General features: G+C 71.0%; 53 protein-coding genes and 2 tRNA genes (2 of these 55 cut by a window edge). 26 read left to right on the plus strand and 29 right to left on the minus strand.

Annotated features, from left to right (window positions below; translation table 11 throughout):
• From ACP56T_RS17595 to ACP56T_RS17635, 9 genes are all read right to left on the minus strand, one after another.
• A protein-coding gene (locus ACP56T_RS17595) for a hypothetical protein (protein ID WP_430913449.1) crosses the window boundary here: on the minus strand, positions 1–1239 show its 5' portion. The gene continues 159 nt to the left of window position 1, outside the view; only the first 1239 of its 1398 coding nucleotides appear in the window; it begins with the start codon at positions 1237–1239; its stop codon lies off the left edge, out of view.
• Positions 1236–2144, minus strand: coding sequence for a hypothetical protein (locus tag ACP56T_RS17600; protein WP_430913450.1), 909 nt, complete (start codon positions 2142–2144; stop codon positions 1236–1238). Before ACP56T_RS17600 ends, ACP56T_RS17595 begins: the two co-directional genes overlap by 4 nt.
• An 81-nt stretch (positions 2145–2225) precedes the next feature.
• Positions 2226–2396 (minus strand): hypothetical protein, encoded by a 171-nt coding sequence (locus tag ACP56T_RS17605; RefSeq protein ID WP_430913451.1) that lies wholly within the window; start codon positions 2394–2396, stop codon positions 2226–2228.
• Between the two features lie 93 nt (positions 2397–2489).
• Positions 2490–2696 carry a helix-turn-helix transcriptional regulator gene (locus ACP56T_RS17610; protein WP_430913452.1) on the minus strand — a complete coding sequence of 69 codons (207 nt, stop codon included), beginning with the start codon at positions 2694–2696 and terminating at the stop codon, positions 2490–2492.
• A 206-nt stretch (positions 2697–2902) separates the two neighbouring features.
• A complete protein-coding gene (locus ACP56T_RS17615) occupies positions 2903–3703 on the minus strand; it encodes a hypothetical protein (RefSeq protein WP_430913453.1) in 801 nt (266 codons plus the stop codon).
• Positions 3700–4899, minus strand: coding sequence for a tyrosine-type recombinase/integrase (locus tag ACP56T_RS17620; protein WP_430913454.1), 1200 nt, complete (start codon positions 4897–4899; stop codon positions 3700–3702). The genes ACP56T_RS17615 and ACP56T_RS17620 overlap by 4 nt, the downstream gene beginning before the upstream one ends.
• Before the next feature lie 383 nt (positions 4900–5282).
• Positions 5283–7535: a TonB-dependent siderophore receptor gene (locus ACP56T_RS17625; protein WP_430913455.1), complete on the minus strand. Its 2253-nt coding sequence runs from the start codon at positions 7533–7535 to the stop codon at positions 5283–5285.
• Between the two features lie 722 nt (positions 7536–8257).
• Positions 8258–9109 (minus strand): transglutaminase-like domain-containing protein, encoded by an 852-nt coding sequence (locus ACP56T_RS17630; RefSeq protein ID WP_430913456.1) that lies wholly within the window; start codon positions 9107–9109, stop codon positions 8258–8260.
• Between the two features lie 153 nt (positions 9110–9262).
• Positions 9263–9757, minus strand: a complete 495-nt coding sequence (locus ACP56T_RS17635; protein ID WP_430913457.1) for a hypothetical protein — start codon at positions 9755–9757, stop codon at positions 9263–9265.
• Positions 9758–9981: 224 nt separating this feature from the next.
• Here ACP56T_RS17635 and ACP56T_RS17640 point away from each other — a divergent pair, with 224 nt between their 5' ends.
• Positions 9982–10263 (plus strand): hypothetical protein, encoded by a 282-nt coding sequence (locus ACP56T_RS17640; RefSeq protein WP_430913458.1) that lies wholly within the window; start codon positions 9982–9984, stop codon positions 10261–10263.
• 76 nt (positions 10264–10339) lie between these two features.
• Here the strand turns inward: ACP56T_RS17640 and ACP56T_RS17645 are convergent, their stop codons facing one another.
• From ACP56T_RS17645 to ACP56T_RS17665, 5 genes are all read right to left on the minus strand, one after another.
• Complete coding sequence (locus ACP56T_RS17645; RefSeq protein WP_430913459.1) at positions 10340–10558, minus strand: hypothetical protein; 219 nt, start codon at positions 10556–10558, stop codon at positions 10340–10342.
• Positions 10559–10713: 155 nt separating this feature from the next.
• Complete coding sequence (locus ACP56T_RS17650; RefSeq protein WP_430913460.1) at positions 10714–10992, minus strand: hypothetical protein; 279 nt, start codon at positions 10990–10992, stop codon at positions 10714–10716.
• Between the two features lie 103 nt (positions 10993–11095).
• Positions 11096–11458 carry a DUF2934 domain-containing protein gene (locus ACP56T_RS17655; protein WP_430913461.1) on the minus strand — a complete coding sequence of 121 codons (363 nt, stop codon included), beginning with the start codon at positions 11456–11458 and terminating at the stop codon, positions 11096–11098.
• 124 nt (positions 11459–11582) lie between these two features.
• A complete protein-coding gene (locus ACP56T_RS17660; protein WP_430913462.1) occupies positions 11583–11840 on the minus strand; it encodes a hypothetical protein in 258 nt (85 codons plus the stop codon).
• 92 nt (positions 11841–11932) lie between these two features.
• The gene (locus ACP56T_RS17665; RefSeq protein WP_430913463.1) at positions 11933–12307 is read right to left on the minus strand and encodes a hypothetical protein; all 375 of its coding nucleotides are present in this window, start codon (positions 12305–12307) and stop codon (positions 11933–11935) included.
• 228 nt (positions 12308–12535) lie between these two features.
• On the opposite strand from ACP56T_RS17665, the gene ACP56T_RS17670 reads away from it, so the two are divergent.
• Positions 12536–12697: a hypothetical protein gene (locus ACP56T_RS17670; RefSeq protein ID WP_430913464.1), complete on the plus strand. Its 162-nt coding sequence runs from the start codon at positions 12536–12538 to the stop codon at positions 12695–12697.
• Between the two features lie 10 nt (positions 12698–12707).
• Here ACP56T_RS17670 and ACP56T_RS17675 read toward each other — a convergent pair whose 3' ends face one another.
• The 3 genes from ACP56T_RS17675 to ACP56T_RS17685 form a co-directional block, all read right to left on the minus strand.
• Positions 12708–14420, minus strand: coding sequence for a 2Fe-2S iron-sulfur cluster-binding protein (locus tag ACP56T_RS17675; protein WP_430913465.1), 1713 nt, complete (start codon positions 14418–14420; stop codon positions 12708–12710).
• 109 nt (positions 14421–14529) lie between these two features.
• Complete coding sequence (locus tag ACP56T_RS17680; RefSeq protein WP_430913466.1) at positions 14530–15858, minus strand: HlyD family type I secretion periplasmic adaptor subunit; 1329 nt, start codon at positions 15856–15858, stop codon at positions 14530–14532.
• A gap of 207 nt (positions 15859–16065) precedes the next feature.
• The gene (locus tag ACP56T_RS17685; protein WP_430913467.1) at positions 16066–19746 is read right to left on the minus strand and encodes a beta strand repeat-containing protein; all 3681 of its coding nucleotides are present in this window, start codon (positions 19744–19746) and stop codon (positions 16066–16068) included.
• 314 nt (positions 19747–20060) lie between these two features.
• Between ACP56T_RS17685 and ACP56T_RS17690 the strand changes: the two genes are divergently transcribed.
• Positions 20061–21800: a type I secretion system permease/ATPase gene (locus ACP56T_RS17690; RefSeq protein WP_430913468.1), complete on the plus strand. Its 1740-nt coding sequence runs from the start codon at positions 20061–20063 to the stop codon at positions 21798–21800.
• Here the strand turns inward: ACP56T_RS17690 and ACP56T_RS17695 are convergent.
• From ACP56T_RS17695 to ACP56T_RS17705, 3 genes are all read right to left on the minus strand, one after another.
• The gene (locus ACP56T_RS17695; RefSeq protein ID WP_430913469.1) at positions 21739–22776 is read right to left on the minus strand and encodes an OmpA family protein; all 1038 of its coding nucleotides are present in this window, start codon (positions 22774–22776) and stop codon (positions 21739–21741) included. The two genes, ACP56T_RS17690 and ACP56T_RS17695, sit on opposite strands and share 62 nt — an antisense overlap.
• Positions 22773–23477, minus strand: coding sequence for a Crp/Fnr family transcriptional regulator (locus ACP56T_RS17700; RefSeq protein WP_430913470.1), 705 nt, complete (start codon positions 23475–23477; stop codon positions 22773–22775). Before ACP56T_RS17700 ends, ACP56T_RS17695 begins: the two co-directional genes overlap by 4 nt.
• Before the next feature lie 125 nt (positions 23478–23602).
• Positions 23603–23678, minus strand: a tRNA-Asn gene (locus tag ACP56T_RS17705).
• Between the two features lie 208 nt (positions 23679–23886).
• Here ACP56T_RS17705 and ACP56T_RS17710 point away from each other — a divergent pair.
• The 5 genes from ACP56T_RS17710 to ACP56T_RS17730 all read left to right on the plus strand — a co-directional run bounded on the left by ACP56T_RS17710 (position 23887) and on the right by ACP56T_RS17730 (position 30024).
• A tRNA-Cys gene (locus ACP56T_RS17710) sits at positions 23887–23960 on the plus strand.
• A gap of 182 nt (positions 23961–24142) precedes the next feature.
• Positions 24143–24787, plus strand: coding sequence for a protein-L-isoaspartate O-methyltransferase family protein (locus ACP56T_RS17715; protein ID WP_430913471.1), 645 nt, complete (start codon positions 24143–24145; stop codon positions 24785–24787).
• Between the two features lie 341 nt (positions 24788–25128).
• Positions 25129–26499, plus strand: coding sequence for a TolC family outer membrane protein (locus ACP56T_RS17720; RefSeq protein WP_430913472.1), 1371 nt, complete (start codon positions 25129–25131; stop codon positions 26497–26499).
• A 122-nt stretch (positions 26500–26621) separates the two neighbouring features.
• The gene (locus ACP56T_RS17725) at positions 26622–27203 is read left to right on the plus strand and encodes a PopZ family protein (RefSeq protein WP_430913473.1); all 582 of its coding nucleotides are present in this window, start codon (positions 26622–26624) and stop codon (positions 27201–27203) included.
• Between the two features lie 97 nt (positions 27204–27300).
• Entirely contained in the window at positions 27301–30024 is a 2724-nt protein-coding gene (locus ACP56T_RS17730) for a valine--tRNA ligase (protein ID WP_430913474.1), read from the plus strand.
• Positions 30025–30030: 6 nt separating this feature from the next.
• Here ACP56T_RS17730 and ACP56T_RS17735 read toward each other — a convergent pair whose 3' ends face one another.
• Together ACP56T_RS17735 and sugE are read right to left on the minus strand one after the other, a co-directional pair.
• Positions 30031–30411 (minus strand): hypothetical protein, encoded by a 381-nt coding sequence (locus tag ACP56T_RS17735; protein ID WP_430913475.1) that lies wholly within the window; start codon positions 30409–30411, stop codon positions 30031–30033.
• 73 nt (positions 30412–30484) lie between these two features.
• On the minus strand, positions 30485–30808 hold the full coding sequence (sugE, locus tag ACP56T_RS17740; protein ID WP_430913476.1) for a quaternary ammonium compound efflux SMR transporter SugE: 324 nt from the start codon (positions 30806–30808) through the stop codon (positions 30485–30487).
• 210 nt (positions 30809–31018) lie between these two features.
• Here sugE and ACP56T_RS17745 point away from each other — a divergent pair, with 210 nt between their 5' ends.
• The 4 genes from ACP56T_RS17745 (at position 31019) to ACP56T_RS17760 (ending at position 34538) form a co-directional block, all read left to right on the plus strand.
• A complete protein-coding gene (locus tag ACP56T_RS17745; RefSeq protein WP_430913477.1) occupies positions 31019–32566 on the plus strand; it encodes a Do family serine endopeptidase in 1548 nt (515 codons plus the stop codon).
• 142 nt (positions 32567–32708) lie between these two features.
• On the plus strand, positions 32709–33224 hold the full coding sequence (locus tag ACP56T_RS17750) for a hypothetical protein (RefSeq protein WP_430913478.1): 516 nt from the start codon (positions 32709–32711) through the stop codon (positions 33222–33224).
• A gap of 10 nt (positions 33225–33234) precedes the next feature.
• The gene (kdsA, locus tag ACP56T_RS17755) at positions 33235–34125 is read left to right on the plus strand and encodes a 3-deoxy-8-phosphooctulonate synthase (protein ID WP_430913479.1); all 891 of its coding nucleotides are present in this window, start codon (positions 33235–33237) and stop codon (positions 34123–34125) included.
• 110 nt (positions 34126–34235) lie between these two features.
• A complete protein-coding gene (locus ACP56T_RS17760; protein ID WP_430913480.1) occupies positions 34236–34538 on the plus strand; it encodes a hypothetical protein in 303 nt (100 codons plus the stop codon).
• A gap of 73 nt (positions 34539–34611) precedes the next feature.
• Here ACP56T_RS17760 and queF read toward each other — a convergent pair whose 3' ends face one another.
• Entirely contained in the window at positions 34612–35061 is a 450-nt protein-coding gene (queF, locus tag ACP56T_RS17765) for a preQ(1) synthase (RefSeq protein WP_430913481.1), read from the minus strand.
• Positions 35062–35248: 187 nt separating this feature from the next.
• On the opposite strand from queF, the gene eno reads away from it, so the two are divergent.
• The 8 genes from eno to lpdA all read left to right on the plus strand — a co-directional run bounded on the left by eno (position 35249) and on the right by lpdA (position 43382).
• Positions 35249–36538 carry a phosphopyruvate hydratase gene (eno, locus tag ACP56T_RS17770; RefSeq protein WP_430913482.1) on the plus strand — a complete coding sequence of 430 codons (1290 nt, stop codon included), beginning with the start codon at positions 35249–35251 and terminating at the stop codon, positions 36536–36538.
• 88 nt (positions 36539–36626) lie between these two features.
• Complete coding sequence (locus tag ACP56T_RS17775) at positions 36627–36938, plus strand: FtsB family cell division protein (RefSeq protein WP_430913483.1); 312 nt, start codon at positions 36627–36629, stop codon at positions 36936–36938.
• 112 nt (positions 36939–37050) lie between these two features.
• Positions 37051–38133, plus strand: a complete 1083-nt coding sequence (gene pdhA / locus ACP56T_RS17780) for a pyruvate dehydrogenase (acetyl-transferring) E1 component subunit alpha (RefSeq protein ID WP_430913484.1) — start codon at positions 37051–37053, stop codon at positions 38131–38133.
• Between the two features lie 59 nt (positions 38134–38192).
• The gene (locus ACP56T_RS17785; RefSeq protein WP_430913485.1) at positions 38193–39626 is read left to right on the plus strand and encodes a pyruvate dehydrogenase complex E1 component subunit beta; all 1434 of its coding nucleotides are present in this window, start codon (positions 38193–38195) and stop codon (positions 39624–39626) included.
• An 8-nt stretch (positions 39627–39634) separates the two neighbouring features.
• Positions 39635–39922, plus strand: coding sequence for a DUF5076 domain-containing protein (locus ACP56T_RS17790; RefSeq protein WP_430913486.1), 288 nt, complete (start codon positions 39635–39637; stop codon positions 39920–39922).
• Positions 39923–39988: 66 nt separating this feature from the next.
• Entirely contained in the window at positions 39989–41374 is a 1386-nt protein-coding gene (locus ACP56T_RS17795; RefSeq protein ID WP_430913487.1) for a pyruvate dehydrogenase complex dihydrolipoamide acetyltransferase, read from the plus strand.
• Positions 41375–41537: 163 nt separating this feature from the next.
• Complete coding sequence (locus ACP56T_RS17800) at positions 41538–41942, plus strand: endonuclease domain-containing protein (protein ID WP_430913488.1); 405 nt, start codon at positions 41538–41540, stop codon at positions 41940–41942.
• Positions 41943–43382, plus strand: a complete 1440-nt coding sequence (gene lpdA / locus ACP56T_RS17805) for a dihydrolipoyl dehydrogenase (protein ID WP_430913489.1) — start codon at positions 41943–41945, stop codon at positions 43380–43382. It abuts the gene before it with no gap.
• Positions 43383–43430: 48 nt separating this feature from the next.
• Here the strand turns inward: lpdA and ACP56T_RS17810 are convergent, their stop codons facing one another.
• Positions 43431–43610, minus strand: a complete 180-nt coding sequence (locus tag ACP56T_RS17810) for a hypothetical protein (RefSeq protein WP_430913490.1) — start codon at positions 43608–43610, stop codon at positions 43431–43433.
• A 98-nt stretch (positions 43611–43708) separates the two neighbouring features.
• Positions 43709–45055 carry a PQQ-dependent sugar dehydrogenase gene (locus ACP56T_RS17815; RefSeq protein WP_430913491.1) on the minus strand — a complete coding sequence of 449 codons (1347 nt, stop codon included), beginning with the start codon at positions 45053–45055 and terminating at the stop codon, positions 43709–43711.
• A gap of 270 nt (positions 45056–45325) precedes the next feature.
• On the opposite strand from ACP56T_RS17815, the gene ACP56T_RS17820 reads away from it, so the two are divergent.
• The 3 genes from ACP56T_RS17820 to ACP56T_RS17830 all read left to right on the plus strand — a co-directional run bounded on the left by ACP56T_RS17820 (position 45326) and on the right by ACP56T_RS17830 (position 47713).
• On the plus strand, positions 45326–46123 hold the full coding sequence (locus tag ACP56T_RS17820; protein ID WP_430913492.1) for a cell wall hydrolase: 798 nt from the start codon (positions 45326–45328) through the stop codon (positions 46121–46123).
• A gap of 128 nt (positions 46124–46251) precedes the next feature.
• Positions 46252–47244, plus strand: coding sequence for a lipoyl synthase (gene lipA / locus ACP56T_RS17825; protein WP_430913493.1), 993 nt, complete (start codon positions 46252–46254; stop codon positions 47242–47244).
• A gap of 10 nt (positions 47245–47254) precedes the next feature.
• Positions 47255–47713, plus strand: a complete 459-nt coding sequence (locus ACP56T_RS17830; RefSeq protein ID WP_430913494.1) for a type II toxin-antitoxin system RatA family toxin — start codon at positions 47255–47257, stop codon at positions 47711–47713.
• On the opposite strand, the gene ACP56T_RS17835 is transcribed toward ACP56T_RS17830, so the two are convergent.
• The 3 genes from ACP56T_RS17835 to ACP56T_RS17845 are packed head-to-tail and all read right to left on the minus strand — an operon-like array spanning position 47698 to position 50734.
• Positions 47698–48915 (minus strand): FAD-dependent oxidoreductase, encoded by a 1218-nt coding sequence (locus ACP56T_RS17835; RefSeq protein WP_430913495.1) that lies wholly within the window; start codon positions 48913–48915, stop codon positions 47698–47700. The genes ACP56T_RS17830 and ACP56T_RS17835 overlap by 16 nt on opposite strands.
• 47 nt (positions 48916–48962) lie before the next feature.
• Complete coding sequence (locus tag ACP56T_RS17840; RefSeq protein ID WP_430913496.1) at positions 48963–49460, minus strand: CinA family protein; 498 nt, start codon at positions 49458–49460, stop codon at positions 48963–48965.
• A complete protein-coding gene (locus ACP56T_RS17845; protein WP_430913497.1) occupies positions 49457–50734 on the minus strand; it encodes a bifunctional 2-C-methyl-D-erythritol 4-phosphate cytidylyltransferase/2-C-methyl-D-erythritol 2,4-cyclodiphosphate synthase in 1278 nt (425 codons plus the stop codon). The genes ACP56T_RS17840 and ACP56T_RS17845 overlap by 4 nt, the downstream gene beginning before the upstream one ends.
• A 195-nt stretch (positions 50735–50929) precedes the next feature.
• Here ACP56T_RS17845 and dusB point away from each other — a divergent pair, with 195 nt between their 5' ends.
• Genes dusB through ntrC form a run of 3 tightly spaced genes read left to right on the plus strand, consistent with a single transcriptional unit; the run spans position 50930 to position 54577 of the window.
• Complete coding sequence (gene dusB, locus ACP56T_RS17850) at positions 50930–51961, plus strand: tRNA dihydrouridine synthase DusB (protein WP_430913498.1); 1032 nt, start codon at positions 50930–50932, stop codon at positions 51959–51961.
• Complete coding sequence (locus ACP56T_RS17855) at positions 51958–53112, plus strand: two-component system sensor histidine kinase NtrB (protein WP_430913499.1); 1155 nt, start codon at positions 51958–51960, stop codon at positions 53110–53112. The genes dusB and ACP56T_RS17855 overlap by 4 nt, the downstream gene beginning before the upstream one ends.
• A gap of 4 nt (positions 53113–53116) precedes the next feature.
• A complete protein-coding gene (gene ntrC, locus ACP56T_RS17860; protein ID WP_430913500.1) occupies positions 53117–54577 on the plus strand; it encodes a nitrogen regulation protein NR(I) in 1461 nt (486 codons plus the stop codon).
• Positions 54578–54598: 21 nt separating this feature from the next.
• On the opposite strand, the gene ACP56T_RS17865 is transcribed toward ntrC, so the two are convergent.
• Positions 54599–55154, minus strand: partial view of a PAS domain-containing protein gene (locus tag ACP56T_RS17865; RefSeq protein ID WP_430913501.1) — the 3' portion only. Its footprint extends 11 nt past the window's final position; 556 of the gene's 567 nt are visible here — the last part of the coding sequence; its start codon lies off the right edge, out of view — the gene reads right to left on this strand; the stop codon is at positions 54599–54601.

Raw genomic sequence — 55154 nt, forward strand, 5'->3', positions numbered from 1 at the left:
CTCGCCGGGCCACCGCCGGCCGGGATCGGGCAGCGGCGCGTCCGGGTCGTCGACGAGGCCCTGGCCGGGGCGGGGGACGTAGACGCGCACCGGCGCGTCGACGTGCGGGTGGCGTGCCAGGCGGTCGAGCCATTCGTGCATGCAGGCCCAGTCCCGCGTGCGCGCGGCGAATTCGGCGAGTTCCCAGCCGGTCGCGATCTGGTGCCACGCGCCGCGTCTTGCCGCCGAGAAGAACCCGCGGCGGGCGCGCCGACGCGCGGACAGCCCGAGCGTTGCGGCGACAGCGACCGGCTCGACGTCGCCGAGACGGTTGGTGCCCATCAGCCTCGGTACCCCCAAGAGCCGCGCGAGCTGGAAGCGCTGCCCGTCGCCGGCCGCGCGGACGGCCGCCGGGTCGAGGGTGGCGAGCATCGCGCGCACCATCGCCCAGGTAAAAGCGACGCGCTCGGCCGTCTCGCGCCGCCGCGGCAAGCGAACGACGAGCGCCTCGCCAGCGGGCTTCCGGACGAGACGGCGCAGCGCCTCGGTCATCGCCCCCCGGACCGCCGTGCGGAGCCAGCCCGGGACGTGGGCGAGGAGGCGCGTGCGCAGGCCCTCCTCGGCCGTCGCGTCGTGGACGAGCACCCACGTGTCAGGGTGGTCGGGCGTGAATTCGCGGCGCACGAAGGCGCCGACGGCCGCGGCGAGTTCGTGCGCCAGACCCGCGGCCCGGTTGGGGTCGCGCACGCCGACCGCCTCCCACCGCACGCTGATCAGCGCGTTCGGCAGGAGGCCGTGCTCCTGAGTCAGGAAGGACACCGCGTCGACGAGGTCGATCGCGATCTCGGCCGGCAGGCAGCCGGTCTCCGACAACGCGGTGCGCGCCGGGGCGAGCGGCTCGGCGAGGTGGGCCAGCGTCACCGCCTCCGCGTCCGTCTCGTTCTCGGCCTCGCACGTCGCCGTCGTCGGCAGCCCCCGGTGCAGGACGGCCGGCGCGAGCCGGCAGCACAGGCGGACCTGGGGCAGGTCTTCGAGCAGGGTCGCGATCTCGGGATCGGGCTCGACGGGCGTGATCACCCCGGGCGCCTCGGCCTGGAACGTCGCGAGTAGGCGCGCGTGCGGGCCGTCGCCGACCGGCGGGACGCGAGCGAGCGCGTCCGCGTGGTCGAGGCCCCACAGGCGGGCGGTTCGCGCCCGCAGCTCGGGGTCGTCGATCTCCGCGACGAGGTCGAGGGGGTCGGGCTCGTTCCGCTCGATCACGGCGGGTTCCGGAAGAGGAAATCGGGGGCCGCGTTCAGGATGGGGCGCTCGCGCTCGCAACGCGCGCGGTGCAGGCGCACCTCCCAACCGTCGTAGAGGTCGGCGAAGGCGCCGAGGTCGAGCGCCGAGACGTGCCCGCCCGCGGCCCGCGCGCTCCGGGCGAGCGCGACCGCGCCGCCGACGCGCGACTTGTCGCCGATTGGCCCGCTCGCCTGCCACTTCTCGAGCTGCAGGAGCGCGCCGAGCGGGTAGATCCGGCCGTCGGGCGCGCGGACACGCGCCTCCGGGTCGAGGCTCTTGGCCACGTAGCGCAGCCAACGCCCCTGCTGCGTGATCCGGTGGCCGTCCTGACGCTGGCGCACGTCGACGGTGTGGGATGGGGGCTTCATCCCGGTGAGCTGGCCGACGCTGCGCACGACCTGCTCGAGGAGCGCGGGGCGGGTGCCGACCGGTACGTTGAGCAGGACGTGGGTGTGCAGGCGGCCGAGCGCATTCTCGTGGACGTGGACGTAGAGGAGCGGCGCCCGGGCCGAGGCCCCGCCGCGCGCCTTGCCGATGCGGTTCATCAGGCGCGTGGTCAGCCAGGAGACGGCGCGCGGGTCGCGCACGCCGCACCAGGACCAGTTCACGGTCAGGAAGCCGTTGAGGACGACCCCGTGGTGCTGGTTGGCGAAGGAGACCGCCTCGAACAGCTCGATCACCTTGTCGGCGGGCAGGTAGTCGCTCGGCCCCTCGCCGCCCTCCTTGGCGAACACCGCCTCGGTGGCCCGCTGCAGGTGCGCGTCGAGGCGGGGCGGCATCGTCCCGGGTTGAGGCGCGTAGACCCGGTCCTCGCGCGGGACGCCGGGGCGGACGTCGAGGCTGAGATCGTCGAGGCCGAAGTCGAAGGGGTTCGTGCGGATCACGGGCGGTCGAGGGCCTGCGCCGGGTTCGAGGGCTCTACGAACAAGATGCCCGCGCCGTCGCGACGGCGCGGGCGGGGCCGGCTACTGGAGCCGCTGGTCGATCTTCCGGATCGTGAGGGTCGTCGCCCGCACGAAGACGACCTTCTGCTTGCGGGCGATCTCGCGCAGGACCGGGGCCGTCGGGACGCCGATCACGCGGGAGCGGCGGCGGATGAGGTCGGGTCGTGCGTGGTGGGGTGAGGAGCGTTTCATGGGGGCCTTGAGTTTTGAGCACGGGGCCGCCTTCGCCGCCGGCGCGGGGCCGGCGGCGGGAGGACCGAGCGGGTTGGTTCGAGAGGTAGCGGGCTAGGGCGCGGGCTTCTCGGCCAGTGCGAGGATCACCGCGGTTGGCCAGACGACCGTGCCGGGGGTGAGCTTGGTGCCGGGCGGGAAGGTGCCGGCGGCGACCTGCGCGTAGAAGGTCGAGCGCGAGATCGGGAGAACCCCGTGCGGGGCGACGATCTGGCGGACGCGCAGGTAGCGCGGGAGGGGGTCAAGGGTCGGCTGCGGCAATGGCGGGCTCCGTTGGGTTGCGGCGAACCCAGGGATGCCCGATGGCAGGCCTTCCTAGGCGGAACTCGTTTTGATCCAAAACGAAGTCTGCCTGACGGAGGGCCTCGCCGGTTCTACCGCTATGGACTTGGTGATGGCCCCCGAAAGCGTGAACGCAGTATTATAATGCTTTGAAAATGTATAAATCTTAGAAATAGGAACTACGATCAAACAGAAGGGCGCTTTCGACTGCTTTCGAGACCAAGATCGTGGATAGCTTGCGACACAAATTTCCTAACGGTATCAACGCTTATCTTATAGTCGTACCGCGAAAGACCTCGCACGATATCGCCATGCATCTCGACTATGGCCGGATCTCTGCGCTTCGATAGATCAAACTTGTATATGGAAATGATCATACCAACTATAATCTGGTTAATGCTTTGCCGTTCACGATCTCTATATTCAGGACTAGATTTGATTTTTTCCAACTCTGCCCGAAGGAAGACATTCTCTTCGTGTAAACCCAGAAGCTTTCCTGTTGTTTCTTCTACAGGCGAAGTCATTTCAAGTGTTAGCTCCAAACCATACTTGCGCGCCTGTAAAACGAAATTTTCTGGTTTATCGGGGTCGTGCAATTTTTCTAATACCACCAATCGTTGCGCTATGTCTCTAGCTTCCGCGAAGCGCTTTCCCATCTTGCTCGTAAACGCGATCTGTTCGAGATCCTGCGCACTAACCCTGAGAGGATCTTTGCCAGCAGCGAGAATTGCAAATTCGTCGACGGTCCAAATTGGTTTTCTGGCCCATACGTCGAACTCTGCGTCGTAGGATGGGCTAGAAAATTGGATATTATCCTCAATTGACATGGCGGTAGCGCGCAACTCATCCCGCCACATGGCCCGAAACTCGCTATCGCTCAACGCCTCTAGCTGCTTTCTAAAGCGAATCTCTTCGCCACGAAATTGGATAGGCCCGATCTGCTCAATCTGATTGAGAAGGTAGTCAGTAAGTTTATCGCGCTTCATTCGTTCGTTTGCCCTGCATCACCACCAGCGAACTGGCACCAAGCCCTCATCAGCGGACGCCGCTTGTCGAGCAGATCCCCGCGCCGGTAGGCCGCCTCGACCTTGCCCTTGATCTTGTGCGCAAGGGCCATCTCGACGACCTCGCCCGGAAACGCCGTCGTCTCGGCCGCCCAGTCGCGGAACGACGAGCGGAAGCCGTGCGCGGTTACCGCGACTTGCATGCGCCGCAGCACCATCAACAACGCCATGTTGGAGATCGACTCGCCCGGCCGGCGCCCCTGGAACACGAGGCCATCGCCATCGCCGTCGCCGAGCGCCCTGGCCTTCTCCAAAAGGATGAGCACGGGTGCGCTCAGGGGCACGCGGTGCTCGCGCTTGCCCTTCATCCGCGCGCCCGGCACCGTCCAGAGGGCCTGATCGAGGTCGAACTCGGACCAGCGCGCGCCCAGCACCTCCCCGGTGCGCCCGGCCGTAAGGATCAGGAACTCAAAGGCGAGACGGACCATCTCGCCCTTGGTCTGGCGCAGCCGCTCGACGAAGGCCGGCACCTCGGCCCAGGGCAGCGCCTCGTGGTGCTCGATCGCGCTCGTCTGCTTCGGCAGGCCCTTCGTCACGCCGGCCACGGGGTTCTCGCCCTGCCGGAAGCCCGCGGCCTTCGCCCAGTCGAGCACCGTGCCGATGCGCTGGCGCACGCGGCGGGCGGTCTCGGGCTTCTCCAGCCAGATCGGGGTGAGCACGCGCAGGATGTCGGGCGTGTCGATCCGGTCGACCGTCCGTTCACCCAGCTCTGGGCAGGCGTACTGCCGGAGGGTGTTGCGCCACTGCGCGGCGTGCTTGGCGTTGCGCCAAGTCCCCGCGTTCTCGGCGTGGACGCGTTCGACTGCCTCCGCGAAGGTCGGGACCGCGACCCGGACGATGCGGCGCTCGGCGAGCGGATCGCCGCCCTCACGGGCGAGCTTGCGGTAGGAGAGCGCCTTCTCGCGGGCCTCGGCGAGGGTGACGAGGGTGAGGCCGCCGAGCCCGATGTCGCGGCGGCGCTCTTGGATGACCGTGCGCAGGAGCCAGCGCTTGGCCCCGCTCGGGTCGACGACGAGATAGAGGCCGTTGCCATCAGCGTAGCGGCCGGGCACCTTGAGCGCGCGGACCTGCACCGCCGTGAGCGCCTTGTCGGGGTGGCGTCCTCTCCGTTTCGTCACACCGTCATCCGAACTCGCCGCCCCACATTCGAACCCACATCGTATGTAGGATAGGGCCGGATGGCAACGGATATGTCTGGACGGTCGATCGGGACTAAGCGCTTACACCAACAGTGAAACCCCGCATACCTCGGACAGGTCCGGACGGCGCTGGATTGGGCGGAGGCAGACACCCCTTCCGCCAGGCAGCTTGCTCGACCGTGGAGCTTCGCGCCTTCTTCCTCGCCCGTTGCAACCCCTCTCCGCATCGTCCCGGATGAGGAATCGCTCGCGATCCGCGAGCCTGCGGATCGGGTGAGGGCCCACATCGCTCGATACCGGATGCCGCTATCGGCGCGCGGTGCGACCCCGCGCAAGTCTTGCGCGGGGCCGGCGTCAGACGGTCACCACTTGTAGCTGACCGAGCCCAGGATCCGGCGGGCCTCGCCGTAATAGCAGTTGTTGAGGTCCTGGCAGGCCGTCACGAAACGCTTGTCGCCGAGATTCGAGGCGGTGACCGCGGCGCGCACGCCGTTGCCGAAATCGTAATGGACCGTGGCATCGTAGAGCACGTAGTCGGGAACCACGACCGTGCCTTGCAGCGCATTGTCGACCGCGAAGGAGTGCCCGACATAGCGCACGCCGCCGCCGAAGCCGAAGCCGCGCAGCGGCCCCGTCGGGATGGTGTAATCGGCGAAGAGGTTGGCAAGCGTTTGCGGGACCCCCGCCGGCGTCCTGCCGACGAGCGCGGGCTGCTGGCTCGACGTGTATTTCAGGTTGTAGTGCGTCAGTGAGGCGGTGACGTTCAGGCCGTCGAGGAGGTTGGCGACGAACTGGGCCTCGATGCCGTGGGAGTTGACCGCGCCGGCCTGCGTGAAGCTGGTGATGAAGGGCGCGACCGGGATCAGCGGATTGGCGCGATCGAGGTCGAAGCCCGCGAAGGAGAGCATCCAGCCCTGTCCGGCCGGCTGGAAGCGGAAGCCTCCCTCGAGCTGCTTGCCCTTGTCCGGCTTGAAGGCCGGACCGCCCGGCAGCAGGGCGTCGAAGCCGATCTGCGGCTGGAACGAGGTCGAATAGGCGATGTAGGGCGCCAGGCCGAAATCGAAGGCGTAGACGCCGGCCACGCGGTAGGTCAGCGCCTGATCGTCCCGCTTGGTGCTGGTTCCAAACAGCTGCTTGTCGACGGAGGTCGAGGCGAAATCCTGCCGCAGGCCGCCGATGATCGAGAACCGGTCGGTGATCTTGATCTGGTCCTGAGCGTAGAGGCCGATCTGCTGGAACGTGTCCCGATCGGCGAGATAGGGTGTCGGGATCAGGTTGGAGCCGGCATAGACGGGGTTCAGGATGTCGAGGGAGGGGCCGGGGAAGGCCGCCGCCTGGTTGTCGTGCAGCGCGTAGTGCTTGTAGTCGATGCCGAAGATCGCCGTATGCCGGAAGAGGCCGTCGGAGAACTCGGCCTGAGCCTGGTTGTCGACCTGGAACAGGTTGACGCGCGAACTGTCGCGGAACTGGTAGCGCGCGAGCTGCGTCTCCGCCGCGTTGGCGTAACCGAGCTGGCCGATGAACGAGTTCTGATAGGCCTCGCTGAACGAGTAGCGGAAGTTCTGGCGCACGGTCCAGACGTCGTCGACCGCCGTCTCGAACTCGTAGCCGATGAAGAACTGCTCGCGCCGGAAGGTGTTGAGCTTGGAATCGCCGACATTGAGCGAGCGCGGGATGAACAGGCCGCTCGCGTTCGGCTTGACGGTGCCGCTATAGGGCAGGAAGTTCGCGGTGACGCCGGTCCAATCCTTCTGGTAACTCGTCAACACCGTGAAGGAGGTCGCGCCGTCGGGCCGATAGGTGATCGCGGGCGCGATATAGGCCCGGTCCGCATCGACGCCGTCGATCTGGGTGCCCCCCGCGCGCCCGACCCCCGTCAGGCGATAGAACCAGTGCCCCGACTGATCGGCCGGGCCGCCGATGTCGAAGGCGCCGTAGCTCTGGCCGAACGAGTCCGCCCCCGCCTCGACATACCCGAAGGGCGCGCTGGTCGGCCGCTTGGTGATCATGTTGATCATGCCGCCGGGATTGCCGGAGCCGAACAGCAGCGACGACGGCCCGCGCAGCACCTCGATCCGCTCGAGACCGAAGGTGTCGGTGCGGAAGTAGTTGAAGCCGTAATTGAGGAGCTGCAAGCCGTCCTTGTAGAGGCCGTAGTCGCTCGCGACGAACCCGCGCAGCTGGTAGAAGTCGAGGCGCGCATCGACGCCGAACGCGCCGCTATAGACGCCCGGCGTATACTGCGTCGCCTGGGCCAGGTTCTGGGCGCCGGTGGCCCGGATCTGCTCCTGTCCGACCACGGAAACGGATTGGGGCGTCTCGAGCAGCGGCGTATTCGTCTTGGTCGCCGTCGATGTGCGGCGCGCCACGAAGCCGTCGACGGGCCCCTTGGGATCCTCCGTCACGACTTGTCCGGGCCGGACGATGGTGCTCGCCGGCAGGCCGGCGCCGGGCAGCGTGCCCGATCCGGTGCCCTTCGGAGCGAGCTGGCCCTCCACGGACAGCTCGTTCAGCTGGGTCGTCGTCTGCGCCCGAACCGCATCGGTCCCGATCGCGAAGGCAAGAAGGGAAAAGCTTGCGAGCGCCGCGGTGCGAACCGAGCGATGTGACGACATTGGCATCATGACGAGACCCCCGCGGCGGCGCGGCCGCAAAAAACCGAGCGCCGTTCGCGGTGCGCTCAAGTGTTGTTTAGAACGATGCCAAGCAGTTGAAGGCGCTTGTGCTTTGTCGACCGGCGATACGAAAGGCTTTGTCTTGCCGCAATGCGGAGGATGCGCGTGGACAATGAGCGTCACCACGCTGCAACAGCCTCCCGATGCCGTCGCGGGAGTGCCGTTTTCTGGCTAAGAGTTTGTGAGATATGAATTTTATATGCCGACCGGAACGGGCTGTCGGGCGTCCACGAATGTGGCGATAATGCAACAAAAGCGAATGCGAATGTAACTGTCTCTGTACACGCTTGCGGATGTATCAAACTGCACTGTCGATGAGTGAGCTATATCTAAATTAGACTTATTCGAAGAAAGACATCGAGCAAGAGCGGTCATGATCCTCGGTAGCAACCAAGTCCATGAAGCGCGCGGCCAGCTTGAGGCCGATCCGGTGGAGAGGGTCGGCCGGGACCGGAGAAGCCTGTTCCGTCCCAAGGTCGACCGACGCGCGCAGAGCGCGCCGTGCCAAGCCGGATCGAGACGCCGAGACGGCGCCGGACAGGAGCTTTGCCCTCGCGCCCGAAAACGACGCTATCGGGGCGAAGCCATCCTGGACACGCGCGCGAAAGCCCTCGCACGGGATGCGTCGCCGCGATGCCCGTCGCCTCTCCGCGAAGGGGGTCTCAGGCCGCCTGGGTGAGCGCCGGCAGCGGGCCGGAGCAGAGGGTCTCGGGCACCTCGTCGGTATGGACCTTGAACTCCGCCAGCACCGCCGAGCCGAAGCTCGTCGTCAGGGCGCAGTCGGTGGCGTCTCGCCCGCGCGCCATCACGATGCGGCCGATGCGCGGCGTGTTGTGGCGGGCGTCGAACGCGTACCAGCGCCCATCGAGATAGACCTCGAACCAGGCCGAGAAATCCATCGGGTCGGGCAGGGGGGCGATGCCGATATCGCCGAGATAGCCCGTGCAGTAGCGGGCGGGGATGTTCATGCAGCGGCACAGCGCCACCGCCAGATGCGCGAAGTCGCGGCAGACGCCGACCTGCTGCGCGTTCGCCTCCGAGGCCGAGCGCGTCGCGTCGGCCATCATGTAGTCGAAACGCAGCCTGTTGTGGGCGTAGTCGACGATGGCCTGCACGCGGGCCCACCCTTCCGGCGTGGTCCCGAACAGCGACCAGGCGAGCGACGAGAGCCGGTCCGTGTCGCAGTAGCGGCTGCCCAGCAGGAAGACGAGCACGTCGTCGGGCAGGTCCTGCACCGGAACCTGGCGGGCCTCCGGCACCACCGGATCGTGAAGGCCGGAATCGCGGATGACGAAATCCGCCGACACGGTGATTCGGCCGGCCGGCGCCAGGATGCGGGTCGCGGTGTTGCCGAAGCCGTCGCGGATCGTCCGGGCCGGAACCGGGGGATCGAAGTTGATCGTCTCCGGGGTCACGAGATCGGCGACGCGCGAGGGATGCACGCTGAGCAGCAGGGTCATCGCCGTCGGCGCGACGGTATCGAGAGCGATGGAGTAACCGGTCCTGATATGCATCGTCGTCACGCGCGCCCCGCAGGTCGTTCACCGGCAAACGGACTCGTAACGGCCGCGTTCCACGGGGCGGCGTGGAATAGAAGGCAATCCCTGCTCAAATGTTCGGCAGCTACGCTTCGGCTTCGCCTGTTCGTCGGCCGCCGCCGGGAGCGATTACTGGATATGCCGGTTCGGCACCGCGAGGAGGATGGCGGTCTCCACGGCCGCCCGCTTGAGCGCCTTGCTGGCGCTGGCATCGGCGAGGGTCGCGCGGGCGAAGGGATGGGCCTGGATCGCGGCGGCGAGATTGAGCCCGTAGCCGGCGGAGGCGACGAAGAGCCGGGCGTTCGGATCGGCCGCGTAGGCCTCGACGGCGGCGGTGAGATCGGCGCCCTTCAGCGAGCGCTTGGCGACCTGGAAGGCGGTGCGCACCGCCGCGCGCCGGAGAGGCTCCGCCGCCGCCGGATCCGCGACGGTCTCCCGCGCGAAGGGATGCGCCCGGATCGCCGCCGACAGGTTGAGCACGTAGGCGCCCCCCAGCAGCAGCAGGGTCGCGGAGGCGTTGGAGACATAGGCGTCGGCGGCCGCGCGCACGTCCTCGGCGCGGATCTCACCCCGTTCCACGAGCTCGTGGACGCTCGGCGTCCCGGTCGGCGCGGCTTCCGCCATCGTGCATTCCCCCTCGGCGCATCCGGCGCCGATCGGCGGGCCGCGCCCGCATGGCCTCGTCCGGAACGACGGATGCCCTCGAACGGGTGCCGCGTGCGGCCGGACACGGCCCGGCGGTCCACCGCCTTACGCCGGAAGCGGGCTCCGCGCTATCGTGCCGCGGAAGGCGCCGGGGGGCGTCCGGCCCGACGCGCTCGGGTCTTCCATGAAGGAGAACCGACGACATGCCGAGCCACCGCCATCCGGCCCGCCCGCGCCTCACGACCCTCTGCCTCGGGCTCGCCCTCGCCGCGTCCGTCTCCGGCGCGGCGCTCGCGCAGGGCGAACCGCCGATCAAGTCGGCGCAGGACGCCGCCTGCCGGGACGAGGCGCGCGATCGGGTCTTCTCGACGCCCGATCCCCAGGGCATCGGCCTCCAGGCCATCGGCCGGCAGATCTACACGGCCTGCATGCAGCGCGCGGCGCGCGCGGGCGGCGGCACCAAGCGCGCCCGGCACGCTCACTGAGCCAGTCGACCGGACCGCCTTCCCGCACGGCCCATCGCCGGGGAGGGCGGCCGGGATCGCCGGCCGGCGATCGCCCTCAGGCGCCGAGCGGGGCGCCGATGCGCGCGCGCAGGCTTTGGCGCAGGTGGGACTTCAGGTTCTCGTTGGCGCCGGAGACGGGGTCCGCCTCGAGGGCGAAGACCAGGCGCAGCAACTGGCTCAGCGGCGTCGTCCTGCTGGCGACGGCCTCGGCGATCCGCTCCTGAAGCGGGGTCGTCACGGGGCGTTCATCGAGCGAGGGGGCCGGAAGAGACATGATCGGGCGCGTTCCTGGCGGGCGGGCTTGTGATCGGAGCGGCTCGGCTAGACCGTTCCGCGCGTCGGCGCCACCCATACCGGCCAAAATTCGTAGCCGGCGCGTTACCGAGTCGCCCCGATGCAACAGCCCCCTCTGGACAACGGGGACGGCCGTCAGCGCGGGAAGAGATGCAGCCCGTCGTCGGGGAGCAGGTTGCGGGCGGGGCCGCCGGTCTGCTGTCCGCGCCCCTGCTGATAGTAGGGCAATTCGGGACGGCGGTCGTTGTCGCTGCCCGAATCGTACTCCCATGGCGCGCTCCAGGGCGCCCGCCCGCCGGTCGCGACGGCGGCGCCGGGAGCGGCGACCCCCTCTGCGCGATAGGCGGGGCCGGCATGCGCCGAGAGCGGGATCAGGATCGCGGCGAGTCCGAGCAGGGCGGCGGCGGGTCTCATGATGCGAATCTCCGGTGATGCGGTCGTCGGCCGCGGCGGCCGGCGACGATCAAGCTCTGCCGGAGAACGATGAACGCGCCGTCGCGTTCCGCGCGACGAGGGATTAGTGAAGCGAGCCGCGGCTCGAATCGCCGCGCGTCTTCCCGGCCGCGCCGGCCTTGGTTCCCGCGCCTTTGACGCCTGCGCCCTTGGCACCGGCATCGGTGGACTTGGCGATCTTGGCGGCCTTCGGCTCCTTGCCGGCGGCTGTCTTGCCGGTCTTCCTCGGAGCGGCCGGTGCCTCGGCGGTCTTCGCCTTTCCGGCGGCCTTCGCCGGGCTCGCCTTCGGTGCGGGCGTCCCGGCGGGGGGCTCGCCGGCCTGGATCTCGGCCTGCGCCCGCGCCCAGTGCTCTGCCTCGCGGCCGGGGATTCGGCCCTCCCGTTCCCAGATCGCGTAGGCGCGCTCGCGTATCCTGTGGTCCGTCATCCTGCTGGCCTCTCCGTGTCCCGGCCCCTCCAGGCCGCGCCCGCGCCTCGGTCGGTCCCCGCGGGCGGGGATTACGCACACAACGACAGGTTCGCGCCGAGATTGAGTCGGATCGGCCGCGCGTTCAACCCCGCGACAGGCGGCGCGCGTTCGCGCGGACCTTGCGGCGGTAGCCCGCCAGCACCTTGGCCCCGGATCCGCCGGTGGCGAGCATCATCGCGGCCTCGCCCGCCGCCATCACCTTCTCCGTCACCATCCGCTCTGCCTCGTGCTGGGCGGCGGCGCCCCCCGCCGACAGCTTCATGAGCCGCATGCCGATCACCTGCTGCGACTCGAGCGTGAGCATCGTCGCGTCGAAACCGAATTTCCACCAGCCGAACATCTTAAGACCGCCTCCAACGCACGGGCCTCTACAATCGGGCCGGGGACGCGGCGGTTCCACCGCCACGCTCGCACCGCCCCATGCACGGGGATTCAGTCGAAGCTGCGGCCCTTGGCCGCCGATCCGCCGAGACTGATCTTGCGCACGGGGCCGCCGGAGACCGGCGGCGGCGCCGCCGGCTTGGCCGGCTTGAGGCCCGACTGGCCGTGGATCACCGAGCCGATCTCGCCGGCGACCCGCACGAGGTCCTCGCGGGTGCAGGTCCGGGCGACGGACAGCCCGAGCTGATGCATGTGGCTCTTGCCGTAGAGATAGGCCGCGAGCTTGGCACGGGTGAGGGGCGGGATCGCGGAGAGGATCTCGGGCAGGTCCTCCGGCTCGGCCCTGTAGACCGCGCCGAGCTGCTCGAGGCTGACGGGGCAGGCCGGATCGGGTTCGGCGCCGCTCGTCGGATGGGCCTGGGTCATGGGACCTCCTTTCGGATCGGGACGGCCTCGCGGCCGGAATTGGCACGGGGCGGCACGCGGACCGCCCGGTTCGGGCGGCAGGTGCCCATGCCGGGGCGGCCGACGCAAGCCCGACCTTGGCGGGAAGGGCCGGTCCGACGCGAGACCCATGCCTCCCATGCCGTTCCTTAACGGCTCGTTTACCATGCCGCCGACACTCTGCTTCGGGCACACGGAGGGAGCGTTTCGATGACGAACCAGATCGCCACCGTCTTCGATCTCGCGATTCTCGTCCGCGACGCGGCTCTCGGATGCGCTGTCCTGTCCGCAGCCGCCGTCCTCATCGGACGGCACCGGGCCGCCCGCGTCGCGATTCCCGTGCGCGCCGGGACGCGGCGGCCGCGCGCCTGAGCGGACGCCCTCACACCGGGATCCGGGCCTTCTGGCTCACGGGACCGGCGGCCTGGGCCGCCTTCAGCTCGCGCCCGTGCCGGAGGCCGATCGCTTCGCCCGCCTCCGTCCGTCCGGCCAGGAACGCGCTCAGGCGCGCGCCGGTCCCCTCCGGCCAGCCGCCGAGCCGGGCGGCGTCGGCCGAGGCGACGAGCTGGAGCCCGCGCGAGCGCGCGACGACCTTGAGGCCCCGCGCCCTGTCGAGGGGCGCGCCGATGACGGCGAGCCCCGGCGCCGGGCCGTAGCCGAAGCGGCCGACGAGGAGGTCGCCGACATCGAGCCCCATGGCGACGCCGAGGGCCGCGCCGAGCTCCGCCTCGAGACGCGCGTTGAGCGGTTCGAGGGCGAGGTCGATGGCGCGGGCGGCCGCCAGCGCCTGCCGGCAGCCCTCGTCGGCCCCGTGGCGGCGGCCGAACACCGCGATCAGCTCGTCCCCCTGGACGCGCGCGATCCAGCCGCTGTTCTCCTCGATGGCCGCGCCGACCCCGGCGAGGAAGCCGTTGAGGATGAAGACCACGTCGTAGGCGAGCCGCCCGGCGGTCACGGGGGCGAGGTCGGCGAGGTCGACGGCGAGCACCGCCAGCGGCCTCTGGAGGCCCGCCGCCTCCGCCTCGTCCCCGCCGGAGGAGCCGGCGACGTCGCCCGAGCGGCGCACGAGCCGCGTCACGGAGAGGTTCTCGCGCGGGCGGATCTGGCAGGCGAGGCGCACGTCCTCCGGCGCGCCGATGGCGGCGAGGGCGAGCCGCTCGGGCAGGGCGGGCGGGGGCAGGCCCTCTCCGCCCGCGTCGATGCGCACCCGGCAGGCGGTGCAGCGGGCCCGGCCGCCGCAGGCCGAGGCGATGGGAACGCCATGCGCTCGGCCGATCTCGAGCAGCGTCCCCCCGATGGCGGCCCGCACCTGCGGCCCGCCGACGAAATCGACGGCGATCCGGGCGCCGAGCCCCCGGCCCATGCCCAGCGCCACGGCGGCGCCGAGCAGCGTGAGGGCGGCCAGCGCCACGAGCCGGACGCCGAGGCGGTAGGTCTCGATGGTCGACGCCTGCGCCTCGTCCGGCCAGCCGGTGGCGGCCTTCACGCGGGCGGCTGCCTCCGGGGCCTCGATCAGGGCGGCGACGGCGCGCCCCGAGACCATGAACCCGGCGAGCGCCGCCACGGGTACGGCCACGGCGAGGAAGAGCAGGGCGGGCAGCATCGCCCGGTAGCGCGGGCTCCGTCGCAGCCAGTGGTGCAGCCCGAGGCAGCCATGCCCCCAGACCAGCAGCAGGAAGACGGCCTGGAGGAAGGCCGCCCCCGGCCAGAGGCGGGCGAGCACGTAGAGGTAGCTGTCCTGCGTTCCCGCGAGCAGATGCGCGCCGCGCGTCTCGACGATGTGGGGCAGGAGGAAGAGGGGGATCAGCACGCCGCTCGCGAGCTGGGCCAGCTCCCAGCGCGGCAGGCGCAGGGTCGCGCGGCGCAGGGTCGCCGCCGTGGCGTAGGCGACGTGGGTGGCGAGCGCGGCGGCGAGGACCAGGGTCCCGAGGGCGGAGCGCGTCACCGCCCAGCGCCACTGCTGGACCTCGTACATGGCCTCGAGCCCGACGAGCCCGATGGCGTGGTTGAGGAGATGGCTCGCGGCGAAGGCGAAGAGCACGAGACCGGACAGGCTGTTGAGGTCTCGAAAGGTCTGTCCGCGACGCAGGAACACGATTGGGGCCGCCCTCGCCAGACATCGCCGGCCCTTCGCGGGCCGGCGATCCGCCTCTGCCATATCACGTTCCGGCGAGCCTGCGAGACGGGGCCGCCGAAGCGCGGGATCACTTCTCCCGGAAGGCTTTGGCCAGGGTGTTGAAGAGCGGGGCGCAGAGATAGGCCAGCACGGTGCGCTCGCCGGTGGTGATGAGCACGTCGGCGGTCATGCCGGGCCCGATGCGCCGGGCCACGTCCGGCGGGAGGGTGGACTGGTCGATGACGACCTTGGCCGAGAAGTAGGGCGCGCGGGTGAGCTCGTCGGTGAGCGAGTCCGGCGACACGCTCTCGACGCGGCCGAGGATGATCGGCGTCTCGCGGGCGGAGAAGTTGGCGAAGCGCACCTCGGCCTTCTGGCCCACGGCGACGCTCTCGATGTCGAGCGGCGAGACCTTGGCCTGCACCACGAGCCCGTCCGCGACGGGGACGATCTCGGCCAGCGTCTCGCCGGGCTTCACCACGGCGCCCACGGTGTGGATCTTGAGGTCGTGGACGATGCCGTCGCGCTGGGCCTTCACCTCGACGCGGGCGAGCACGTCCTCGGCGACGGTCAGCTTCTCGCGGATGTCGGAGAGGCGGGCGCGGGTCTCGCCGAGCTGCTGGGCGATCTCGGTGTCGAGCTTCTGGCGCACGCCCTGGATCTGGAGCTTCGACTCGTCGATGGACTTGTTCAGCCGGGCGATGCCCGATTCGGTCATCGCCAGCTCGCCCTGGAGGCGGTCGCGCTCGCGCTGGATGCCGAGCAGCTTGTTGCGCGGGTAGTAGCCCTTGGCCGTCAGGTCGGTGAGCCCCGAGATCTCCTGGTTGTAGCTGGCGAGCTGGGAGGTCAGCGTAGCGCGCTGGAGGGTGCGGCCGGCGATGTCCTGGGTCTTCTCCTCGATGCCGGCCTTGAGGATGCCGGTCTCGTTATCGAGGGAGCGGCGGCGCTCGGAGAATTGGCGCTCCTGGTCGCGCAGCGCGATCGCCGTCTCGGGTACCGAGCGGCGGGCGGCGAGGGCGGGCGGGAAGGCGATCGCGGGGGCGCCGTTCTGCTCGGCGACGAGGCGGGCCTCGGTGGCCTGGGCGACGTCGAGCTGCTTGCGCAGGGCCTCGGCCCCGGCGAGCGCCTGGACCGGCTGGAGCCGGAAGAGCACGTCGCCCTCCTTCACGGCTTGGGTCTCGTGCACCAGGATCTCGCGAACGATGCCGCCTTCGAGATGCTGGACAGCCTTGTGGCTGCCCACCACCGCGATCTGCCCCTGGGCGATGGCCGCGCGGTCGAGGGGCGCGAAGGCCGACCAGGTGCCAAGCACGCCGAAGACCACGGCGATGGCCGCGAATCCGAGGGTGGCGTAGCGGCCATGGCCGGCATCGCTCTCGAGGTCGCTGTCGAGATGGGCGGGAAGCGCGAGATCCATGGCCGGTTCCTCGGGGCGTTCGTCCGGGCGCCTGCGGCATCCCGACGATGCCTTGGTGCCATCCGGCCGCGGTCCCGTCTGTTCCCGGCGTGACAGGAGCGCCCCGCCACGAAGAAAAAAAGCGAGCACCGCCGCGGCCCCCTCGCCGCGGCGGTGCTCCCGAGGGCCGGCGCCCGTCGCGCCGGCCGCCGGATCGTGCCCCCGGCCTTACATGACGTGCATCTGGAAGCCGCCGAGGTTGAGGTGCGAGAGGTCGGCGATATGCGCGGCGCCGAGGTCGAGGTGGCTCGCCGAGAGGTGATCGGCACCGAGCGCGGTGTGGGCGCCGATGTCGAACGCATGAGCGGCAAGGTCGGTATGGGCGGCTCCGGCGTCGCCGATGCTCGCCAGCTGGCCCATCGACAGACCGGAGGCGGTGAGGCCGTGGTCGCCGATGCTCGCGGCATGGGCGGGGGCGGCCGCGACGGACGACAGCGCCGACAGGTCGATCATCTGGTTGCCGTGGAGCGCGGAGGCGTCCGCGGCCTGGTCCCAGAAGCTGCCGAGATGGAGGCCGCCGCGGCCGGTGTCGTGGCCGAGCCCGCCCGTGCCGTCGTCGCTGGCATTGGCGCCCCCGACGACGATGATGCTCGACTCGGCGCCGTGGGTGGCCTCGCTGGCTCCGTGAGCGACGTTGCTGATCGGGCTGCCGTTGCCGTTGCCCTCGGGGTTGGGCATGCCGGCATCGGCGGCGGGGTTGTGCGGATCGGAGCCGTCGTCGGCCGGCATGGCGTTCATGGCCGCCGGGTTGTGCGGGTCGGAGCCGTCATCCGCCGGCATGCTGTTCATGGCCGCCGGGTTGTGCGGGTCCGAACCGTCGTCGGCCGGCATGCTCGAGTCGGCGTTGGGGTTGTGCGGGCCGGTGCCGTCGTCGTCGGGGGCCGGCATCGAGTCGCCGTCGCCGACGGGCTGGCCGGTCTCGCCGGAGCCGTGGACCTCCTCGTTGCCCTCGTTGCCGCCGCCGTTGGTGCCCTCGGAGCCCGAGGTGCCGCCGGTGGCCTCGTGGCCGGAGGTGGTGTCGCCGCCGGTGACGGCGTCGCCGACCGCATGGACCACCTCTCCGACGGCGTCGCCGACCGCGCCCGCCGCCTCGCCGACCGCGTCGACCGCGCCGCCGATGGCCCCGCCGACCGCATCGACCACGTCGCCGAGGAAGCCGCCGACCTCGCCAGCCGCGTCGCCGATGGCGCCGGCCACGTCTCCGGCCACGCCGCCGATGGCGCCGCCGAGATCGCCGAGCGCCCCGCCGATGTCGCCGGCCACGCCGCCGAGGGCGTTGCCGAGATCGCCCGCCGCGCCGCCGATGGCGCCGGCCACGTCCCCGGCCACGCCGCCGATGGCCCCGCCGAGATCACCCAGCGCGCCGCCGATGTCGCCGCCGATCCCGCCGAGGGCATTGCCGAGATCACCCAGCGCGCCGCCGATGTCGCCGCCGATCCCGCCGAGGGCATTGCCGAGATCACCCAGCGCTCCGCCGATGTCGCCACCGATTCCGCCGAGGGCGTTGCCGAGATCGCCGAGCGCTCCGCCGATATCGCCGGCGATCCCGCCGAGCGCGCCGCCGATGTCGCCACCGAGGCCGCCGAGGGCACCGCCGATGTCTCCGGCCAGGCCGCCCAGAGCATCCCCGATGTCGCCACCGATGCCGCCCAGCGCGTTGCCGATGTCGCCGCCGAGACCGCCCAGCGCGTCGCCGAGGGCTCCGAGTCCGTCGCCGAGGAGGCCGCCGAGCGCCCCGCCGATGTCGCCGATGGCGCCGGCCGCGTCGCCGAGCGCGTGGCCGATCCCCTCGGGGCCGCCGCCGATGGCGCCGACGACATCGCCGACGATGCCGCCGACCACGTCGCCGACGGTGTCGCCGATCTGGCCGATCACCGCGCCCGCCTCGCCGCCGACGAGGTCGCCGAGCGCGCCGAAGGCGGCGTCGATGCCGTCGTTGACGGCGCCGCCGGCCGCGTCGCCGATCCCGTCGAGGCCCTGGCCGAGGAAGGCGCCGGCTTCCTGGAGCGCCGCGCCGGCATCGCCGCCGATCAGGCCGCCGATGGCGCCGAGCCCGTCGCCGACCGCCTCGACGACGCCCGAGGCGCCCTCGGTGAGCACCCCGACCACGTCCCCGGCGATGTCGCCGACGGTGCCGGCCGCATCGTGGATCGCGTCGCCGACCGCGCCGCCGATGGCGCCACCGATGGCGTCGACCACCCCGCCCACGGCGCCGCCGACCACGTCGTCGGCATGGCCGACGGCGTCCGTGACGCCCTCGATGCCGTTGCCGACCGCGTCGACGATGCCGCCGAGCGCATGCCCGGCATCGCCGACCGCGCCGATCACGTCGCCGACCGCGTCGACCACGCCGCCGACATCGCCGTGGCCGATGGCGTCTCCGATGGCGCCGAGATCGCCGCCGATCTCGCCGACCGCTCCGGTGACGGCCCCGACCGCGTCGCCCACGGCGTCGCCGACATGCCCGACGCCGTCCTGGACCGCGCCGACGATGCCGCCGGCCGCGTCGTGGATCGCGCCGCCCACGGCGTCGACCGCCCCGCCGATGGCCTCGCCCACGCCGCCGCCGATGGCGTCGCCGATCGCATGGCCCGCGCCTTCCGCGGCTCCGAGAACCCCGTCGACCACGCCGCCGACGACGTCGCCGACCCCGTGGACCACGCCGCCGACCCCGTCCACGACGGCGCCGACGAGCCCACCGGCCGCATCGACCGCGCCGCCGATGTCGCCGTGGCCGATGGCGTCGGCGACATTGGCGGCCGCGTCCGCGACATGGCCGGCGCCGTTCGCCGCCACATGGCCCAGCGCGCCGATGGCGTCGCCGACCCCGTCGACGGCGTGGCCGACCCCGTCGGCGATCGCAGCCCCGGCGTTGCCGAGGGCATCGCCGGCATGATCGATCGCGCCGCCGACCGCGCCGGCGACGGCACCCGCCGCATCCGAGACCGCGCCGCCGACATGATCGGCCGCCGAACCGACCGCATCGCCGATCGCGCCGGCCACGTCGCCGAGGAACCCGCCCACGGCGCCCGCCGCGTCGGCCACGGCCCCGCCGACGGCATGACCGGCATCGCCGATCGCGCCGGCGACGGCGCCGGCCGCATCGGACACCGCGCCGCCGACATGGTCGACCGCCGAGCCGACCGCATCGCCGACCGCGTGGGCGGCATCGCCGAGGGCGTCGCCAATGCCGCCGCCGGTTCCGGTCTCGGGCAGGGTGGAGGTCTCGCCGGCCTGGTTCGCCGCCGGAGCGCCGATGACCGGGGTGGATCCGAGGTTTCCGAGATTGAAGTCCCCGCCGAGGTTGAAGTCTCCGCCGAAATTGATGCCGAAGCCTCCATGATCGGAGAAGGAGGGGAGCGCGAAGGAGGAGGAGGAGGGGAGATTGCCCAGGCCCCCTCCGCCGAGGCCGCCACCGCCGAAGCCCGCGCCGTCCATCGGGAAGGCATAGGAGGGCATGTTGCCGAGGCCGCTGCCGACGCCGAACGTGCCCATGCCGGGGCCCGAGAAGCCGACGGTGGAGATGTGGATCGGGGAGCTGGTGCTGTGGCTGGCATACGCGTCGCCGAGGTCGTCGCGGGAGACGCCGCCGACCCCGCCGAGCGAGGAATCGATCGGGGTCGTCGAGGGGCCGCTCGAGGACGGGGTGTATCCGCCGCTGTTGTGGAACATCGGGTCCTCGTACTCGCCGACCATGGCGTTGCCGCCGTTGTAGCCGACGAGGGAGCCGTCGATCGGGACGCCGTAGCCGTCGCCGCCGGCATAGCCGTCGGTGACGCCGCCGATGTTGCCCATGCCGCCTTCGGTGTCGCCGATGATGCCGATTCGGCCGGGATCGCTGATTCTCATGACAGTCTCCATCGCGTTCGTGTTGGGGTTGATCGGCCGATGATTTCGGCTTTGCATCCGAGAATTTGGTAGCCGGCGGGCAGTCATGCCGCTCGACTTGGAAGGACGGTAAACCTGCCGAAACGATGCGGCTGTCACGCCGGGAACAGCTTCGGCGCGCCCGGCAAATCCATGTGCGAAAACTCACGAAGACTGGAAAACTTGCGCTCGGCGGCCGGGGGTGTTCCATACGGAACCGAAGGCCGCACGGGCGCGGCCGTAAGGTCGCCGGGACGCGGCGCCGAGCGGGCGCCCGCACCCGAGGACACCGGACCATGGCGGCCCAGCGCACCCCCCTCTCCAAGGCGATCCGCGCCTGCTACCCGGCGCTCGGATCGACCTTCCTGCTGAGCCTGTTCATCAACGCCAGCATGCTGGCCTCGCCGCTCTACTCGATGCAGATCCAGGACAGGGTGCTGACGAGCCGCAACACCACGACGCTGGTGATGCTGACCACCATCGTGATCGTCTTCCTGCTCCTCTACGGCATCCTCGAATTCGCCCGCGCCGGGGTGCTCACCCGCGCCGGCGTGCGCTTCGAGGCGGTGCTGCGGCGCCCCCTCTTCGAGACCATGATGCGGGCCGAGCTCTCGCCCCGGCACCGCCAGGGCGCGCAGGTGATTCGCGACGCCGAGACCATCCGCGACTGCATCTCGGGGGGCACGGCCACGATCCTGTTCGACCTGCCCTGGGTGCCGATCTTCGCTGGGCTCTGCTTCCTGCAACACCCCTTCCTCGGCTACATCGCCGTGATCGGCGCGGTGGTCCTGTTCGCCCTGGCGCTCGTCAGCGAGCTGCTCACCAAGGGCTCCTTCGACCGCACCAGCCATCTCGCCGGGGAGGCCCAGCGCTTCGCGGCCTCGGCGCTGCGCAACGGCGAGGTGGTGCGCGGGCTCGGCATGGGCGACATCGTGCTGGAGCGCTGGAGCGGGGCCCAGTCGGCGGCGGTGCGCGCCCAGGCCCGCGCCCTGGAGCGCGCCTCGGGGCTGCACGCCGTCTCGAAATTCGCCCGGCTCGCGGTGCAGACGGCGCTTCTGTGCGTGGGCGCCTGGCTCGCCATCGAGCGCGAGATCTCGCCCGGCGCCATGATGGCCGCCTCGCTGATGATGACCCGCGCCCTCTCGCCGGTGGAGCAGATGGTCGGCCAGTGGAAGCGCATCGTCGGCTTCCGCTCGGCCTATGCCCGGCTCGAGGGCCTCTTCCTGGCGCTGCCCGCCGGGCCGGCGCCCACCGCCCTGCCGGCGCCGACCGGCCATCTCGACGTCGAGAACGCCATCGTCTGGCCGCCCGGCGCCGACCGCCCCTCGGTGAAGGGCATCAGCTTCAGCCTCAAGGCGGGCGAGAGCCTCGCCATCGTCGGCGCCTCGGCGAGCGGCAAGTCCAGCCTCGCCCGCGCGCTCGCCGGGGTCTGGCCTCTGCGCGACGGCACCGTGCGCATCGACGGCGCGGCCTACGGCCAGTGGGACCAGAGCCGGCTCGGCAAGCATATCGGCTACCTGCCGCAGGACGTGGAGCTCTTCGCCGGCACGGTGGCCGAGAACATCGCCCGGCTCGGCATCGTCGACGAGGCGGCGGTGATCGCGGCCGCCCGCAGCGCCGGGGCCCACGAGGTCATCCTGCGCCTGCCCAACGGCTACGATACGCCGATCGGGGAAGGCGGCGTCGCCCTGTCGGGGGGGCTACGCCAGCGCGTCGGCCTCGCCCGCGCCCTCTACGGCGATCCGCGCCTCATCGTGCTCGACGAGCCCAATGCCAGCCTCGACGAAGAGGGCGAGCGCGCGCTGAGCCAGGCCATCGCCGCCATGAAGGCCGCCGGCCGCACCCTCTTGATCGTGACCCACCGGCCGCAGATCCTGGCCCATGTCGAGCAGGTCATGGTGATGGCCTTCGGCCGCATCGTCACCATGGGCGCGCGCGACGAGGTCATCGCCGCCATGCGCGGCCAGCGCCTCGTCATCGCCCACGATCAGTCGAAGACCGATCCGTCGAAGGGCGACCAGGCGAAGGCGGGCTGAGCGCCGCCGGCCCGGCGGGCGCGGGCAGGATCTCCACCCGCCGGTTCTGCGGGGAGGGCAGGTCGCCCTTCACCTTCGGCCGCTCGGCCCCGAGGCCGCGCAGGCTGATCCGGCGGGGATCGAACCCGAGCGAGGAGACCAGGAAACGGCGCACGGCCTCCGCGCGGCGCTCGGAGAGCTTGCGGTCCTGGGTGTCCTTCTCCAGCGCGTCGGCATGGCCGAGGAGCGTGATCGCGCTCGTTCCGGCGCGGTCCTGCCCGAGCGGCAGCAGCGCCGCGACCGCCTCGTCGCTGAGGGTCGCCGAGCCGTAGCCGAAATAGACCTCGGTCTCCGCCGGAAGCCGAACGGGCGCCGCCTCCTGCGCGGGGCGGCCGACGATCGCGGGGCCGGGTGCGCGCTCCGGCAGCGCCGCGACTACGGCGGGAGCGGACGGGGCGGGTTTCGGGACGTCGGGCCGCGCCGGCTCGGCCACCGGAACGGGCGGCTGCGGACGAACCGGCTCGACCCGCGAGGGCGGCTCGATCTGGGCCGGGGGCGGGGCCGCCTGGGGCACGATCCGGGGGACGATGGGGACGCTCGCCGGCTCCTTTCCTGGCGCGGCCGACGGGACGGCTGCCGCAAGGGGAGGATTGGTGCCCGCCGCCGGGCCGGGCTTGGCGACCGCCGCCTGCGCCTCGCGCGGGGGCCGGATCGGGGCGGGGGTCTCCACCACCACGGGCGGGGGGAGGGCCGGTGGAGGCGGGGGGGGCGGAGCGGCGGCGACGGCGGCGGGAGGCGCCGGAGCCACTCCGGCGGGCGCTCCCATCCGGTCGAGGAGGCGGGCGGCGTCCTGCATCCGCCGCCGGTCCTCGGCCAGGCCCATGAGGGTGCGGGCCGCCTCCGGGTCGGCGGCGCGGGCCGGGCCGGCGCAGAGGCCCGCCGCGAGGAGGGCCGCGCGCAGGCGAGAGCGCCGCCGGACGGGATCGCGGCGGCTCATGCGCCGATATCGGCCAGTCTGGAGAGGGCGGCCCGGTCGCAGCGGAAGGCGTCGCCGGCCCGCTTGATGGCGCCGGCCTCCTCGAGATGGGCGAGCGCCGCGTTCACCTTGGGGCGGGAGGCCCCGATCAGCAGGGCGAGGTCGCTCTGCGACATGTTGAGGCGCAGCAGGCCCCCCGGATCGGCGCGGGGGCCGGCCCGTTCGAGGGCGAACAGGATGAAGCGGGCGAGGCGCACCTCGATGGAGTGCAGCGCGATCGATTCGAGGGTCTGGTTGGTGCTGCGCAGCCGCGCGCAGACGAAGGCGATGGCGGCCTGGGCGATCTCGGGGTTCTCGCGGGTCTGGTCGGCGAGGTCGCGCCGGGACAGGGCGAACACCTCCACCGCGTTGACGGCGGTGGCGTTGGAGGTGCGCACGGCCCCGTCCAGTGCCGAGATCTCGCCGAAGACCGTGCCGGGCTCGGCCTGCGCGAAGGAGAGCTCGCGCCCGTCGCTGGTGCAGATCGAGAGGCGCACGCGCCCGTTGGCGACCACGTAGAGATCGCCGCCCGGATCGCCGCGCGAGAAGATCAGCCGGCCCGCCGGAAACGTCACGCGGCGCATGCGCCGGGCGAGGCCGAGCAGCATCGGTTCGGCGAGGCCGGCGAACAGGCCGCTCTCTCCCAGCAGCCGCACGATGTCGGACAGGATCTCGATGTCCACGCCCCGCTCCGGCCGGGTCGCGCCGGGCGATGCCGGCGCGCCGATGAGGCTACCGAAGCCGCCTTCCGTCAAGATGGCGGCGTGACGCGCCCCATGACGACACGCGCTTCGGCGATGTGGAGGTTTGGCTCCCCGAGCAGGACTCGAACCTGCGACAAAGCGATTAACAGTCGCTTGCTCTACCAGCTGAGCTATCGGGGACCACGGCGGGGTCTCTACACACCGCCGCCGGGCCGCGCAAGGCCGCAACCGCGTCGCATGACGATTTCGTCACGCGGCGTGCCGGGCGCGGCGGACGGCCGTGAAAGACCGTTGCTCCCGCCCGCCCGCCTCTGATAGAGACCCGTCTCCCCGGAGCCGTCCGCCAGGCGCCGGGGCGCGATCCGCGCCTTCGGGCGCCCCGCGAAGAGGCCTCGTGGCGGAGTGGTTACGCAGAGGACTGCAAATCCTTGCACCCCGGTTCGATTCCGGGCGAGGCCTCCAACGTTTTTCCCGAGCTTCCCTTTTTCGAGCTTGCCCGGCCCCGTCCCGGAGCCACGCGACAGGCGCGGGCCGCCGTCATGTGGGAAGCGGGGCCGGCGCGCGGCGCAACCTTGCCTTTTCCCGGCCGATCCCCGACAAACCGCGCGGCCCGGCCGCTGCGCGGGGCGAAGGAACACGGCACGATGCTCGATTACGCGCAGGCGCGACGCCTCATGGTCGATTGTCAGCTGCGGACCTTCGACGTCACGGACATCGCCGTGCTCGACGCCTTCGATGCAGTGCCGCGCGAGCGCTTCGTGCCGCGCGGCCAGGAGGATTTCGCCTATGTCGACCGGGCCGTGCCGCTGGGTGGCGACCGGCGCGTGCTGCCCGCGCCGATGCTGCTCGCGCGCATGATCCAGTCCCTGGCGCTGAAGCCCGGCGCGCGCGTCCTCGATGTCGGCACGGGCTACGGCTACGGCGCCGCGCTGATGGCGGAGCTCGGCGCCGTCGTCACCGCCCTCGAATCCGATCCGGCCCTCGCCGGGGCCGCGCGCGAGCGCCTGGACGCGAAGGCCGAGGTGGTCGAGGGACCGCTGCCGGCCGGCGCCCCCGGCAAGGCGCCGTTCGACGCGATCCTCGTCGAGGGGCGCGTCGAGGTCAGGCCCCAGGGCCTGCTCGACCAGCTCGCGGATGGGGGCCGCCTCGTCTGCGTGCTGGGCAAGGACCGCGCCGCCAAGGCGACGCTGTTCGTGCGCGCCGGGGACGCCTTCGGCGCCCGTCCGCTCTTCGATGCGGCGCTGCCGGGCCTGCCGGCCTTCGCCGTCGAGACCGGATTCGCCTTCTGAGCGATCCGCCAAGGCGGCGCGCGCAAGGCTTTTGGGAAGAATCTTCGGAAAGGGTTTGTTGACCCTGTTTCCGTTCCCGCTGGCTCCCGGCCCGGATGTGCAGTTATCGATGCGGGCCGGCGTGTCGCGGGGTGTCGCTTTTATGCGCCACCTCGGGGTGATTCCGATCCGACATCCCGCGACGCACTGGGACGGGGGGTTAAATCCCGGTTAAGGTTCCCCTTGGGCGGGCCAATACCCGGATCGCGCGCAACGTCGCGCTGTCTCCGTTTCGCGACGGACAATCCGGCACCTTCGAGAAACCGCAAGGGCTGAGCGACGTGAGAGATCATCCATCCGCGATGCGGCGCGCGCTTCGGCTGTCCGGCTTGTCCGTGGCGGCCGCCATCGCGATCGCCCCTCCCGCCGGCGCCGAGACGCTGGAGACGGCGTTGGCGCGGGCCTATTCGGGCAACCCGCAGCTCAACGCCAACCGCGCCGGCGTACGCGCCACCGACGAGAACGTCGCCGCCGCACAGGCCGGCTACCGCCCCACCGTGAGCGTCGAGGCCGATATCGGCGTCTCGAAGTTCGAGGGGCGGGTGCAGGGCTCGCAGCTCAACCAGACCACGCTGCCGGGCGGGGCGGGGATCACGGTCAACCAGACGCTGTTCAACGGGTTCCAGACGGACAACAACACGCGGCGTGCCGAGTCGACGGTGTTCTCGCAGCGCGAGACGCTGCGGGGCACGGAGATGACGGTGCTCTACAGCGCCGTGCAGGCCTACATGAGCGTGCTGTCGGACACGGCCACGCTGGAGCTGCGCCGCAACAACGTCGAGGTGCTGGAGGAGCAGCTCCGCCAGACCCGCGACCGCTTCAATGTCGGCGAGGTGACGCGCACCGACGTGGCCCAGGCCGAGGCGCGGTTGGCCGGCGCGCGGGCGGATGTGGGCGCGGCGGAGGCGCAGCTGCGCTCCAGCATCGGCCTGTACCGCCAGTTCATCGGCGTGGAGCCGCGCCAGCTCGCCCCAGGCCGCCCTCTCGACCGCTTCGTACCCGTGAGCCTGGAGGCGGCGATCGACACCGGCCTCAAGGAGCACCCCGCCATCCTGTCGGCCCTGCACAACGTCGATTCGACGGAGGCGCAGGTGAAGGTGCTGGAGGGCGCGCTGATGCCGAACGTGAGCCTCCAGGGCTCCGTCCAGCAGCGCTACGACCAGCAGCTCGCCGGCTCGAACGGGGTCAGCGCCTCCATCGTCGGCCGCCTGACGGTTCCGATCTACGAGGGCGGGCAGACCTACGCGCAGATCCGTCAGGCGAAGGAGCTCGCCGGCCAGGCCCGCATCCAGGTCGAGCAGAGCCGCGACCAGGTGCGCTCGGCCATCGTCTCGGCCTGGGGCCAGCTCGAATCGGCCAAGGCGCGGGTGATCGCCTCGCAGGCGCAGGTGCAGGCCAACGAGGTGGCCCTGAACGGCGTGCGCGAGGAGGCCCGCGTCGGCCAGCGCACGACCCTCGACGTCCTGAACGCGCAGCAGGAGCTTCTCAACGCCCGCGTGGCGCTGATCACGGCCCAGCGCGACCGGGTGATCTATTCCTACGGCGTCGTCCAGGCGGTCGGCCGGCTGACGGTGCGCTACACCGGCATCGCGGTGGCGGCCTACAGCCCGAAGACGCATTACGATCAGGTCAAGGACCTCTGGTACGGCCTGCGCACCCCGGACGGCCGCTGAGGCCGGGACGGCGGGCGTTTTCCCGCGGGCCGTGTGCCCGCGGCGCTTGTCTGGCGCGGGCGACGTGAAATACTGATTCTGTCTTTCCGATCCCGCCTGATTTGCCCCGAGCGCCGTCCGCGATGAGTGCAGCGAGTCCCAAGAGTCAGGACAAGGCCGGCGAGCCTTCGATGGAGGAGATCCTCGCCTCCATCCGCCGCATCATCGCCGACGATCAGGCGAAGCCCGAGGAGGCGCCCGCGCCGGCGCCCCGCGCGGCGCCCCCGCTGCCCGAGAACGACGACGTGCTCGACCTTGCCGAGGTCGCCGAGCCCGTGCGCAAGCCGCCCCCGAAGCCCGAGCCGGTGGAGGAGGCGATGGATTTCGACTCCATCGACTTCGACGCGCTCGAGGTCGAGCCGGAGCCGCCCGCTCCTCCGCCGCCGCCGCCCTCTCCCCCCCGCCGGGCCCCGGAGCCGCCGCCGGCCGCCTTCGAGCCCGAGGAGCCCGCCCCCCGGCTGACCTCCCAGACCACCGATGCCAGCGTGAACCAGGCGTTCAGCCTGCTCGCGCACACGGTGATGTCGCAGAACGCGCGCACGCTGGAGGACCTCGTCAAGGACATGCTCCGGCCGATGCTGAAGGCATGGCTCGACGACAACCTGCCGGTGATGGTGGAGCGCATGGTGCGCGCCGAGATCGAGCGGGTCTCGCGCGGACGCTGAGGCGCGGGGCAGCCCCCGCGTGTTGACGCGGGGGCGCCGGAGGGTGAAAGCGGGCGCCATATCCGTCTCCGCTTTCTCGAACGGCCTCAGACGCCCCATGATGGACAAGACCTTCGACCCCGCCGCCGCCGAGGCGCGCGCCAGCGCCGCCTGGGAGGAAGGTGACGCGTTCCGCGCCGGCCGCACCGATCGCGCGGGCGCAAAACCCTTCTGCATCGTGATCCCGCCGCCGAACGTGACGGGCTCGCTGCACATGGGCCACGCCCTCAACAACACGCTCCAGGACGTGCTCGCCCGCTTCGAGCGCATGCGCGGGCGCGACGTGCTCTGGCAGCCGGGGACGGACCATGCCGGCATCGCCACGCAGATGGTGGTCGAGCGCCAGCTCATGGAGCGCCAGCAGCCGGACCGCCGTTCCATGGGCCGCGCGGCCTTCGTGGAGAAGGTCTGGGCCTGGAAGGCGGAATCGGGCGGGGCCATCGTCAACCAGCTGAAGCGGCTCGGCGCCTCCTGCGACTGGTCGCGCGAGCGCTTCACCATGGACGAGGGCCTCTCGGCCGCCGTCCTCAAGGTCTTCGTCGACCTGCACGCGCAGGGGCTGATCTACCGCGACAAGCGCCTCGTGAACTGGGACCCGCAGTTCCAGACCGCGATCTCGGACTTGGAGGTCCAGCAGGTCGAGGTGAAGGGCCATCTCTGGCATTTCGACTATCCGGTGGTGGACGACAACGGCAACGAGACCGGCGAGGTCATCACGGTCGCCACCACCCGGCCGGAAACGATGCTCGGCGACACGGGCGTGGCCGTGCATCCCGACGACGAGCGCTACACGCATCTCGTCGGCAAGCGGGTGCGGCTGCCGCTGGTCGGGCGCCTGATCCCCATCGTCGCCGACACCTATTCGGACCCGGAGAAGGGCACCGGCGCGGTCAAGATCACCCCCGCTCATGATTTCAACGACTTCGAGGTGGGCAAGCGCGCCGGGCTCGCCGCCATCAACATCCTCGATGCGGAAGCCAACATCCTCATCGACGGCAACGAGGCGTTCCTCGCCGGCGCGGCCCCCGAGCCCGAGGCGCTGGCGCTGCACGGGCTCGACCGCTTCACTGCCAGGAAGCGCGTCGTCGCCCTGATGGAGGAGCGCGAGCGGCTGCGGCTCGTCGAGCCGAACACCCACGCGGTGCCCCATGGCGACCGCTCGGGCGTGGTCATCGAGCCGTATCTCACCGAGCAGTGGTACGTGAACGTCAAGCCGCTGGCCGAGCGGGCGCTCGCGGCGGTGCGCGCGGGGCAGACGAAGTTCCTGCCTGAGAACCAGGAAAAGATCTTCTTCCAGTGGCTGGAGAACATCGAGCCCTGGTGCATCTCGCGCCAGCTCTGGTGGGGGCACCAGATCCCGGTCTGGTACGACGCGGAAGGCGGCATCTACGTTGCCATGAGCGAGGCCGACGCGCTGGAGCAGGCGGCCACCAAGCATGGCCGCGCCGTTGAACTGAAGCGCGACGAGGACGTGCTCGACACCTGGTTCTCATCGGCGCTCTGGCCGTTCTCGACGCTGGGCTGGCCGGAAAATACGAAAGAACTGGCTCGATTCTATCCGACGAACACCCTCGTCACCGGCAAGGACATCCTCTTCTTCTGGGTCGCCCGCATGATGATGATGGGCCTGCACGTCACCGGTGAGGTCCCCTTCGATACCGTCTACCTGCACACGCTCGTGCGCGACGAGAAGGGTGCCAAGATGTCGAAGTCGAAGGGCAACGTCGTCGACCCCCTCGGTCTGATCGACCAGTACGGCGCCGACGCGCTGCGCTTCACGCTTTGCGCCATGGCCGCGCAGGGGCGCGACATCAAGCTCGCGGTCAACCGCGTCGAGGGCTACCGCAACTTCGCGACGAAGCTCTGGAACGCCGCCCGCTTCGCCGAGCTCAACGGCTGCCGGCGCGACCCGGATTTCCGGCCCGAGTCCGCGACCGAGGTGCTCAACCGCTGGGCCTTCGGGGAGGCGGCGCGTGCGGTGGCCGAGGTCGAGGCCGCGCTCGCCGCCTACCGCTTCAACGACGCGGTGGCGGCCGCTTACCGCTTCGTCTGGAACGTGTTCTGCGACTGGTATCTGGAGTTGGCCAAGCCCGTGTTGCAGGGCGAGGGCGTCGACGCCGCCGTGAAGGCGGAGACGCAAAGCGCGGTGGCCTTCCTGATCGATCAGGTGGCCAAGCTCCTGCACCCGTTCATGCCCTTCCTCACGGAGGAGTTGTGGGCGATCAAGGGGGAGGGGCTTCCCGATCGCGGGCTGCTGGCGCTCGCGCCCTGGCCGGCGCTCGGTGGCCTGACGGACGCGGCGGCGGAGGCCGAGATCGGCTTCGTGGTCGATCTCGTCTCCGAGGTCCGCTCCGCCCGTTCGGAGACGAACGTGCCCGCCGGCGCGCAGGTGCCGCTGGTGATGGTGGGCGCCGATGCCACCGTGCGGGACAAGATCGAGACCTGGCGCGACACCCTGGTGCGCCTCGCCCGCCTCTCCGACATCTCCTTCGCCGATACGGCCCCGCCCAAGGCCGTGCAGCTCCTGGTGCGCGGCAGCGTCGCGGCCCTGCCGCTGGAGGGCATCGTCGATCTCGCCGCCGAGGTCGCTCGCCTCAAGAAGGAGGCCGCCAAGGCCGAGAGCGAGATCGGCAAGCTCGACGGGAAGCTCGGCAACGCCGATTTCGTCGCCCGCGCGCCGGAGGAGGTGGTGGAGGAGCAGAAGGAGCGTCGCGACGCCGAGGCCGCCCGCCTCGTCAAGCTGCGCGAGGCGCTCGCGCGGCTCAGCGAATCCGGGGCCTGAGCCGGCTCAGCGCGCGGCCGTCCGGCAGGCCGCGCGCCCCACGAGATCGGCGCTCGATCCGTCGACGAGATCCCATTCCGGCTCGCCCGGCTTGTCGCGCATCATCTCGGCGACGGTGTCGCCCAGACCGAGGTCGCGGGCCCGGCGGCGCCGGCAATCGAGGCTGCGGCGGGTGTAGTTGATCCCGGACGGTCCCTCCCGCTTCGAGACCAGGACGACGCGGTCGGGCCCCTCGCGCCAGGCGTCGAGCAGCGTGTAGACGCCCTTGTCGCCCGGCCGGGGAACGATCACGGGCTTGAACCCCGCCTTCGGGACGTAGCTCTCCTCCGCCCGCACGCCTCCGGCGGCCGCGAGACTCAGCGCGAGGAGGCAGGGCAGGATGCGCATCGGTCGTCTCGGGAACGGGGCGTCGGACGCCGCCGAGCCTACGGGCCGGTCGGCGCCCCGGCAATCGCGGCGCTCAGCCGGCGAGCTTCAGCCCGACGATGCCGGCGACGATCAGCCCGATGCAGCCGAGCCGCAGCGCGGTCGCCGGCTCGGCGAAGAGGACGATCCCGAGGATCGCCGTGCCGATGGTGCCGATCCCCGTCCAGACCGCGTAGGCCGTGCCGAGGGGCAGGCTGCGCACGGCAAACGAGAGCAGCACCACGCTCAGAACCATCGCCACCAGCGTCAGCGCGGAGGGCAGGGGCCGCGTGAAGCCGTCGGCGTATTTCAGGCCGATGGCCCAGCCGACCTCGAACAGGCCGGCGACGAACAGGATCGCCCAGCTCCAGCCGGCCATCGCGTGCTTTCCCCGAATGCGGCCGCTGCCGCGCCGCTCCGCGAGATAGGCGCCGATCCTCCCCTGCGCCAGCCGCCCGCGTCCGCCACCTGACCAAACCGTAACCTCGCCGAAACGGGCGAGAGAGGCGCCCGGCCGCATCAAGGCAGCATGCACCGCACCCCGTAGCGGCGCCCGACGCCCATGACCGCGACCACACCGGAGACCTCGATGACCGCGCCCGTCACCCGCCGCCCCACCTTCCGCCGCACCGCGCTCGCCTCCGCCGCCGCGGCCGCCCTCGTCGCGGGCGGCGCCGTCGGAGCCGGATTCGTCGCGCCCTCCACCCCCGCCCTCGCCCAGGCTCTGCCCAAGACCCCCATCGCCGCGCCCGAGCATCCGCCGGGCTCCTTCGCCGACGTGGTCGACAAGGTGAAGCCGGGCGTCGTCTCGGTGAAGGTCAAGCTCGACGACAGCGCGGACGCGGAGGACGAGGGTTTTGGCGGCGGCAACGACCGGCAGCTCCAGAACGTGCCTCCGCAACTGCGCGAGTTCTTCAAGCGCTTCGGCCAGAACGGCCCCGGCGGCGAGGGCGGCATGCCGCAGAAGCGCGAGCAGCGCGGCGCCGTGGGCTCCGGCTTCATCATCTCGGCGGACGGCTACGTGGTGACGAACAACCACGTCGTCGACCACTCGAAGACCGTCCAGGTGACGCTCGACGACGGCCGGACGCTGGACGCCAAGGTCATCGGCAAGGATTCGAAGACCGACATCGCGCTCCTCAAGATCAAGGACGAGGGCTCCTATCCGTATGTGCAGTTCGGCAAGGGGGCGCCCCGCGTCGGCGACTGGGTGGTCGCCATCGGCAACCCCTTCGGCCTCGGCGGCACGGTGACGGCGGGCATCGTCTCGGCGCGCGGCCGCGACATCGGCGCCGGCCCCTATGACGACTTCCTCCAGATCGACGCGCCCATCAACAAGGGCAATTCCGGCGGCCCGACCTTCAACGTCAACGGCGAGGTCGTGGGCGTGAACACCGCCATCGCCTCGCCCTCCGGCGGCAGCGTGGGCCTCGCCTTCGCGATTCCCTCCGAGACCGTGCAGGCGGTGGTGGAGCAGCTGCGCACGGACGGCAAGGTCGCGCGCGGCTATCTCGGCGTGCAGGTCCAGCCGGTGACGAAGGACATCGCCGACGGGCTCGGCCTCGACAAGGCCAAGGGCGCGCTGGTGGACCATGCCGAGAACGGCACTCCGGCGGCCAAGGCCGGCCTCAAGTCCGGCGACGTGATCGAGTCGGTCAATGGCAACAGCGTCAACGACGCCCGCGACCTGTCGCGCCGGATCGCCGGCCTGAAGCCCGGCTCCAAGGTCGAGGTCGCCTATATGCGCGGCGGCAAGTCCGATACCGCGACGATCATCCTCGGGGCGCTGCCGAGCGAGGGCAAGGTCGCCTCGAACGGCAACTTCGATTCGTCCTCGTCGGAGGGCGGCCAGCCGCGCCTGGGACTGAGCCTCGCGCCGGCCTCCTCGGTGGGGCTGGCGGAGGAGGGTGTCGCGGTGATGGACGTCGATCCCGACGGCCCGGCCGCCGCCAAGGGCATCGAGCGCGGCGACGTCATCCTCGATGTCGCGGGTGCCGCCGTCTCGAAGCCCTCCGATGTCGCCGAGCGCATCCGCTCGGCGGAGGGCAACGGCCGCAAGGCGGTGCTGATGCGGGTGAAGAGCGCCAAGGGCGTCACCCGCTTCGTCGCCGTCTCCCTCGCCAAGAACGCGGGCTGAGGCACCCCGACACCCCTTCGGGTTTCCTCCCGACTGGCGCCGGTCTCATCGCGAGGCCGGCGCCTTTTTTTGCGGCCCGTGGAGGGGCCCGCCGGGGCGTCCGATGGCGCGGCGGGCGAGGGGGCGCTAGAACGGGCGCGCCATGCGCGCGCTCCTCGTCCTCCTGCCCGTTGTCCTCCTGCCCCTCGCCCTGGCCGCCGCCACGCCGGCCCGCGCCGACTCCGCCTGCGACGGGCTGACCGCGCGGCTGATCCGCGCCACCGGGGCCTCGCTTGCCGGCCGCGCCGGCCCGATCGCCGTGTTCCGGGCGGCGGATGCCGAGCGCATGAGCCTCGATTGCCGCAAGCCCGCCCGCCTCGTCTTCGGCGACCTGGAGCGCGAGCCGCGCCGGCCGTATTTCGTGCTGATCGGGCTCGCCGCCGAGGCGCTGGCCGGCGCCCGGCCCGGCGATGTGGAGGTCCTGGCGCTCCGCCTCCATCAGGACTCGCTGCTCTCGGGCGAGCCGCGGGAGGGGGCCGCCGGGCCAGCGCTCCTGCGCTGCGAGACCGGCCCGCGCTCGGACGGTCTGGCCGGCGACCTCACCGTCTGCGTGCTGGCCGCGCGCGCCTCGCCCCGAAGGCGTCCGGTCGCCCTTTCCCGCGAGGGCGAGGCGGGCTAGACCCCCCTCCATGGCGAGCGAAACGAACCGGACCGGCCCCCAGGAGACCCCCCACGAGGGCCGCGTCGTGCGCGTGGGCGAAGGTGTGAGCGAGGTCGCCTTCGGCAACCGGCTGCCTCTCGCCCTGATCGCCGGCCCCTGCCAGCTCGAGGGGCGGCAGCACGCCCTCGAGATCGCCGCCGCCCTCAAGGAGATAACCGGCAGGCTCGGCATCGGCCTCGTCTTCAAGGCCTCCTTCGACAAGGCGAACCGGACCTCGGCCGGCTCGGCGCGCGGGCTCGGGCTCGAGGGCGCGCTGCCGATCTTCGCCGAGATCCGCGAGCGCTTCGGCCTGCCCGTCGTCACCGACGTGCACGATGCCGCGCAATGCGCCCCGGCCGCCGAGGTGGTCGACATCCTCCAGATCCCCGCCTTCCTGTGCCGGCAGACGGACCTGCTGCTGGCCGCCGCCGCCACCGGCAGGGCCGTCAACGTCAAGAAGGGCCAGTTCCTGGCGCCCTGGGACATGGCCCATGTCGCTGCCAAGGTGACGGGCGCCGGCAACCCGAACGTGCTGCTCACCGAGCGCGGCGCCTCCTTCGGCTACAACACGCTGGTCTCCGACATGCGCAGCCTGCCGATCATGGCGGACGTGAGCGGCGGGTTGCCGGTGATCTTCGACGCGACCCATTCCGTGCAGCAGCCGGGCGGGCAGGGCGCCACCTCGGGCGGACAGCGCGAGTTCGTCGCGGTGCTGGCCCGCGCGGCGGTGGCGGTGGGCGTCGCCGGAATTTTCATCGAGACCCATCCCGATCCCGACCGCGCGCCCTCGGACGGGCCGAACATGGTGGCGCTCGCCGACATGCCGGCGCTGCTCGCGACGCTCCAGGGCTTCGACCGGCTGGCGAAGGGGCTTGCCTGACGCGCGGCGGAAACTGGACGGGCGAGAAAGAATCCGCTCTGCGGAACTGGGAAAGCTCGGCCGGCGTTGGTCTCCCTGAATTCATGGTCATGCCCATAGGGAGACTTCGCATGCGCAAGATCGCCATCCTGTCCGCCGCCGCCCTGACCCTCGGAACCCTGGTCTCGACCTCGGCGGACGCGCGCCCGCGCGGCCACGGGTACCACGGCGGATACCACGGCGGTTACGCCTATCGCGGCGGCCGTCGCGGCATCGGGACGGGCGCGGCTGTCGGTCTCGGCATCGCCGGCCTGGCGGCCGGTGCGATCGCGGCCGGTGCCGCGCGCGACGCCTATTACAACGACGGCTATTATGGCCGTCCCGCCTATGGCTATGCCCAGCCGGGCTACGGCTATTACGGCTACCCGTACTGAGCCGCTGGCGTCATAGGACCGGAACGGAAAGGGCGGCCGGTGAGCAACCGGCCGCCCTTTCCGTGTCTGAAGGTCAGCGCCCCCGATAGGGCGGCACGCCGGGATCGGGCAGCCAGACCGAGCGCGGCGGCTCGCCCGTCTGCCAGAACACGTCGATGGGGATGCCGCCGCGCGGATACCAGAAGCCGCCGATGCGCAGGTAGCGCGGCGCGAGCAGCGCGGTGAGCGTCCGGCCGATGGCCACCGTGCAGTCCTCGTGGAAGGCCCCGTGGTTGCGGAAGGCGCCGAGATAGAGCTTCAGCGACTTCGATTCGACGAGCCAGGCGTCCGGCACGTAGTCGATCACCAGGATCGCGAAATCCGGCTGGCCCGTCACCGGGCAGAGCGAGGTGAACTCGGGCGCCGTGAAGCGCGCCAGGTAGTCCGTATCGGGATGCGGATTGGGCACCCGGTCGAGCCTGGCATCGGCGGGGGAGGCGGGCAGCGGCGTCGGCTGGCCGAGCTGGAGCGTGTCGTCTGTCATGGGCGCTCCTATACAAGCCGGGAGGGCTCCATGCATCCGCCGGGCCGGGTTCAAGAAAAACTCACCCGTGCGGTCGAGCGAATTCGCAGGCGCGGGCCCTCTCTCTCGCGGCCCGGCGCTTGCTCGGCACCCCGCCTTGGCGGATAAGCCGCAGCGACTGCCGCCCCGTCCGGGAGAGCCCTATTCCATGACCGCGATCACCAACATCGCCGCCCGCGAGATCCTCGACAGCCGCGGCAACCCCACCGTCGAGGTGGACGTGCTGCTGGAGGACGGCTCCTTCGGCCGCGCCGCCGTGCCCTCGGGCGCCTCCACGGGCGCGCATGAGGCGGTGGAGCTGCGTGACGGCGACAAGGCGCGCTATTCCGGCAAGGGCGTGCGCAAGGCGGTGGAAGCCGTCCGCCACGAGATCCTCGACGCCATCGGCGGCATGGACGCGGAGGATCAGGTCGCCGTCGACGAGGCGATGATCGAGCTCGACGGCACGCCGAACAAGTCGCGGCTCGGCGCCAACGCCATCCTCGGCGTCTCGCTCGCTGTGGCGAAGGCGGCGGCGGAAGCCTCCGGCCTGCCGCTTTACCGCTATGTCGGCGGCGTCCAGGGGCGGGTGCTGCCGGTGCCGATGATGAACATCATCAACGGCGGCGCCCATGCCGACAACCCGATCGACTTCCAGGAATTCATGATCATGCCGGTGGGCGCCTCCTCGCTCGCCGAGGCGGTGCGCATGGGCGCCGAGGTGTTCCACACCCTGAAGAGCGCGCTCAAGAAGGCCGGCCACAACACCAATGTCGGCGACGAGGGCGGCTTCGCCCCGAACCTTCCCACGGCGGAAGCCGGGCTCGACTTCGTGATGGAATCGATTTCCGCCGCCGGCTTCAAGACCGGCACCGACATCGTGCTCGCCCTCGACTGCGCCGTCACCGACTGGTTCAAGGACGGCGCCTACCATTACGAGGGCGAGGGCACCGTTCGCTCCATCGAGCAGCAGGTCGACTACCTCGAGAAGCTCGTGAACGCCTACCCGATCCTCTCCATCGAGGACGGCATGGCCGAGGACGACTGGGAGGGCTGGAAGCTGCTCAACCAGCGCATCGGCAACAAGGTCCAGCTCGTCGGCGACGACCTGTTCGTCACCAATGTCGAGCGGCTGGCGCGCGGCATCGCGGAGGGCTCGGCCAACTCGATCCTCATCAAGGTCAACCAGATCGGCTCGCTCACCGAGACGCTGGCGGCCGTCGATATGGCCCAGCGCGCCGGCTACACGGCGGTGATGTCGCACCGCTCCGGCGAGACCGAGGACTCGACCATCGCGGACCTCGCGGTCGCCACCAATTGCGGGCAGATCAAGACCGGCTCGCTCGCCCGCTCCGACAGACTGGCCAAGTACAACCAGCTCATCCGCATCGAGGAGGGGCTCGGTCCGCAGGGCCGCTACGCCGGCCGCTCCGCCATCCGGCAGCTCGCCGGCCGCTGAGGAAGGCATATGCGTCGCCGCCGGTGGACATGTCCGTCGCGGCGGCGGATGTCAGGACATTCTTAACCTTGCCGCGCGATGGTGCGGCATGGTCGTGCGCCGCCGAGTCAGAGCCGTCGTCTTGCCGCTCCTCCTCTGGGGGGTGTCGGGGCTCGTGGTCGGCTACTTCGTCTCCCAGGCCGAGAACGGCAACCGGGGGCTCGAGGCGAAGCGCGCCCTGAAGATCCAGGCCTACGGGCTCGGCAAGGACCTCGCCGCCGCCAAGGCCGACCGGGCCGTGTGGGAGCACCGGGTGGCGCTGCTGCGCTCCGACCAGATCGACCGCGACCTGCTGGAGGAGCGCGCCCGCCTCGTGCTCGGGCGGGTCCATGCCAACGACGTGGTCGTCATCGACCCGTGAGCCGCGAAATCCCTGACAGCCGCCTGCCGCTGTCAGAGTCGCGCCCCTCGCTTTCCTGAAATACCTGACCTAGAACCTGAAGCAACAGAGCAGCTTCACGGGGAGGTCGTCGATGGATGCCGCGAGCGAGGCGGGACAACCCGTGCCCGAGCCGTCCCAGTCCTCGGGCAAGTCCGCGAAGCCGGAGGCCGCGTCCGCCGGCCATGCGACGCCGAACGCGCCGCAGTTCACGCGCGACGAGGATCTCCACGCCTACGGCGAGATGCTGATGATCCGCCGCTTCGAGGAGAAGGCGGGCCAGCTCTACGGCATGGGTCTCATCGGCGGCTTCTGCCACCTCTATATCGGCCAGGAAGCCGTGGTCATCGGCATGCAGATGGCCTCCGAGGAGGGGGATCAGGTGATCACGGGATACCGGGATCACGGCCACATGCTGGCCTGCGGCATGGACCCGAAGGGCGTCATGGCCGAGCTGACCGGCCGGCGCGGCGGGTATTCCCGCGGCAAGGGCGGCTCGATGCACATGTTCAGCCGCGAGAAGCAGTTCTTCGGCGGCCACGGCATCGTCGGCGCCCAGGTCTCGCTGGGCACCGGCCTCGCCTTCGCGGACGCCTACCGCGGCAACGGCAAGTGCAGCATGACCTACATGGGCGACGGTGCCGCCAACCAGGGTCAGGTCTACGAGAGCTTCAACATGGCGGCCCTGTGGAAGCTGCCGGTGGTCTACGTCATCGAGAACAACCGCTACGCCATGGGCACCTCCGTGGCGCGCGCCTCGGCGCAGACGGATTTCTCCAAGCGCGGCCTCTCCTTCGGCATCCCCGGCGAGCAGGTCGACGGCATGGACGTACGCAGCGTGCGCGAGGCCGCGAGCCGCGCCATGCAGCACGCCCGCTCCGGCGAGGGCCCCTTCATCCTCGAGATGCAGACTTACCGCTATCGCGGCCACTCGATGTCCGATCCGGCGAAGTACCGCTCGAAGGACGAGGTCACGAAGATGCGTGACGAGCACGACCCCATCGAGATGGTGAGGAAGCGGCTCATCGAGATGCACGGCATGGCCGAGGCCGATCTCAAGGCGACCGACGCCAAGGTGCGCGAGGTCGTCAACGACGCGGCGGAGTTCGCGACGCACGATCCCGAGCCCGATGCGTCCGAGCTGTGGACCGACATCCTCCTCGAAGCGCGCGCCTGATCCGCAAAGTCGCCGTCCCCAGGCCGTCCCGTCCGTCTTAGGTAAAGAGCAGCGCAATCATGGCGATCGACCTCCTGATGCCCGCCCTCTCGCCCACGATGGAGGAGGGCAAGCTCGCCAAATGGCTCAAGAAGGAGGGCGATCCGGTCAAGTCCGGCGACGTGCTCGCCGAGATCGAGACCGACAAGGCGACCATGGAGGTCGAGGCCATCGACGAGGGCGTGCTCGCCAAGATCCTCGTCGCCGAGGGCACCGAGGGGGTCGCCGTCAACACTCCCATCGCCATCATCGCGGGGGAGGGCGAGGATGTCGCGGCCGCCGCCGCCGGCGGGGGCAAGGACGGCTCCAAGGGGGCCCCGAAGGCCAACGGTTCGGCCGAAGGTCACGGCGGCGAGAAGCCCGCCGCCACGGCGAAGACCTCCGAGGACGCCCCGAAGGCGCCGGCCGCGCCCGCCACCGTGACCAACAAGGCCCCGGCGCCGGTCATGGCCGAGTACCCCGAGGGTACGGAGATGGTGACGATGACGGTGCGCGAGGCGCTCCGCGACGCCATGGCCGAGGAGATGCGCCGGCACGAGGACGTCTTCGTGATGGGCGAGGAGGTCGCCGAGTACCAGGGCGCCTACAAGGTCACGCAGGGCCTGCTTCAGGAGTTCGGCGCGCGGCGCGTGGTCGACACCCCGATCACGGAGCACGGCTTCGCCGGCATCGGCGTCGGCGCGGCGCTGGCCGGATTGCGGCCGGTGGTCGAGTTCATGACCTTCAACTTCGCCATGCAGGCCATCGACCATATCATCAACTCGGCGGCCAAGACCCTCTACATGTCCGGCGGCCAGCTCGGCTGCCCCATCGTGTTCCGGGGGCCCAACGGCGCGGCCGCGCGCGTCGGCGCCCAGCACAGCCACGACTATTCCGCCTGGTACTCCAACGTGCCGGGCCTGAAGGTGATCGCGCCCTACACCGCCGCCGACGCCAAGGGCCTGCTCAAGGCCGCGATCCGCGACCCGAACCCGATCATCTTCCTCGAGAACGAGATCCTCTACGGGCAGTCCTTCCCGGTGCCGAAGCTCGACGACTTCGTGCTTCCCATCGGCAAGGCCAAGATCCACCGCACCGGCAAGGACGTGACCATCGTCTCCTTCGCCATCGGCATGACCTACGCCTTGAAGGCCGCGCAGGCGCTCGCCGAGGAGGGCATCGAGGCCGAGGTGATCGACCTGCGCACCATCCGCCCGATGGACACGGAGACCGTGATCGAATCGGTGAAGAAGACCGGCCGCTGCATCACCGTGGAGGAGGGCTTCCCGCAGTCCGGCATCGGCGCCGAGATCTCGGCCCGGCTGATGGCCGACGCGTTCGACTATCTCGACGCGCCGGTCCTGCGCATCACCGGCAAGGACGTGCCGATGCCCTACGCGGCCAATCTCGAGAAGCTCGCGCTCCCCACCGTGGCGGACGTGGTCGAGGCGGCCAAGGCCGTCTGCTACCGCTGACCCGCGCGATGACGGAGCGGTTCAAGGAGCTCGCCGTCCCGCCGGACGCCCTGGAGAAGGGCGGCATCGAGGTGCTGCGCGCCAGCGTCGTGGACGGCGCCGTGAGCATCGCGCTGCGCCGCTCCTTCGACGATCCCTTCACCTGGGGGCGGCTCCTCATCGACCTCGCCCGGCATGCGGCGCGCATCTACGCGCTGGAGAGCGACCTCTCGGAGGAGGAGGCGTTCGCGCGCATCCGCGCCGGGCTGGAGGCGGGCACGCCCGACGATCCGGAACCCCACGGCCCGCTGAACTAGACGCGCCCTCTCGACCGAAGTCGCAAAAAACGACGCCAGGCCACTGTCAGATCAGGATAACTTGCGATGCCGATCAACGTCCTGATGCCCGCCCTCTCGCCCACGATGGAGAAGGGCAACCTCGCCAAGTGGCTCAAGAAGGAGGGCGACGCGGTCAAGTCCGGCGACGTGCTCGCCGAGATCGAGACCGATAAGGCGACCATGGAGGTCGAGGCCATCGACGAGGGCGTGCTCGCCAGGATCGTGGTGCCCGAGGGCACGGCGGACGTGCCCGTCAACGAACTGATCGCCCTCATCGCGGCGGATGGCGAGGACCCGAAGAGCGTGACCGCGCCCTCCGCCGGCGGCGCCAAGCCCGCCCCGGCGGCCGAGAACGCAACGTCCGGCGGCGGACACAAGGAGGACGCGCGCGTCGATGAGGCGCCGGCCGGCGCCAAGCCGAACGGGGCGGCGGCTCCTCATGCGGCCCCCGCCGCTTCGGGCGGGCGCGTCTTCGCCTCGCCGCTGGCCCGCCGCATCGCCAAGCAGGAGGGCATCGACCTGTCCGCCGTCGCCGGCTCCGGCCCGCACGGGCGCGTCATCGAGCGCGACGTGCGCGCGGCGGTGGCCGGCGGCGGCGCCAAGGCGGCGTCCTCGAAGGTGACGGAGGTTCCGCTCCCGGCCGCCGCTCCCGCGCCCGCCGCGAAGCCCGCCGCCGGAGCGCCGGCCGGGCTCACCACCGATCAGGTCAAGGGCTTCTTCGGCAAGGACACCTACGAGGAGGTGCCCCTCGACGGCATGCGCAAGACCATCGCCAAGCGCCTCACCGAGGCGATGCAGGTGGCCCCGCATTTCTACCTCACCGTCGATTGCGAGCTCGACGCCCTGATGAAGCTGCGCGAGACGCTCAACGCCTCCGCCGGCAAGACCAAGGACGGCAAGCCGCTGTTCAAGCTCTCGGTGAACGACTTCGTCATCAAGGCCATGGGCCTGGCGCTGATGCGCATCCCGGCGGCCAACGCCGTCTGGGCCGAGGATCGGATCCTGCGCTTCAACAACGCCGAGGTGGGCGTGGCGGTGGCCATCGACGGCGGCTTGTTCACGCCCGTGATCCGCAAGGCCGACCAGAAGACGCTCTCCACCATCTCCAACGAGATGAAGGACTTCGCCGCCCGCGCGCGGGCCAAGAAGCTCAAGCCGGAGGAGTACCAGGGCGGCGTCACCTCGGTGTCGAATCTCGGCATGTTCGGGATCAAGCACTTCACCGCCGTGATCAACCCGCCCCAGTCCACCATCCTGGCGGTGGGCGCGGGCGAGAAGCGCGTCGTGGTGAAGGACGGGGCGCCTGCCGTCGTGCAGATGATGACCTGCACCCTGTCCTGTGATCACAGGGTCCTGGACGGAGCGCTCGGCGCCGAGCTGATCTCGGCCTTCAAGGAGCTGATCGAGAGCCCGATGGGGATGCTGGTGTGAGCGTCGCCGTTGGGCCTCTCCTCCCCCTTGCGGGGAGGAGCCGGAGGTGGGGGTGGTGCAGGAGGCACCGCGGCGGTCTTTTGGGCGCCACCCCCACCCTGACCCTCCCCGCAAGGGGGAGGGAAGCGCCTTCCCTTGATGTGTCGGCGTCCGGGCTCTGACGATGCCGTGGAACCAGGACTCCTCGACCTTCGTCAGCCATCGCGCGGTCGCGAACGCGAAGACACTTCGACGCCATCTTACTGACCCCGAGAGGCGGCTGTGGTGGCACCTGCGCCGTCGCGTTCCCGTGGAAGGGTCACACTTCCGGCGGCAAGTCCCGATCGATTCCTACGTTGCCGATTTCTGCTGCCTGAGCGCGAAGCTCGTCGTCGAACTGGACGGCGACCAGCACGGCCTCGACCGCGCTCTCATCTATGACGCCAAGCGCACCCGGACTCTCGCGGTCCACGGCTTTCGCGTCCTGCGCTTCAGCAATGCCGATGTGATGACCGACATCGACACCGTTCTCGACACGATCTTCGCCGCGCTTGCCCCATCCGGGGCGGTGCAGTCCGTGGAGCCCTGAATGCCCGATACCTATGACGTCCTCATCATCGGCGCCGGCCCCGGCGGCTACGTCACGGCGATCCGCGCGGCGCAACTCGGGTTCAAGACGGCGGTGGTGGACCGCGAGCATCTCGGCGGCATCTGCCTGAACTGGGGCTGCATCCCGACGAAGGCCCTGCTGCGCTCGGCCGAGATCTACCACTACATGCAGCACGCCTCCGATTACGGGCTGACGGCGGAGAAGGTCGGCTTCGATGCCGCCGCCATCGTCAAGCGCTCGCGCGGGGTCTCGGGCCGGCTCAACGGCGGCGTCGGCATGCTGCTGAAGAAGAACAAGGTCGATGTGATCTGGGGCGAGGCCGCGATCGAGTCGGCGGCCAAGGGCAACCAGCCCGGCACCGTCACGGTGAAGGAGACGACCCGCGCGCCCGCGCCGAAGGGGGCGCTCGCGGCCGGCACCTATTCGGCCAAGCACATCATCGTGGCGACGGGCGCGCGACCGCGCGCGCTCCCCGGCATCGAGCCCGACAAGAAGCTGATCTGGACCTATTACGACGCCATGGTGCCCGAGAGCATGCCCAAAAGCCTGCTGGTGATGGGCTCGGGCGCCATCGGCATCGAGTTCGCCTCGTTCTACGCCACCATGGGCGCCAAGGTGACAGTGGTGGAGCTGCTGCCGCAGATCCTCCCCGTCGAGGATGCGGAGATCGCCGGGCTCGCCCGCAAGCGCTTCGAGAAGCAGGGCATCACGATCCTCACCGGCGCCAAGGTGACGAAGGTCGAGAAGGGCGCGAACTCCGTCACCGCGACGGTGGAGGGCTCCGACGGCAAGTCCCAAAAGATCGAAGCGGAAAAACTGATCTCGGCGGTGGGCGTCGTCGGCAACATCGAGAACCTCGGCCTGGAGAAGCTCGGGGTGACGATCGAGCGCGGCGTCATCGTCAACGATGGGCTGGGACGCACCAACGTGCCGGGCATCTACGCTATTGGCGATGTCGCCGGGCCGCCGATGCTGGCCCACAAGGCCGAGCACGAGGGCGTCATCTGCATCGAGACCATCAAGGGGCTGCATACGCACCCGATGGACAAGGCCAAGATCCCCGGCTGCACCTATTGCCAGCCGCAGATCGCCAGCGTCGGGCTGACCGAGGCGAAGGCCAAGGAGCAGGGTTTTGCCGTGAAGGTCGGCCGCTTCCCCTTCGCGGGCAACGGCAAGGCCATCGCCCTCGGCGAGCCGGACGGCCTCATCAAGACGATCTTCGACGCCAAGACCGGTCAGCTCCTCGGCGCCCACATGGTCGGCGCGGAAGTCACCGAGCTGATCCAGGGCTACGTCGTGGCGATGAACCTCGAGACCACCGAGGAAGATCTGATGCACACGGTCTTCCCGCATCCGACGCTCTCGGAGATGATGCATGAGAGCGTGCTGGATGCCTATGGGAAGGTGATCCACACATAAGCGGGGAGAACTCGGAACCGACCGGCCGCCGGGCCGGACGCGACGCTCTCAATCCTCCGGGGGCTGCTCCTCGGGGGCGGGCTTCCGGCGCCAGCGTTTCCAGAGATCGGCGATCCAGTCGCCGATCTCGCCGATCATCATCAGCGCTTCGAGCGCGCCGAAGACGAGGCGGGCGATCCCGAGGATGATCCGCGCCAGGAAGCCCAGCGCCTCGAACAGATCGGTCACCGGCCCGCTCCGCTGATTGCGTCGCGGGAGACATAAGCGCTCCGACGCGCGGACCCGGTGCGCCGTCTCACGCGACGGCCGTCACAGGGGAGGGCCCGCTACTGCGTCCCCGCCGACCCGCTCACCCGCCAGACCGCGTTGCCCACGTCGTCCGCCACCAGCAGCGCGCCGGTCTTGTCGAGGGTCACGCCCACAGGGCGGCCTTGCGCCTTCTCGTCGGCATCGAGGAAGCCGGTGAGCGCGTCGACGGGCTTACCGGCGGGCTTTCCATCCTTGAAGGGCACGTAGATCACCTTGTAGCCGCTCTTCGGACGGCGGTTCCAGGAGCCGTGCTGGGCCACGAACAGCCCGCTCTTCCACGCATCCGGCAAAGTCGAGCCCATCGAGAAGGCGATGCCGAGGGAGGCCGTGTGGGTGCCCACCGCGTAATCCGGGGCGATCGCCTTCGCGACCATCTCGGGGCGCGGGGGCTGCACGCGCTCGTCGGCGTGGTTGCCCCAATAGGCCCAGGGCCAGCCGTAGAAGGCACCCTCCTTCACCGAGGTGATGTAGTCGGGCACGAGGTCGCTGCCGATCTCGTCGCGCTCGTTCACCACCGTCCAGAGGGCGCCGGTCGCCGGCTCGAAGGCGAGGCCGTTGGGGTTGCGCAGGCCGGTGGCGTATGCGCGCATCTTTCCCGAGGCCCGGTCGAGCTCCCAGATGGCGGCGCGGCCCTTCTCCACGTCGAGCCCGTTCTCGCCGACATTGCTGTTCGAGCCCACGGTGATGAAGAGCTTCTGGCCGTCCGGGCTGGCGAGCACGTTCTTCGTCCAGTGGTGGTTGATGCCGGAGGGCAGGTCAACGACCTTGACCGGCGCGGCGGTGATCTCCGTCTGGCCCTCGACATAGGGCACCTTCACCAGGGCGTCGGCATTGGCGACGTAGAGTTCGCCGCCGACCAGCGCCATGCCGAAGGGCGAGGTGAGCCCGCGCAGGAAGACGTGGCGCTCCTCGGCGACCCCGTCGCCGTCCTTGTCGCGCAGCAGGGTGATGCGGTCGGGGCTGGGGACGCCCGCGCCGGCCATGGCCTTCACCTTGTCGGCCGCCCAGTCGGCGATGCCGGTGGAGGGATCGTCGGTCTTTGGCTTGTTGCTCTCGGCCACCAGCACGTCGCCGTTCGGCAGGGCATGGAGCCAGCGCGGATGCTCGAGCCCGTCCGCGAAGGCGGCGACCCGGAGGCCGGAGGCCGCCACGGGCTTGGCGCCCTTCTCCCAGCGGGCCACGCGGGCGATGTTGACCGTGGGCATCAGGGTCGGATTGGGCTTGGGCAGGGTCGGGCTGGGGCCGGTGCCCTCGGCGGCATCGAGGGATGCGCTCTCGGGATACATCACGAAGCGCACGAAGCCTGCCCCGCCCAGGAGTACCACGGCCAGGGCCGCAAGCCCGATCTTCGATCCCGTCCGCATGGCGTCTCCTCTCGCGGCGCCTGTCGCCGCCTCGTTCCGGGACAAGCCGCTTGGGCGCGGTTGGCTCCCCGCCTGCGCGGTCTTGCCGTAGGGCGGTACGCCGGGTGTGGCGCGCGTGCCGCAGCGTTCGGCAATCGGGTTGTTCCGAAGCTCGGCCGTCTTGTGCGGAGCCGCCGGCCCGGCGCACCCTTACCCTCTGCAAGGGTTCGTTAAGCCTCTTGCGGCAGGAAGCGGGATTCGAGTCAGAAGACAACGCCACGAGAGGGCCGCATGCGGGCACGCCGGGACGTCCAACTCCGTACGATCATCGCCACCGGCCTCACGCTGGGGCTCGTCGGCCTCGGGGCCGGCGGATGCGGAGTCTCCCCCGTCGTCGGAGACCTCACCACCGGCTCGATCAAGGGCGCCAAGGTCGTGGAGGCTCCCACCCTCGCCGACAAGGAATGCCTCGAGCGCGCGATGTATTTCGAATCGCAGCGCAGCGACGAGGAGGGCCTGCTCGCCGTCGGCACGGTGGTGATGAACCGCCTCGACGCCGCCGCCTATCCCGGCCGCATCTGCGACGTGGTGGGCCAGAAGCGCCAGTTCGCCGCCGGGGTGCTCTCGAAGCCCGTGCGGGCGGCCGACAAGCCGCGCATCGAGAAGGTGGCGGCACTGCTGCTCGCCGGAGAGCGCCACCCGGAGGTGGGCCAGGCGCTCCACTTCCACACCGCCGGGCGCACATACCCCTACGACAACATGCACTACGTCGCGACCGCCGGCGGCAACACCTTCTACGAGAAGAGCGACCGCCAGGGATACCTGCCGGCCCCCGTGCCGCACGCCGTGGTGCGCACCGCCTCCGGCGATCTGGTGCCGCTGAAGGTCGCCGCGCTCGCCGACGCTATGCTGACCGGCGCGGCCGCCGAGTTCGCCACCGCCTCCGCGCCGGCGGCGCAGCCCGTGACGGTCGCCGCCGCGACCGTGCTGCCGGCGCAGGTCCGCACCAGCTACTCCGCCATGCCGGGCCGCAAGACCACCCGCACCGCCAAGGACATCTGCCGCGTCGCGGACGCCTCCCTGGACTGACCGTTTCCCGCGACATCGGGCCTCCGCCGTCGCGGGATCGTATCGGCGCGGGGTTTGCGGCGGCGGGCGCGAGGGCTTAAGTCGGAGGCTCAGACGTCCGTCTCCCGATAACCGTGCGCAAGGCCCCGATGGCCGTCGTTCTCGATCTCCTCAACAACGACACCCGCCCGGCCCTGCCGCCGGCCGTGCGCCCGCGCCATCCCGAGAAGGCGAAGCGGCCGGACAGTCCGATCCAGCGCAAGCCCGATTGGATCCGCGTGAAGGCGCCGGGTTCGCCCGCCTGGGCCGAGACCAACCGCATCGTACGCGAGAACGGTCTCGTGACCGTCTGCGAGGAGGCGGGCTGCCCCAATATCGGCGAGTGCTGGGAGAAGCGGCACGCCACCTTCATGATCATGGGCGACACCTGCACGCGGGCCTGCGCATTCTGCAACGTGCGCACCGGCCTGCCCGGCGCCCTCGACGCCGACGAGCCGGAGAAGATCGCCGATTCGGTGGCCAAGCTCGGCCTGCACCACGTCGTCGTCACCTCCGTCGACCGGGACGACCTCGCCGACGGAGGGGCGGAGCATTTCGCCCGCACCATCGCCGCGATCCGCAGGCTCAGCCCCGGCACCACGATCGAGATCCTGACGCCCGACTTCCTGCGCAAGGACGGGGCGCTGGAGGTGGTGGTCGCGGCAAGGCCCGACGTGTTCAACCACAATCTCGAGACCGTGCCCGGCAACTACCTCACCGTGCGGCCCGGCGCGCGCTACTTCCACTCCCTGCGGCTGCTCCAGCGGGTGAAGGAGCTCGACCCGTCGATCTTCACCAAGTCCGGCATCATGGTGGGCCTGGGCGAGGAGAAGAACGAGGTGGTCCAGCTCATGGACGACCTGCGCTCGGCCGATGTCGACTTCCTCACGATCGGCCAGTATCTCCAGCCGACGAAGAAGCACCACGAGGTCGTGCGCTTCGTGCCGCCGGAGGAGTTTTCGGGCTTCGAGACGACGGCCTACGCCAAGGGCTTCCTGCTGGTCTCGGCGACGCCCCTGACCCGCTCGTCGCACCATGCCGGCGAGGACTTCGCCCGGCTGAAGGCCGCGCGGCTCGCCCGTCTCGCCCCCGCCACGGCCTGATCCGAAAAGAATGCCGTCCTTTCGGATCACCCGCGCGGTGCGCCACTCGCCGCGGCAGATGTACGACCTCGTGGCCGATGTCGAGCGCTATCCCGAGTTCCTGCCGCTCTGCGAGGCCTTGCGGGTGCTGCGCCGCCAGCCCGGACAAGGCGAGGGCACGGAAGTGCTGATCGCGGAGATGGCGGTGGGCTACAAGGCGATCCGCGAGCGCTTCACCACGCGCGTCGGCCTCGATCCGGCGCAGCAGCGCATCACGGCCGAGTATATCGACGGCCCGTTCAAGCACTTGGAGAACCGCTGGGCCTTCAAGGAGGCGCCGGAGGGCGGCTGCCTGGTCGATTTCTTCATCACCTACGAGTTCAAGAGCTTCGCCCTCGGGCTCCTGATGGGCACGATGTTCGACAAGGCGTTCCGCAAGTTCACGGACGCCTTCGAGAGCCGCGCCGACCGGATCTACGGCGCTGCCTGAATCTGCACATGCTCGGGCCGGAACCCCAGGCCCACGATCCGGGCGGGGATGCGCTGGAGCCAGGGCAGGGCGTCGATCATCCGCAGCGCCAGAGGGGGCGCGAAGGGCCTGTCGTCCGCGAGCACGCCGGCGATGACGCGATCCTGCACGAGGCGCTGCATCCATTGCGTCGCCTTGGCCGGCGGCAGGCGCCGGGCCTGGACGCGGGCGAGGTCGTCCTCGGTGAGCGTGCCCGCCCGCAGCGGAGCGGTGAGCAGGTTGGCGGCGGCCACCGCGTCCTGAACCGCGAGGTTGATGCCGACGCCGCCGACCGGCGACATCGCATGCGCCGCGTCCCCGATGCAGAGCAGGCCCGGCCGGTGCCAGCGCGTCAGCCGATCCACGGTGACGGTCAGGAGCTTCACGTCGTCGAAATCGGCGATCTCGTCCACGCGGTCGGCGAGGAACGGCGCCAGCGCCGTCACGGTCTCGCGGAAGGCGGGGAGGCCCCGGTCGCGCAGCCGGGCGTCGCCGCCCTTCGGCACCACGAAGGCGCATTGCCAATGCTCGCCCCGGTCGATGGTCACGAGGATGTGGCCCGGTCCGAACCGGCCGGCGGTGGCCTCCGATTCGCCGGGCCGGCGCGAGAGGCGGAACCAGAGCACGTCCATGGGCGCGCCGAAGGTTTCGCGCACGAAGCCCGACCGCTCGCGCATCAGCGAGCCGCGCCCGTCCGCCGCGACGACGAGGTCGGCCGAGATCGTCAGCGGGCCGTCCGGGCGCTGCGCCGTCACGCCGGTGACGCGGCCCTCCGATTCGACGAGGCCCGTCGCGGGCGTCTCCATCAGCAGCCGGAAGCCGGGATATTTGCGGCCCTCCCGCGCCAGGAAGTCCAGAAAATCCCATTGCGGCATCATCGCGATGAAGCGGTGAGGGGCTGGCAGGTGGCGGAAGTCGGCGACTCGGAACGCCCGCTCGCCGACGACACCCGCCAGGGTCTCGACCTTGCGGTGCGGCAGCCTCAGGAAGGCATCGGAGAGCCCGAGCTCGTCCATCAGCGTGAGCGTGGACGGGTGGATGGTGTCGCCGCGAAAGTCGCGCAGGAAGTCGCGGTGCTTCTCCAGCACCGTCACGTCGAGCCCGGCGCGGGCGAGCAGGAAGCCCGCCATCATCCCGGCCGGCCCGCCGCCGACGATGCAGGCCGTCGCCGTGAGATCGCTCATCCCGGTTCTCCCTCGCGTCGCGAATCCGGGGACAACGCGCGACGGGCTCAGTCGGGCAGGGCGCCTTCGAGAAGGGCCACGGCGTCCTCCACCGCCCGCCGGCGGATCTCGCCGCGCCCGAGATCGCCGTAGCGGCGCTCCAGATGGCGCGTCGGGGCGCCCGTGACGGCCAGCCCGAAATGCACGAGGCCCACGGGTTTCCGCGCCGAGCCGCCGCCGGGGCCGGCGATGCCGGTGATCGCCACCGCGACATCCGCCCGCGAATGGCTCAGCGCGCCTTCCGCCATGGCGCGGGCGACGGGCTCGCTGACGGCGCCCTCGGCCGCGATCAGCTCGGCCGGAACCCCGATGGCCTCCGCCTTGGCATCGTTCGAATAGGTGACGAAGCCGCGCTCCACCACCGCCGACGAGCCCGGCACCGCCGTCAGCAGTCCCGCCACCAGGCCGCCGGTGCAGGATTCGGCCGTGGCGAGCTTTTGGCCGGCCGCCGCGTAGCGGGCGATCAGCGCCTCGGCGCGGGCGAGCAGGGCGGCGTCCGCGATCACCCCTGCGCGCTCTCTTCGTCCGGCAGCCGCACCGTGGCGGCGGCCTGGGCGGCGAGCCCCTCGGCGCGTCCGACGAAGCCGAGCTTCTCCGTGGTGGTCGCCTTGATCGACACCGCCGTCAGCGGCACCCCGGCGATCTCGGCGATGCGGGCGCGGATCTCCTCGCGGTGCTTGCCGATGCGGGGGGCCTCGGCCAGCACGGTGATGTCGAGATGGTCGATGCGGCCGCCCCGCTCGCGCACCAGCTTGCAGGCATGGGCCAGAAATCGGTCCGAGGAGGCGCCGCGCCACTGCTCGTCGCTCGGCGGGAAATGGGTGCCGATGTCGCCGTCGGCGATGGCGCCGAGCAGCGCGTCGGTGAGCGCGTGCAGGGCCACGTCGCCGTCCGAATGGGCGAGCACGCCCCGGTCGGCGGGGATCCTCACGCCGCCGAGCCAGACATGGTCGCCCTCGGTGAAGGCATGCACGTCGAAGCCGGTGCCGAGACGGGTGACGTAAGCGGTCATGGGCGAGGTCATGGGGAAGGTCCTTGCATCGGCCCCGCTGAAGGCGCGGTCGGCCTCGATCAGGTCGGAGGCCTGGGTGATCTTGCGGTTGGCGGTGTCGCCCTCGAACACCACGACGGGCAGCCCCGCCCATTCGGCGAGCGCGCCGTCGTCGGTGAAGGCGTCGAGCCCGGCCGCCGCCGCCGAGCGGTGGGCGTCGAGGAGGAGTGCGTAGGCGAAGGATTGCGGGGTCTGCACGGCGCGAAGCGCGTCGCGCGCCGGGGTCTCGACCACGCGGCCGATGCCCGGCGCCAGCGGCTCCACCCGCTTGATCGTGTCCGTGACGGACACTCCCGGCACGGCGGCGCGGTGGTCGCGCCCGGCGGCGACGGCGCGCTCGATCAAAGCGGCGTCGACGAAGGGGCGGGCGGCGTCGTGGACGAGGACCACCTCGGGGGCGCCGGAGCCGTCGAGGGCCTCGAGCCCGGCATGCACGGAGCGCTGGCGGGTCGTGCCCCCCTCCACGGGAGGGGCGACCTTGGCGCGATGGGCCGGGTCGAGATCGGCGAGGCACTCGGCGAAGAAATCGGCGGCGTCGGCGGCGATCACCGGCTGGATGCGGGCGATGCCCTCATGCGCGGCAAGCGCGGCGAGGGTGCGCGCGAGGACGCTGCGGCCGCCGACCCGGCGGTACTGCTTGGGCATGCCGCCGCCGACGCGGATGCCCTTGCCGGCCGCGACCACCACGGCCGCGACGCTCGGCGCGGTGCTCGCCGTGATCCCCGCCATGCTCGCCCTATCCCGTTCCTCCCCGCGCGGCGCCGTCGCGGGACCGCAAGGATGACACGATGCGCCGCGATGCTGCTCCGGCGGGCCCGAGAGGACCGCCCGTCCGGATGGAGCGTCGTGTAAGCGGGGCGGAAAGCGAAATCAAATCGCGACGGCGCTTGCGTCGCGGCGCGATTTGTCTATTTGTTGTGCAGAATGTCGACTGACCATTATTTGAGCGCCCTGGACGGGTCGGCGAGGCTGAAGGGTCTGGCGCCGCCGGTGCTGCTGGCCCCGCTCTCGGGCGTGACCGACCTGCACCTGCGCCGCATCGCGCGCCGGCTCGGCGCCAGCGCCGTCGTCTCGGAGATGGTGGCGGCGGCGGATTTCGCCCGCGGCTCGCTGGAGGCGCGCACCCGCGCCGAGGGGGCCGGCGTCGATCCGCATGTCGTCCAGCTCGCCGGCTGTTCGCCGGAAGCGATGGCCGAGGCCGCGCGGCTGGCGGAGGCCGGCGGAGCGGACGTGATCGACGTCAACATGGGCTGCCCGGCCAAGACCGTGACGGGCGGGGAGGCGGGCTCGGCGCTGATGCGCGATCTCGACCATGCCGCGCGCATCCTCGGCGCGGTCAGGGACGCGGTGCGGGTGCCCGTCACCGTCAAGATGCGGCTCGGCTGGGACCACGCCGCCCTCAACGCGCCGGAGCTCGCGCGCCGCGCCGAATCGCTGGGGCTCGCCGCCGTCACCGTCCACGGCCGCACCCGGCAGCAATTCTACAAGGGCCGCGCCGACTGGGCCGCGATCCGCGCCGTGGTGGACGCCGTCTCCATCCCGGTCATCGCCAATGGAGACATCGCGACGCTTGCCGATGCGCGGGCCTGCCTCGCGGCCTCGGGCGCCGCCGGGGTGATGATCGGGCGCGCGGCGGTGGGCCGGCCCTGGCTCGTCGGCGAGATCGCCGCCGGGCTCGCCGGGCGCTTGCCCGAACGCCTCCCGGCCGCGCGCAAGGCGGAGATCGCCGTGGAGCACTATGCGGGGCTGATCGCGCTCTACGGCCCCGCCATGGGCGTGCGCCACGCCCGCAAGCATCTCGCCGCCTATGCCGACGCGGCGGGGGCGGGGAGCCTCGCCCCGCCGGAGCGCACGCAGTTGCTCACCACCCTCGATCCCGAGCGCGCCGTCGCCCTGCTGCGCCGGGCCTTCCTCGAACCGGCCGCCGCGCCGGCAGACATGGGAGCGGCGGCATGAATAGCGTCGCGGATGCGGGAGACGCCTCCGGCGGCGGGGGCTCGGGCGGCCCCACCGCCGAGGCCGTCATCAACGCCCTGCCGCTGCCGGTGCTCACCGTCGGCGCGGACGAGCGCATCCTGCGCTGCAACCACGCCGCCGAGCTGTTCTTCGACCATTCGGCCCGGCTGATGCAGCGGCGGCGCCTGCGCGACATCATCCCCTTCTCCTCGCCGATCATCGCTCTCGTCGCCGAGGTGCGCCGGCGGCGGGCCAGCGTCAGCGAGTACCGGGTGGAGCTGGTGCAGCCGCGCTCGGGCACGGAGCGCAGCGTCGACGTCTTCGCCACGCCCCTCGGGGACGACGGCGAGGCGGTGGTGCTGATGCTCCAGGAGCGCACCATCGCCGACAAGATGAACCGCCAGCTCACCCATCGCGGCGCGGCTCGCTCGATGGTGGCCCTCGGCGCCATGCTCGCCCACGAGATCAAGAACCCCCTCGCCGGCATCCGCGGCGCCGCCCAGCTCCTCGAGCAGTCGAGCGGCGAGGAGGACCGGCTGCTGACCCGGCTGATCTGCGACGAATCCGACAGGATCGTGCGCATCGTCGAGCGCATGGAGCTCTTCGGCGACGAGCGTCCGGTGGAGCGCGGGCCCGTCAACGTCCACGGCGTGCTCGACCAGGTGAAACGCTCGGCGCAATCGGGATTCGCCCGCCACATCCGCTTCGTCGAGACCTACGACCCCTCGCTGCCCCCCGTCCTTGGAAGCCGGGATCAGCTGATCCAGGTGATCCTGAACCTCGTGAAGAACGCCGCCGAGGCCATCGGCTCGGACACCGTGGACGGCGAGATCACGCTCTCGACGGCCTTCCGCACGGGCCTGCGCCTCCAGGTGCCGGGCTCGCGCGAGCGCGTCAGCCTGCCCATCGAGGTGAGCGTGCGCGACAACGGGCCCGGCGTCACCGCCGAGCTGTTGCAGGACATGTTCGACCCCTTCGTCACCACCAAGGCGCAGGGCTCCGGCCTCGGACTTGCATTGGTCGCCAAGATCGTCGGCGACCATGGCGGGATCGTCGAATGCGACCCCGTTCCCCGCCGGACCACCTTCCGCCTCCTCCTCCCCATGTCGAGCGCCCGCGACGGTCGCGAATCGGTCGTGGAGCCAGAGTAGAGTCATGCCCAACGGCCACATCATCGTCGCCGACGACGACGCCGCCATCCGCACGGTCCTCAACCAGGCCCTCTCGCGGGCCGGCTACGAGGTCCGCTCGACGGGCAACTGCGCCACGCTCTGGCGCTGGGTCGCGCAAGGGGAGGGCGACCTCGTCATCACCGACGTGGTGATGCCCGACGAGAACGTCTTCGACCTGCTGCCGCGCATCAAGCGCGTGCGGCCGGACCTGCCGGTCATCGTCATGAGCGCGCAGAACACCTTCATGACCGCGATCCGCGCCTCTGAGCGGGGCGCCTACGAGTACCTGCCGAAGCCCTTCGACCTCAAGGAGCTGACCGCCATCGTCGGGCGCGCGCTCTCCCGTCCGCGCGGCGTGGCCCCCCCCGGCGCCGGGCTCGAGAACGAGGATATCCCCCTCGTCGGCCGCTCGCCCGCCATGCAGGAGATCTACCGGGCGCTGGCCCGGCTGATGCCCACCGACCTCACCGTGATGATCACCGGCGAGTCGGGCACCGGCAAGGAGCTCGTCGCCCGCGCGCTCCACGATTACGGCCGCCGCCGGGCGGGGCCCTTCGTACCCGTCAACATGGCCGCCATCCCCCGCGACCTGATCGAGTCCGAGCTCTTCGGCCACGAGAAGGGCGCCTTCACCGGCGCGCTCTCGCGCTCGGCCGGGCGTTTCGAGCAGGCCGAGGGCGGCACCCTCTTCCTCGACGAGATCGGCGACATGCCCATGGAGGCGCAGACCCGCCTCCTGCGCGTGCTCCAGCAGGGCGAGTACACCACCGTCGGCGGCCGGGTGCCGATCAAGACGAACGTGCGCATCATCGCGGCCACCAACAAGGACCTGCGCGTCTCGATCCAGCAGGGCATCTTCCGCGAGGACCTGTTCTTCCGCCTCAACGTCGTGCCGCTGCGGCTACCGGCCCTGCGCGAGCGCTCGGAGGACGTGCCCGATCTCGCCCGCCACTTCTTCGTGCTGGTCGAGCGCGAGGGGCTGACCCGAAAGACCCTCGACGCCGAGGCGATGGAGAAGCTCAAGCGCTACCGCTGGCCGGGCAACGTGCGCGAGCTCGAGAACCTCGTGCGCCGCCTGGCCGCCCTCTACCCGCAGGAGACGATCACCGGCCCGGTGATCGAGGCCGAGCTCGACACGCTTCCCCTCGCCCAGGGGCCCGCTCCGGCGAGCGCGCCGGGCCGCAAGGGCGGGGAGGCCGAGAGCCTGTCGGGCGCCGTCGAGCGGCATCTGGCGGACTACTTCTCCGGCTACCGCGATACCCTGCCGCCGCCCGGCCTCTATCACCGCATCCTGCGCGAGATCGAAGGTCCGCTGATCGGGGCGGCGCTGGCGGCCACCCGCGGCAACCAGATCCGCGCGGCCGAATTGCTGGGGGTCAACCGCAACACCCTGCGCAAGAAGGTCCGCGACCTCGATCTCCAGGTCTTCCGCACGGCCCGCTGAGGCGCAGGCCGCGCGCGAGCCCTATTCGAGCCGGCTCAGAACCTGCGCCAGCTCGAAGCCGACCTGAACCATCACCCCGTCGACCAGCCGGGTGAGCGTCGGGCGCTGAAGCCCCTCGATGAGGTGGCGCAGCGCGATCGCGTGCTCGGCCATCAGGTTCACCCGGCGCTCGAACTGCCCCAGATCGGCGGCGCGGCTCTCGGTGGCGTCGATGGCGATGCCGCGCCCGCGCGCCGGGCCGCCCATTCCGGCGCGGTCGATCCGGCCGCGCATCTGGACGGTGCGGGGTGCCTCGCCGGCGCCGGGCAGCGTCTCGAAGCGCGCCTCGAGGATGCCCCCCGTCTCGCGCAGGCCCTGGAGGCCGAAGGCGAGGCGGGCGCCGTCGAGAGGCCGCATCCGGTCGAGGAAGTCCGCCATCGGGATTCCCCGGGCCGCCCGCGCCGCATCGATCCCGAGCGCCGCGGCGAAGCGTTCCGACAGCGCGATGCTGTCGTTCCCGAGATCGTGAATCCAGTCGCCCAGGACGCCCGAGGCGTCGAGGATCGTAAGCGGATCATGCGACAAGAGCGGGATCGAT

This window comes from Methylobacterium endophyticum (assembly GCF_050591105.1).
Taxonomy (GTDB): Bacteria; Pseudomonadota; Alphaproteobacteria; order Rhizobiales; family Beijerinckiaceae; genus Methylobacterium.

Bases quoted from the DNA above. Each gene is read 5' to 3' on its own strand.
- dusB (WP_430913498.1), top strand. From the start codon at position 50,930: ATGTCGACTGACCATTATTTGAGCGCCCTGGACGGGTCGGCGAGGCTG.
- ACP56T_RS17630 (WP_430913456.1), bottom strand. From the start codon at position 9,109: ATGCATATCAGGACCGGTTACTCCATCGCTCTCGATACCGTCGCGCCG.
- ACP56T_RS17830 (WP_430913494.1), top strand. From the start codon at position 47,255: ATGCCGTCCTTTCGGATCACCCGCGCGGTGCGCCACTCGCCGCGGCAG.
- ACP56T_RS17650 (WP_430913460.1), bottom strand. From the start codon at position 10,992: ATGAGACCCGCCGCCGCCCTGCTCGGACTCGCCGCGATCCTGATCCCG.
- ACP56T_RS17655 (WP_430913461.1), bottom strand. From the start codon at position 11,458: ATGACGGACCACAGGATACGCGAGCGCGCCTACGCGATCTGGGAACGG.
- ACP56T_RS17660 (WP_430913462.1), bottom strand. From the start codon at position 11,840: ATGTTCGGCTGGTGGAAATTCGGTTTCGACGCGACGATGCTCACGCTC.
- ACP56T_RS17745 (WP_430913477.1), top strand. From the start codon at position 31,019: ATGACCGCGCCCGTCACCCGCCGCCCCACCTTCCGCCGCACCGCGCTC.
- queF (WP_430913481.1), bottom strand. From the start codon at position 35,061: ATGACAGACGACACGCTCCAGCTCGGCCAGCCGACGCCGCTGCCCGCC.
- ACP56T_RS17605 (WP_430913451.1), bottom strand. From the start codon at position 2,396: ATGAAACGCTCCTCACCCCACCACGCACGACCCGACCTCATCCGCCGC.
- eno (WP_430913482.1), top strand. From the start codon at position 35,249: ATGACCGCGATCACCAACATCGCCGCCCGCGAGATCCTCGACAGCCGC.
- ACP56T_RS17640 (WP_430913458.1), top strand. From the start codon at position 9,982: ATGCCGAGCCACCGCCATCCGGCCCGCCCGCGCCTCACGACCCTCTGC.
- ACP56T_RS17735 (WP_430913475.1), bottom strand. From the start codon at position 30,411: ATGCGCATCCTGCCCTGCCTCCTCGCGCTGAGTCTCGCGGCCGCCGGA.
- ACP56T_RS17785 (WP_430913485.1), top strand. From the start codon at position 38,193: ATGGCGATCGACCTCCTGATGCCCGCCCTCTCGCCCACGATGGAGGAG.
- ACP56T_RS17695 (WP_430913469.1), bottom strand. From the start codon at position 22,776: ATGAGCCGCCGCGATCCCGTCCGGCGGCGCTCTCGCCTGCGCGCGGCC.
- ACP56T_RS17815 (WP_430913491.1), bottom strand. From the start codon at position 45,055: ATGCGGACGGGATCGAAGATCGGGCTTGCGGCCCTGGCCGTGGTACTC.
- ACP56T_RS17795 (WP_430913487.1), top strand. From the start codon at position 39,989: ATGCCGATCAACGTCCTGATGCCCGCCCTCTCGCCCACGATGGAGAAG.
- ACP56T_RS17625 (WP_430913455.1), bottom strand. From the start codon at position 7,535: ATGTCGTCACATCGCTCGGTTCGCACCGCGGCGCTCGCAAGCTTTTCC.
- ACP56T_RS17715 (WP_430913471.1), top strand. From the start codon at position 24,143: ATGCTCGATTACGCGCAGGCGCGACGCCTCATGGTCGATTGTCAGCTG.
- ACP56T_RS17635 (WP_430913457.1), bottom strand. From the start codon at position 9,757: ATGGCGGAAGCCGCGCCGACCGGGACGCCGAGCGTCCACGAGCTCGTG.
- ACP56T_RS17845 (WP_430913497.1), bottom strand. From the start codon at position 50,734: ATGGCGGGGATCACGGCGAGCACCGCGCCGAGCGTCGCGGCCGTGGTG.
- ACP56T_RS17750 (WP_430913478.1), top strand. From the start codon at position 32,709: ATGCGCGCGCTCCTCGTCCTCCTGCCCGTTGTCCTCCTGCCCCTCGCC.
- ACP56T_RS17665 (WP_430913463.1), bottom strand. From the start codon at position 12,307: ATGACCCAGGCCCATCCGACGAGCGGCGCCGAACCCGATCCGGCCTGC.
- ACP56T_RS17800 (WP_430913488.1), top strand. From the start codon at position 41,538: ATGCCGTGGAACCAGGACTCCTCGACCTTCGTCAGCCATCGCGCGGTC.
- ACP56T_RS17820 (WP_430913492.1), top strand. From the start codon at position 45,326: ATGCGGGCACGCCGGGACGTCCAACTCCGTACGATCATCGCCACCGGC.
- kdsA (WP_430913479.1), top strand. From the start codon at position 33,235: ATGGCGAGCGAAACGAACCGGACCGGCCCCCAGGAGACCCCCCACGAG.
- lipA (WP_430913493.1), top strand. From the start codon at position 46,252: ATGGCCGTCGTTCTCGATCTCCTCAACAACGACACCCGCCCGGCCCTG.
- ACP56T_RS17670 (WP_430913464.1), top strand. From the start codon at position 12,536: ATGACGAACCAGATCGCCACCGTCTTCGATCTCGCGATTCTCGTCCGC.
- ACP56T_RS17855 (WP_430913499.1), top strand. From the start codon at position 51,958: ATGAATAGCGTCGCGGATGCGGGAGACGCCTCCGGCGGCGGGGGCTCG.
- ACP56T_RS17790 (WP_430913486.1), top strand. From the start codon at position 39,635: ATGACGGAGCGGTTCAAGGAGCTCGCCGTCCCGCCGGACGCCCTGGAG.
- sugE (WP_430913476.1), bottom strand. From the start codon at position 30,808: ATGGCCGGCTGGAGCTGGGCGATCCTGTTCGTCGCCGGCCTGTTCGAG.
- ACP56T_RS17835 (WP_430913495.1), bottom strand. From the start codon at position 48,915: ATGAGCGATCTCACGGCGACGGCCTGCATCGTCGGCGGCGGGCCGGCC.
- ACP56T_RS17680 (WP_430913466.1), bottom strand. From the start codon at position 15,858: ATGGATCTCGCGCTTCCCGCCCATCTCGACAGCGACCTCGAGAGCGAT.
- ACP56T_RS17730 (WP_430913474.1), top strand. From the start codon at position 27,301: ATGATGGACAAGACCTTCGACCCCGCCGCCGCCGAGGCGCGCGCCAGC.
- ACP56T_RS17725 (WP_430913473.1), top strand. From the start codon at position 26,622: ATGAGTGCAGCGAGTCCCAAGAGTCAGGACAAGGCCGGCGAGCCTTCG.
- ACP56T_RS17690 (WP_430913468.1), top strand. From the start codon at position 20,061: ATGGCGGCCCAGCGCACCCCCCTCTCCAAGGCGATCCGCGCCTGCTAC.
- ACP56T_RS17645 (WP_430913459.1), bottom strand. From the start codon at position 10,558: ATGTCTCTTCCGGCCCCCTCGCTCGATGAACGCCCCGTGACGACCCCG.
- lpdA (WP_430913489.1), top strand. From the start codon at position 41,943: ATGCCCGATACCTATGACGTCCTCATCATCGGCGCCGGCCCCGGCGGC.
- ntrC (WP_430913500.1), top strand. From the start codon at position 53,117: ATGCCCAACGGCCACATCATCGTCGCCGACGACGACGCCGCCATCCGC.
- ACP56T_RS17685 (WP_430913467.1), bottom strand. From the start codon at position 19,746: ATGAGAATCAGCGATCCCGGCCGAATCGGCATCATCGGCGACACCGAA.
- pdhA (WP_430913484.1), top strand. From the start codon at position 37,051: ATGGATGCCGCGAGCGAGGCGGGACAACCCGTGCCCGAGCCGTCCCAG.
- ACP56T_RS17720 (WP_430913472.1), top strand. From the start codon at position 25,129: ATGCGGCGCGCGCTTCGGCTGTCCGGCTTGTCCGTGGCGGCCGCCATC.
- ACP56T_RS17775 (WP_430913483.1), top strand. From the start codon at position 36,627: ATGGTCGTGCGCCGCCGAGTCAGAGCCGTCGTCTTGCCGCTCCTCCTC.
- ACP56T_RS17760 (WP_430913480.1), top strand. From the start codon at position 34,236: ATGCGCAAGATCGCCATCCTGTCCGCCGCCGCCCTGACCCTCGGAACC.
- ACP56T_RS17615 (WP_430913453.1), bottom strand. From the start codon at position 3,703: ATGAAGCGCGATAAACTTACTGACTACCTTCTCAATCAGATTGAGCAG.